The organism is Bacillus sp. TH13 (assembly GCF_016651175.1).
GTDB lineage: Bacteria > Bacillota > Bacilli > Bacillales > Bacillaceae_G > Bacillus_A > Bacillus_A thuringiensis_S.
Genome location: NZ_JAEKEJ010000001.1, coordinates 1 through 57671, shown reverse-complemented (window position 1 = coordinate 57671; position 57671 = coordinate 1). Strand labels below are relative to the sequence as shown.

Sequence of the window (57671 nt, the reverse complement as noted above, 5' to 3'; positions counted from 1 at the left end):
CAACGTAAAATGAAGGGATTACATTTCCGAATAAAAACGTAACTGCAAATAACGCCCAAAACAAGCTAGAGCCAAATCGATTTGGATGTTCACGATCAAATGCAATACGAACGGCGATAAAGGCAACGATTATACCTAATACGTAATAAATTGTATCCATTGTGATGATGTTCATTTTATATTGCCTCCTTCTCTTCTTTTTCTTTTGATGTCATCGTTTTCGCTATATATTTATCAAATCTTCTAAATCTGATCCAGCTTACAATAAGTGCTGATATTGCAGTTGGAATGCCCCAAAGTGCCATATCCCATACACCGACATGCATACCTACTGAATCGAAGAATCCTTTCATTAGTAAAATAGCACCAGTCGCGATAAATATATCCTCTCCGAAAAACCAAGCTGTATTTTCCGCAGCTGCTGCGTTTGCTTTAATCTTTTCTCTTAACTTCTCAGGTAACTTACCATATTTACCTTGCGCAGCCCCTTCTGCCATCGGTGCAACGAGCGGTCTTACTGTTTGCGCATGACCACCAATGTTCAGTCCAAGTGCTGCTGATGATTCTCTTATCGTAAAATATGACATTAATACTCTTCCAGTTGTTGCTCCTTTTGATTTCGTTATAAGTGCTTCTGCTCTTTCTTTTAAACCGTAACGCTCTAAAATTCCGATTACCGGTAAAGTTAATATAATTGGCATAGACATATATCTATTTTCTATGAAAAATTTACCGAACATGCTAATCACATCATAAAAGCTTAATCCTGAAACCATACCAGTAACAATACCTGCAACCATAACTACTAAAAGTGTATTTAATCTAAATAAAAAGCCCACTGCAACAAGTAGTATTCCGATTAATTTAATCATCCCAGCACTTCCCCCTATTTTTTATTTCGGTGCACAAATAGAAATACCATTACGTTCGAATATTCTGTATATTCTTCCCGCAAATTGTACTGCTTTTTCTCCATCACCGTGTAAACAAATCGTCTGCGCCTGAACTGCTACTTCCTCTCCATTGACCGAATTCACATGGCCTTCTTTCACCATTTGAAGCACTTGCTTTATCGCTTCGTCTTCATCTTTTATAAGCGCATTTTCTTCTGTACGGCTCGTTAATGTACCATCTTGCTTATATGTACGATCCGCAAAAGCCTCTTGTACGAGAGTTATATTGTATTTTTCCGCAGCCTGTATAAACGCCTCGCTATTTGCTAATCCGTAAAATAATAGACATGGATTCATATAATATATTGCCTTTGCGATTGCATCTGCGATTTCCGGATTAGACGCCGCCATATTATATAAGGCACCGTGCGGCTTTACATGCTGCATTTTCCCGCCAGCTGCTTTTACAAAACCGTCTAATGCACCAATTTGATATAAAACATAATCGTATACTTCACTTGCTGAAACGTTCATGTTCCTTCTACCAAATCCAATTAAATCTGGAAATCCAGGGTGTGCCCCTATCGCAACGTTATGCTGCATTGCCTTTTCAACTGTTTGCCGCATAACGGACGGATCACCCGCATGAAAACCACAAGCAACATTTATAGAGGAAACGAACGGAAGAATCTCGTCATCATTCCCCATTTTATAAGCGCCAAAACTTTCTCCTAAATCACAATTCAAATCAATTGTAGTCATGATATTTCCCTCCTGCTCTCAGCTTCGTAAAGCGATGAATTTCTTTAATAGATTCATATTTACTTCTTGTTCTATGGACAATTGTTCCGCTTCTTCAAGCGTAATTTTCTCAAAAGAAACATAGTCCCCCGGCTTTAGCTGGGCAAGAAGAGGTAAATCTACTGAAATGATATTTCCCATTCTCGGATAGCCACCTGTCGTTTGCCTATCTGCCATTAATATAATCGGCTGTCCACCATTAGGAACTTGAATGGTTCCAAATGTAACAGGACTCGATAAAATCTCTTTTTCTTCAATCCTATTTAAAACTTCTCCCTCAACCCTATAGCCCATACGATCAGCATAATTAGATACCTTATACTCTTTCGTAAAAAATGCCTTTCTACTTTCTTCTGTAAATTGATCATATTCAAAGTCAGTTATGACACGAAGCTTAGGATGTTTCTTATACTTTGGTAGTACGCTGTTGCTAATTGCCCATTTCGTTTTTATTCTCTCATCTTTTTGTAAGTCTTGAATGAAACGATTCGCCATTGCTGGTTGTGCACCAATTTGGAAGTAGTCACCCTTTTTCAACATTCTTCCTTCTATACCGCCAATCGCAGCACGTATGTACGTACTTTTACTTCCCATAGTGCGATCAATATGGATGCCACCCGCAAAAGTCACATACGCTCTGCAACCACTTTTCACTTTTCCAAAACAAAGCATACTACCTTCTTCCGCTAAAATGGGACGCCATAACGGGATACATTCTCCATTCAATAACGGTTCCATATCTGCTCCGCCAATCGCAAGTAAAGTCGTTTTCTTTATTAACAATTTAGGTCCCATAATCGTCATTTCGAGTCCCGCTTCATTCTCTTCATTACCGACTAACATATTGATCATCCGAAGTGCACTTTGATCCATAGTCCCGCCAACTGGTACACCGTATTGTTGATAATGAGATCGCCCTAAATCTTGGACTGTTGTAAACATTCCTGCATGCAAAACTTCTACATCCATTCTTCAGCCCCCTCAAATGATACGTACTCTTCCTTCGTTATTGGGATAAATCGTAAATACATACCACTTTGAATATATGTTGGTATTTCTTCTTCTGGATTAAATAATGAAATAGGAGTTCGGCCGATAATATTCCATCCTCCTGGTGTTTCAAGCGGATATATACCTGTTTGATTTCCGCCAATACCTACTGAACCAGGAGAGATTTGTAACCGTGGTGTTTCTTTTCTAGGTGTTTCTAATTCTTTTGATAGTCCTCCTAAATACGGGAACCCTGGTGTAAAACCTAGCATATATACAAAATATGTAGTTTCACTATGTATTCGAATCACATCTTCTACTTGTAAACCTTTATAATGCGCAACCTCTTCTAAATCAGGTCCATATTCTCCCCCGTAGCACACTGGTATAGAAATATGTTTCACATCCTGTTTTACTTCTTCTTTATAAGAATCACAAAGCTCCTTTATATACTGGTGAACGTAATCATATGGCCTTTCACTTCTCTCATTTCTCTTCCATACTTCGTATACATTGTAGTAAACAGCTAATGAAGTAAACGACGGAACGCACTCAATCATTCCTGCAAACGGATGTTGCTGCAGTGCTTGAAATAACCGCTGTACTTTCTCATATATATTCATCTTAATTTCTTCACCAAATGTAACAATAATTGCTTGATCCCCTAACGCAGAAAATTTCATCCTACTCCCTCTTTCTATGCCAAAAAGCCGAGTTCTTTCGAAATGCGATTCGCTGTCTCTTTCACCTTCGCGATAAAATATGAAATGTTACTTTCGCTGTACTCAATTGCTAATCCCGAAATACTAATGCCTGCTACAACCGTTCCATCGCTCGCAAAAATAGGCGCTGCTATAGCTGCTGTATGATTTTCTAACTCAGAATAACTAATTGTGTAGCCTTCCTTTTTTGCCATTTGCAACACTTCTAACAATTGGTTCTTATCCACGATTGTTCCATCTGCAAACTGTTTTAAATCCACTTCCTCTATGTATCTCCGTTTCTCTTCCTCAGAGAAATACGATAGTAAAATTCTCGGACATGCACCAGCATAAAGCGGCGCTCTTCTTCCAACCGCCGTATACACGCGTACCGGCTGAACACCTTCCATCTTTTCAACATAAATTGCGTCATTACCATCTTGAATTATTAAATTAACTGCCTGTCCTAAACTATCTCTAAGTTCTTTCATATAAGGAATTGCTATATTTCTTACTGATAATCGTTGTGAAACAAGTTGACCGAACCGTAAAAAAACGACTCCTAAACGATATTTCCCCTTCTCGTTTTTTTGTAAAAAATCCATCTCTTCCAACGAGCCAATTAAACGATAAACAGATGTTTTCGGCATATTTGTAAGCTGAACCATCTCTGTTAAACTGAGCTCTTCATGCTCATAAAACAATTCTAAAATATCCATTGTCTTAACTGCCGTTTTATTTATACTCATTCTCTCTCCCTTTCGTTCCGAATTTCAGAACTTAAATTCCATTTTTCGAAACAAACATATAATTTAAAATTATAAAATATTCTTTCAATTCATTCAATAGATTTTAAGCAAATAAAAAAGTATGGAAGAATATCTCTCCCATACTTCACTACACTTTATAACGCTCTTACTTGTTTCAACGGCCAGAAAACAGCTTGTCCTTTTCCGACAATCTCATCTTCTGAAATAAAGCCAAACATGCGACCATCCTTAGAAACTTCACGATTATCCCCTAAAACAAATACTTGGCCTTCTGGCACTTTCGTTTTCCCTGTGATTTGTTCTAACGTAAAGTCTGGAGTTAATACTCGGCCTACTGCTTTTTCTTTAAACTCTTTTAAATATGGTTCTTCCATCGCTTTTCCGTTTACATATAAAACATCATTTTTATACTCAACTGTATCACCTGGTAAACCAATTACTCGTTTTACTAAATCGTATCCTTCTTTGCCGTGGAAGACGATAATATCAAAGCGTTCTAATCCACTTATACTATAACCAATCTTATTTACGAGAACTCGTTCATTATTTTCTAAAGTGGGCATCATTGATTCACCTTGTACTAAAGAAGGTGTAAATAAAACGCCGCGAATAATAGCAATTAATACAAGGGTAAACCCTATCGTCTTAGCCCAAGAGAATAATTCTTTCTTCGTATTTTCCTTCATCGTTTCTCCTCTTTCTTAAGCACTTATTTTATTATTTCAACTAATTCTTGTACTAAATTAGAATCTATTTCAGAAAAACATGATTTTCCTTCTCTTACCGCTGTACCGACATGCGCTTGCGAAATTCCAGTTTCATCTAGCAATCGCTTTATACTTTCTTTCGTCACGCCAGCTCCAGCTACAAGCTGAATTTGACCATCACTTACTTTTTGCATTTCTGTAAGCACCGGAATATTTTCTACTATATTTCCTTGTCCACCTGAAGTTAAAACGTGAGTTACTTTATGAAACTTCTTTAAAGTTCTCATCGCTTCTACTGGATTTTCTATATCATCTATCGCACGGTGGTACGTTACATTTATTCCATCTACAACAGATAGTAAGTCCGCTAATTTCTCTTCATCCACTTCATTTTGTTCGTTTAATACGCCTAATACTACACCAGCTGCTCCTAACTTCTGCGCAACTATAATATCTTCTTTCATCATTTCAATTTCTTCTTCCGTATATGTAAAAGACTTCGCATGCGGACGAATCATAACATGAATTGGTATACTCACCGCTTCTACCGCTTTTTTTATAAAAGCATAACTTGGTGTTAAACCACCTTCTGTATAAGATGAAATTAATTCAATCCGCTTTCCGCCAGCACTTTCAATTCTTTTTACATCTTCTAAACATGTTGCAATAACCTCTAGCATGAGATGACCTCTTTTCGTGCTTTTTTCTTATTATAACATTAGTAAAAATAAGAAGCCTAGCTTTCTCCTTTAAAACTTAAAAAAGAAGAATGAAAAGAAAGATTTTTTATTGGCAACGATTATTGGTAACATCCTATTATTCATGTACACTCCTACCATAATGAAAAAGCCCGTCATTTTGACGGACTTTTCTAATTTCAAGCTTTTCTTTACTCAGTTTTCATATCAATGCCTAATTGATCTTCCAATAACTTTACACCTTTCTTTGTAAGATGGACAGCTCGGTTCTTATCCGTTTTCGTAATCCATCCCTGTTCAAAAAGCAGCTTTGCAATTGCAGATCCTAACCAACCAGCAATATGGTAGCGTCGTTCACTCCAATCAAGACAAGGTTTTGCAAATACCCTCCTTTTTATATCTGCCTTATCAATATTTATTCCAAAATTCAGAAACCATTCCTTACCTTGTTCTGTTACAATGTATTCTCCATCCTCTAAAATTATAAATTTCCTATCAAGTAATTTTTCAGTTATCTCTACACCAAGTTTGCCTGCCAGATGATCATAACAAGTTCGAGCATAACGAATTTGTTTTAGTTGACCTGATTGTTTTAAAGAGCGAACTTGAACTGTTGGTGCGATTGTCCCTAACTTTTCAAGCACTTCTGCAACTTCTTGATTAGCAAGTCGATAGTAACGATGTCTACCATGTTGTTCAACTGTAAGTAGATTCCCCTCTACTAATTTAGAAAGATGGGAACTAATCGTTGGATGTGACACTTTTGCCTTATAAGCCAATTCGCTAGCAGGTAGTGCCTGATTATTCATTAGACAATCTAAGATAATTGCTCTTGTAGGTTCAGCAATTAGTTTAGCTATATATGAGATATTCGGATATACATTCATATTTCGATGATACCCTAACTATTAAACTGATACAATTATTTTAAGTTTAATAGTAAAGGAGAATGTATTATGAATGCAATTGATCTTAGTATATTAAATTTGAAAGAAACGAGAAGGCGCTCAGAAAAATTATGGAATTCTCTTCCCGATAATTTTCTTAATTGGAAGCCTGATCATGAAGCTATGTCCTTTGGTGAGATGATTCGTCATGTATGGAGCTCAACTTTTTACTATCATATGATTTTAAAAAACAACGGCTCAATAAATGATATACATTTCCCGTATGATGACGAGCCAATTACTTGTGTAAAAAAGGAAATTGAATTGGCACAATCGTACTTTACTGACTTTATAGAATATGTTCAATCCATAAGCATAGCTGAGCTAGATTTAACCCTTATTGATCGAAGCGATGTTGGCTATCAAAGATATTTAGGCGACATGCTATTACGAATTGCCTATCATGATGCGGTCCATGCTGGTCAATTTTTACAATATTTACGAATGATAAACTTAGAAAGACCATTAATTTGGGATTAAATACGAAAAATGTTTATACAGCCTCCAAACTGGCATTACAATAAGAATTTTTCAACAAGAAACAATCACAAAACCATGATAATCATTTTTATTAAAAACCTACATCTCAACCAAGTGCTTCATACACATAAAAAGCACGGGTTTGATCACTAATCAAACCCGTGCTTTCAAAACAACTATATTATCCATAAACAATAAAATGTAAGCTTTAAAAACTACGACCGAAACGCCGCATCCGCCAGCATAGACAATGTTGCATCATCCATCGGCGGGTTGTGTAATCCTGCTCTGACGTTTAAATAGTAACGATGGAGCGGATTTTTTTCCGATAAACTTTTTGCTCCTACGATGCGCATCGATTTATCCACTATAGATATCGCCGCATTTGTTACAGCATATTTCACGGCTGCTAATTCTGCTTGCAATGATAGTTTATCTTCTGCTTCATCGTATTTTTTCGCAATTTGATATAAAAAGACACGAGCTTGCATAAGCTCAAGTTCTAATTCTCCAACTAATCTTCTAACATTCGGCAATAAACTAATAGAATGATTTAAACTATTTGGCTTGTATGATCCCGCAAATTGAACTGCATAATTTCTTGCTGATTGTGCAATTCCTAAATAACATGCTGGTATATGTAGCAACCAGCCAATACCCTTTTGTTTTACTTTCCCACCCTTTATATCTGTAAAAAAACGACTTTCTATCTCTACATTTTGTAAGACAAGGTCGTGACTAGCAGTCCCCCGCATCGCAACGCTATCCCACGTTTCTTCAATGGATACACCGAGCGTATTTCTTGGAATGACAAACTCACCAACTTCTTCACGGCCTTCAATACTCGCTGAAATAATAAAATAATCAAGTACTGGCGCCATCGTTGTAAAAGTTTTTCTTCCATTTATAATCCACTTCTCGCCTTGTTGAATCGCTATTGTTTCTGGCTTACCACCACGCGTCGGACTCCCTGTTTTTGGCTCTGTTGCTGCCCTGTTAAAGAGCGCACCATTGCGTACTTCTTCGCAAAACCATTTGAACATATCATCATCCCAAGAGCGATTTTCCGCTAGCTCTTTCAAAATACCAAGATGCCAGCCAATCGATAATGCAGTAGCTCCGCAGCCTTCCGCGATTTTTTCTTGAAATAAAACGAAGTCATATAAAGAAATCGCACTACCACCAAATTCCTTCGGTAACGTTAATTTCGTATATCCGATATCTTTCAAATTATTTATATTTTCATACGGAAATGATCCTAATTCACTTAGTTGATGCTCCCTTTCCATGAACTTCGGAATCAATTTATTTATTTTCTCAATAATTAAAGACTGTTCTTCTGTTTCAACAAATGAGAGTGCCATACTATAATCTCCTTTATCCCGCTATTTGCGGGCAGTAAAACTCTCACCTAAAAATTTAGGTGAAGCAAAGAAGTTAGGTGGAAGATCAACTGCCCGTAAACGCCCGATTGGTTCAACTAATAATCAGTGGGGTGGCCCCGCCACTGATTAAAGTTTCACTTTATGCTCGATTCATAAACCGTTCATTTTGTCATTATGATTATATGAAGCTACCTCTCTATTGTTTCACTATTCCGATAAAAATACAATGTTTTTGACTAATAAGAAAAGTTCCTATTTAACGATAGGTTCTTTTCTTATTAGTCTCCCTTCAATGCCTTTAACGGCAAAGAGGTTACATATCCAATATACGAGAATAATTCTTTAAAGAAGAATGGTATTTCTGTATCTAACGTTTTATATGCTGATGTCGGCGTTGGTGAAGCATATGCTTCAATATTAATATGTTTTGCGATTCTCATTGCGCGTTTCATATGAAGTGGATCACTTACAATCGTGTATGTGTGTATTCCGTTCTCTATTCCAACTTGCTTCGCATTCTTTAAATTTTCTTCAGTGAAAAGGGATTTTGTTTCAATTAAAATATCTTCCTCTTTTACACCTTGTTTCATTGCATATACTCTTGCAGTACGTGCTTCCTCAAGTTCTGCCTCGAACTTTGTACCACCTGTAAAAATAATCTTTTTAATATTTCCGTTCCTATATAAAGAAATCGCATGATTAATTCTTTCTTTAAATACAGGAGATGGTTTTCCGTTCCATGAAGCTGCGCCTAGTACGATACCAGCATCCGTTTTCACGTCATCATTTGCTTTAAAACGATAACTCCAAATATCGTAAGCTGCATAACTTACATATAAAATAGCAGAACAAATCATTAGTAAAAATACTTGAAAGATTCGTCTTTTCTTACTCTTCTTATTTTCTTTCATTTGTAATTGCCTCCGTACATCATCCATACTTCTATAAAAAACATTTATATCAAATCGTTTTGTTTGAGTTTATTTAAAAGAAGGAACTTTACTTGTTATTTATATATAAAAGGGTTTTCATTTAAAATTGAGGATTATCAATTCATTTTCATTTGCGGTTTTCATTACATTTTTTAAATTCATAAGTTTATTACCATACAACTACATTGTAACGAATTTTTTCTCAGAAGGGAACGATGAAACAAAAGGAATTAAAATAAAGTAGCATTTTGTAAGAAAAAAGGTATATTTTTCATACCTCACGAACAATATACCTTTCAAAACACGAATTATAACTTTTCTTTATATAACTCTAATTTTTCTAACAATTGTTCTTTTACGCCTGGCCATTCACTCGAGATAATACTGTACACCACCGCATCTCTCACATAACCATTCGGTAATTTTCTTTCATTTCTAAGCACACCCTCTTTTACTGCGCCTAACCTTTCAATTGCTCGTTGTGCTTTTTCATTTCTTGCATCCGTCTTAATTTGTACCCTAAGCATATGCAGTTTTTCAAAAGCGTACTGGAGAAGCATATACTTACACTCTGTATTTATACTCGTACGTTGCACACTCGGATGATACCACGTTTGCCCTAACTCAACTGTCTTATCTTCTACTGAAATATTATATAAACGTGTACTTCCTACAATCTTATTCGTCTGTTGATCTACGACTATGAAAGGTATTTGATTACCTCTTCCGTAACCCTTTATCGCTTTTTGAACGTATTGTTGCATATCTTGCACACTATCCATTTTAGAGATTAAATACGCCCAAATATCCCGATTTCCTTCTACAATCGAAAACAAAGTTTCGACATCAGTATTATCCATTAACCGCAACTTTGCTCTTTCGTGAATAATTTCCATTTGTAAGCCCCCTTTGTTGTTACTATAACATACCATCAATATCGTTTTATTAATATATAAAGATATTTTCGCATCGTAAACATGTAGTACATCTAAAAATAAAAAATGCGATGCCTTTATTCAAGCATAGCACTTATAATTTCGCACTACCTACGATTTTACGATAAATATTCATTTACACAAGTTAGTAAACGTCATATATTTAGAACTTACATTGTAGTTCAAAGCAACAAATAAGCAATCGGCGTAATGATAAGCAACGTTAAAATCGTTCTCTGCACATATAAAATAATAAGTTCAGATACTTTTAACGGAATATCTGTTGATAATATACAAGGAATGGAAGCGGAGAAAAACAGTATAGATGATACGGAAACAACTGCAATGACAAACTTTGTCACAAGTGGCGCACTTACAACTAATAATGAAGGTAAAAACATTTCTGCAATACCAACTGATGCGGCTTTAGCAGCTAAGTCTGCTTCTGGTAATTGTAATAGCCATGTAAATGGATAGAAAATATAACTGATCCAATCAAATATTGGCGTGAACTTCGCTAAGACGATACCAATTAATCCTACTGACATAATAGATGGTAAAATTCCCATCGTCATAATAAATCCATCTTTTAAATTCACTGCAATATTTTTCATAATGCTCGGTGCAGACTTTGATACTTCTAACGCATCTTCCCAAGCACGTTTTAGCATTTTCTCTTTATAAACAGGCTCTGGGAACCCTTCTTCTGTTACATATGTATCTGGTTTTCTACTAAGGGGTGGGATTCTTACGGTGATAGCAGTCACGATGAATGTTACAACAAGCGTAGTCCAAAAATAAACATTCCATAAATGCATAATATCTAATGTTTTTGCGATGATGATCATAAATGTAGCGGATACTGTAGAAAATCCTGTAGCGATAATAGCTGCTTCTTTTGTCGTATACTTTCCTTCTTTATACACGCGGTTCGTAATAAGGAGGGCCAGCGAATAACTTCCAACGAAGGACGCAACTGCATCGATTGCCGATCTCCCCGGCGTATTCCATAATGGCCTCATAATCGGACGACAAAATGTACCGATAAATTCAAGCAATCCATACCCGACTAATAACGCTAAAAACGCCGAGCCAATTGGAACGAGCAAACTTACTGATATGACTAGCTTCTCATACAAAAACGGCCCAACATCTGGCGCAAAGAACCAAGCTGGTCCTACTTTTAAACAATATAATATGCCAAAAACAACGCCAACTACTTTTAAAATAGAAAAACAAATGTCTACGATAGATGCATTCCATTTCTTCGTATAAAATGGATAAATCGCACCAATCGCCATAACAAATAATGCATAATAAGGTACTACGCCTGGAACCGAAGCCCTGATCCACGATACGATATGATCAATCATAATAGACGATGCACCGTTTATCGTAACAGGAACGAAAAACATAAACACCCCAACGAGACTAGCAAGTATAAACCGAAGAATAATCCCCTTCTCTCGCCCTGTCTTAATTACATTACTCTTTAATTCAATTTCACTCAAAATTCAACACCTCCCATTATCTAAATATTATGTATAATCACATTGTATTCCTTCTTTCCATTTCTACTATTTAATCATATGAAAAACCTATTTTAAAATAGGCTTTTCTATTACCCTTTATAATCATCCACAATCACTTGAATGACACGATAAGATTCTTCTGCCACCTTCTCATTACTATCCCTATTCGCGTCATATGTAATTAACGCCTTCCAAAGTGCCCATCCTCTCGCTCTATTCCACGTTTCTTCATCCATGCGTAATACTTCTTTAAATACATTTCTACTATTTTCATCAAAAAACGTCCAAGCCATCGCTGCATCACAAGCAGGATCTCCTACGCCTAAAATACCAAAATCAATTACAGCACAAAGTTTTCCATCTTTAACGAGTAAATTCCCCGCTGCTACATCTCCATGAACCCAAACTGGCTTACGGTCCCATGTTGAACTAAGTGCTACATCCCAAAGATGCTTTAATAATGCCTCGTCAAAGACATCCTTATTATTTTCAATAGCAACTCTCGCCTCTTCATCATATACCGATATAAGTCCGCCCCGGTAAAAATTATGTGCCCCAGCTATCGGTCCGTTACTCGCATCAATAGATTGTAATTCTACTAAAAATGATCCTAAGTCCGCCACAAATTCATTTAAGTCACGAATATTTTGTTTCGTAACAGTATCTCCCTCTATCCACTTATTAATAGACCAAGGCAATGGATACGCTTCAGACGGATTTCCTTTCGCAATTGTTGTAGAAATTGGTAAAGAAAGTCCCTTACTTAATATAGGAAGCCAACTATTTTCTTTCTCTACTTGCGGTGCATATGCCACATCACTTGGCAATCTTACACTCATCTCATCCCCTAAGTGAAACGTCCTATTATCATGCCCACTAAACTTTACAGGTTTCACTTCTAAAGGGGCCCATTCGGGAAACTGTTCCTGTATTAACTTTTCAACTAAACTTACGTTAATTGGATGCATTCACATTCTCCTTTTCTTTTGAAACTTACTAAGCCCATCCGTACTTCCAACATATTCAAAACCATTTTTCTTATAAAAATCATTCAACGTACGATTATGCCCCACGCAATCTAACTTCAAATACTCTTTATCACATTGTACATTCTCGTCTATCCACTGTAAAACCCTCTCTCCTATTCCATTCCCCTTATATTTTCGTTTCACCGCAAATCTATGAATATATAATGAATTAGAAACTTCCTCTTTACCAAAAATGTGTTCATCCCATTCATTTTGTTTAGGAGAAACTGTAATCGTACCAACTATTTCATCTTCTTTCAGAACAACATACGTATATTTCTCTCTTATACGTTCTAGTATTTCAGCCGTAGCTTCCTCTCCTAAAAGATACTGCCACTGATCCACTTCTTTATGTTGTAGCCATTGTGCTACTTCTTTTAATAGAGTTTTAATACTATCACTCTCATTTTCGGTAGCAATTCGAATTGTATATTCTTTACTTAGATTTCTCTCCATATTGCTGTTCCCCTTTCACATTACTACCATACTGACATACGAGTCCTTCCATCATTTTCATCTGTAATATATTCTACATACAATCCTTGATTCCGTGCGTTTTCATACATCATTTCAATCTCTTCTTGGTTTTTCACATAAATTTGTATGTAATCACCATCCGCTACTAATACGACTACTTCACACTTACTCTCCTTAAATTCTTCATATGTTTCAATTTCTCCTAGTACTTCCCCTTTTGGATATGCTTTTAAGTCTACAAATAAAAGATAATATATGTTGTCTTTTATTAGCTTTTTTAAAGCTGAACCTGCCATGATCTCGTTATCTTCTGAAAATAATTCTGGACCTAATTCATTCCCAACTATTATATAAGCTTCCTCCCTTCCCATGGCTTGCCAATCAAATGCAGTAATATCAATTGGCTTTAACACTTTCCAAAGTAAATTATCATATCCATCTAGAATATCTACTGTAATCCCTCTTTTCATATGTCTGCTCCTAGCTTATTTATTTTTGTTCCATACATTATATATCAAATTTAATTACTATATTTTGTCGATACCTATGTACATCATAAAAAACCGCTCCACTACTAGCGAAACGGTTTCCTTCTACTTACATTTACATATCTTATTCAATCGTTGCACTGCGTTTTAAAATAACTTCTAATATATTCACCACATCAGTCATTCTTAATGCTCACTTCGACTTCACAAAATAATATAAAAACCATACCGCATGATTTTGTTCATCCGCAGCTATTCTCCGTAACAAATCTTTCAGATGTGCATCCGATGTCTCATCTGAAATTTCCAAATAAAAATCTACTGTCTTTTGCTCATCCTGTATAGCGAACTCTAATCCTTGTAAGTAGGTATTCGGACAGTCTTCGGTAATCTGTGGTTTCGGCTGCCTGCCAGTTAAATTCGTATAAATTTGTACAAAGTGATGAAAATGTTTTATTTCATCATTACGAATTTCAAGAATTTGTTTTTTCTCTGCTTGACTTGGAGCCATATTCGCTAATTTTGCATAGCAGCTTATAGCGCTATACTCTCCATTTATAGCTTTCTCAATATCACTTATCAACTTATCATTCTGCCTATACCAATCATAATAATTCGAATTATACATTGTATCCCCTCCATACTTTCGCATAACATTTTATGCATTTTGAAATAGTAGGAGCATGTGTATATAACGGGACAGCTTTAGATTGAAAGTAAAGTTTGAGAAAATGGTCTATTTTGCAAAAGAATAGCTTATGCATAAAATAATACTGTTGCTATAAACTCTCGCGGGAGTTGGAAAATAAATTCGCGAATCAACGAGAGGTTCAACATGATGCGGTGCGAAGCTATTATGAGTTCAGTAACATAACTAGGAGGTTCCACTATGCCATCTTTATTTAAAACTATGAAGTTCCAGCTAAAAACCGAACGACTTGACCTGAGTATGTGGGAGGAATCCGATTCAGTTTGGATGAGAAAATTAATTGGCGAACGTGGTGTGGACATGCCGACCCTCGACTCCGTTCGTAGCCGGCTTATTGAGATGCGCAAGAAGGCAGACGAAAATGGCATTTCCCTTCTCACTATTCGAAGGAGAGACGAAGGCGATTTCATTGGATACTGTGGCTTAATTATCGGTCGTTCCACACTTGAAGAGCCGGAGATTGCATACGAGTTGTTCCGCAGCGCTCATGGTAAAGGTTATGCAACTGAGGCGGCATCTGTTGTACTGGACGCGGCGATTGCTACTGAGCGCCAAAGACTTTGGTCGACTGTAGGCGCTTGGAATATCGCTTCCCTCCGGGTACTTGAAAAGATAGGATTTAAGCGTCATCACAGTACGTGGGATGACGAACGTGGTGAGATTGTCTGGAACGTACGCGATCTTTAGAGATCCCGACTTAATTCTAAACATAACACTTTTCAACAATTAGGTGTTTACATTGAGGAAAAACCACAAAAATTAACAAACTTTATTCTTAGACTACAACAGCAAATACTCATTCTTTAGCTTATAGATTTCATCAAAAAAGCCGTTTCACTAATTAGTGAAACGGCTTTTTTTAAGCGTTCAATTCTGTTTTATGCCCTTTTACTGCACTACGTTTGAATGCAGTTACTAATATAGTAACCATACTTACTATACCAATCCAAACGAGTACAGTAACAGGTGTATTCCAGCTTAACCCTTTTCCGAAGAAAAAGATTTCTCTTAGGCCTTCAATCATAAATTTCATTGGTAACCATGAGTAGACCCAGTCTTGATAAAACGGAGACAACATCTCAGGTGCTAACGATAATAACGGCGCTCCGAAAAATAGTAATAAAGCGAATAAACCAATTCCTTTTAGCCCAACTAACGAAAGTACCGCAGATATCATTAAGAAGAAACTAAAAGAAGTAATAGATAAGAATAGAGCTGTATCCGTGAAGTTCGAAATATTTAACCCTACCATCCCATCTGCAATCCATGTAAGACCAAATCCAATGACAAGTGTCGCAATTGCTCCAGTTACTATTTGTTTTAGTTTTAATACTAGGTTTTCTTTTCTTGTACCTACTGGCATTTTACTTATCGCAATAAAGATAATTGCTGCGCTCGCTAAACTTGCAATCCATAACGGCTGAAATAAAGACATTGGTGAATTACCGTTTGCACTATTTTTGCCAACCTCATTCACATTTTTCACGTTCTTTACAATAGGTGTTACTAATTTCGCCGCTTGATCTGCTGTTAATGTAGCTCCTTTTGCTTTATATCCTTCTAATAGTTGCGCGCGAACAGTATTGTTCATATTATCAACGATCGCATTTAACATTTGCCCAGCCATAGTTGATGCTGCTGTATTCATTCCTTGATTTATGAATATTTCTATCTCTGGAGAAGATGGCTGTGGCGTTCGTAATGATGCTTGTTTTGTGCTAAAGTCTTTCGGAATGACTAACGCTGCATAATACTCTTTATTATTTAACCCTTTTTGAACTGCTTCCTTATTTTTCACTTCTACCCACTTTACCGCAGGTTCTTCATCTGATTTCGATGATTTTTTCACCGTATCAACAATTGTTTGCCCCATATTCATTTCCGGTTGATTTGGAATTTCTACACCTTGATCCTCATTTACAATTGCAATTGGCAAGTTTTTCGGCTGCGCTTGAACAGTTGGAAATAACGTTAATGAAAAAATAAAAACAACAAGTAATGCAATAACTGGTGATAAAAATAAAAGTTTATTTTTAAACATTTTCTTTTCTCCTCCTTTAATTTGATTTATAATAACCAACAACGTGTTGTTTATTTATATTTTGAATTATATGTTCGAGTTGAACCATATACAATAATCAAAAATCGGGAATGTGTCGGTTATAAGACACATTTTCTAAATGTGTTGAGTAAAATTAAGGAGGGACATGCGTTGCGCGATAGCAATTTAGATTTGCGTGTTGTTCGTACGAAAACTGCCATACGAAATGCATTGGTGGAGCTAATTGAAGAAAAAGGTTTTGACGCCATTACAGTGAAAGATATTACAACGAAAGCAAACATTAATCGCGGTACTTTCTATGCGCACTATCAAGATAAATTTGATTTAATGACGAAATGCCAAGAAGACATTATGTACGAGTTTTCTAAAATTGCCAAACAGAAATTCCCGGAAGTTATTGCTGATCTTGGAACAAATCCTTCTCCAACAATGCCATTTATACTTATCACTTCTATTCTTGAATTTCTAAATGAAAATAGTGATTTTATGAGAGCTGTGCTTAGTCCAAATGGAGATTTATCTTTCCAAACAAAACTGAAAGACTTTATGTGGAAAACATTATTTGAAGATACGAATGGTCCTCTCATTAATAAGGAGAATTTACTTGTTCCAAGCGAATACTTAACTTCTTATATGGCATCTGCACATATAGGTGTCATCCAGCAATGGTTAAATAATGGACAAAAAGAAACACCTGAGGAGATTGCTCGCTTTTTATCAACTATTGCAGTTCATGGGCCTTTTTATGCGGCTGGCTTAAAGAAATAAGTCAACTATATACAAAAGAACACCCACTATAATAGTGGATGTTCTTTTACTTACAACACTTCAATATACCCTTCTGTTCCATGTATCCGAATTCGTTGACCGTCTTTTATTCGTTTCGTAGCATTCTCTACTCCGACGACTGCTGGTAATCCATACTCACGTGCAATTACTGCTCCGTGTGTCATAAGCCCGCCGACTTCTGTTACTAACCCTTTTATAGACACAAACAACGGTGTCCAGCCAGGGTCAGTAAATGCAGTCACTAATATATCGCCCTCTTCTAAATTCGCTTCTTCCATGTTTAAAATAACGCGAGCTCTTCCCTCTATAACTCCTGAAGAAACAGGCAAACCTACAATCGCGTCAGCTGGGAGGTTTTCTCGTTTATATTTACCTGTAATGATTTCTCCATCAGACGTCATAACTCGCGGCGGCGTTAGTTTTTCATATAATTTGTACTCATTTTTTTGCTTATGAATAAGCTCGTAATCTAGTTTATTTGTGCGGACGACTTCGTGAAGTTCTTCAAAAGTTAGGTAGTATATATCATCGACTTCATGAATGACCCCACTCTGCACAAGTTGCTCAGCTTCTTTCAATAACGCCTGCTTATATATAAAATAACGATTAATCATGCCGTATTTCGGATATTCACGATAACCGATACAATTACGGATGTTACGAATCATTCTCTTCGTCTCTTCTACTTTTTGATTACCATCCAGCAAGTGCTGCAATCGCTCTAACAGCTCTTCTTCTTTTTTCAAAGCTTCCTGCAGTCCTTCTTCAAACTTTCGCTTACTAGCGCCAGCTTCAAAGTCTCTTATATTATTTAAAATCATCGGGATAATGGTTGTTGGCTTTTCACTCCAGCGTGTTTTTGTAATGTCGATTTCTCCGCTGCATCTCATCCCGTATTTATTTAGAAAAGCAGCGATGGCATCTCGAGCTTTTTCCCCGCCTTTAAACTGAACGAATTCATCTAAAAAGCTATCATCTTCTACATGCTGTAAATACGCAATAACTTCTGGATATGGGCGAATCACATCAGCAACATCCATTAATGCTAAACCCATTTCAGACGTAATATTATTTTGTACGGATTGAGAAAGTGTATCTGCTGCATTTTTTTCACCTAGCCATTGCTCCATCTTTTCATTCATCCATGTTGAAGCATTCATACCAGCCATAATGACAGCTATACTTTGCGGGTTAAATAATACTTTCTTTAATTGCTGGATGTCTTGCAAAATAAAATCAAATACATCCACACCTGATTTCGTTTGCATGTTTCGTTTTAACTCTTCGATCGATTCTTGACTATTCTGTATTAAATTCGTAACGATTGCCGTATTATTTTCGATTTCTGTTTGCGAACTTGCAGGTTGCTTACTTTTACTAGCACTCTTTCCTTTTTCATCATCCGGTAACAATTGAATAAAATCATCTCGCTCGATTATAGTCGTTAATGCATCTCTTACGAGCGGATCCGATTTTCCTAAAGTGTTTATTAAGTAATCTCTGCTAGCAGGTAAAGCTAATTGTTGCGTAGCATCAACAAATAGCCTGCCTCCCGCTTTACGCATAGGGGCACTAGTCGTTAACAAGAAAAAAGATAACCCAAGTGGTTTCATCGCATCGGTCATCATTTGTTGGTGACCAACCGATATATACACATGATTTTCCCCATCATTTACTCCTGGAATTGGATATAAAGTCGTAATCGGCCTGCTTTGGACTATATAAAATGTATCATCAACTAAGCACCATTCAATATCTTGCGGACAATCAAAATAAGCTTCGATTTGTCTTCCGATGCGTGCTAGTTGTAAAATTTGTTGTTCAGTAAGTGTTTGAAATTTTTGCTGATTAGGAGCAATTTTCTTTGTCTCTGTTCCGCCTTCTTTTCGTCCATAGATGGCTAATTTTTTCGTTGCGATGACCTTTTCGACAATTTTGTCTTCTTTTATCTTATAATTATCGGCAGAAACCAATCCAGATACTAGCGCTTCGCCAAGTCCAAAGCTGGCATCGATTGACAACACCTTCCTATTCGAAGTAATCGGATCGGCAGTAAATAAAATCCCTGAAGCCACAGGGAAAACCATTTTTTGAACGACAACACATATAGAAACTTGATTATGATCAAAACCGTTTTGCATTCGGTATATAACCGCTCTATCTGTAAATAAAGAAGCCCAGCATTTTTTAATATGCTGCAAAATGCTTTCTTTTCCAATAATATTTAAATACGTATCTTGTTGACCAGCAAACGAGGCATACGGTAAATCTTCAGCAGTAGCACTCGAACGCACTGCATACGCATGTTCATCGCCAAAGCGAGAGAGATAATGAGCTACTGATTCCACTACATCAACTGGAATTTCCACCGCCATAATGACTTCTCTAATCTTCTTACTAATTTCACCAATTTGATCTCGTTCCTCAATTTTTAACATTGTTAGCTGCTGCAACAAAATTTGAAGCTCTTCATTTTGCTCGATGGCCTTTTCATACCCTATCGTTGTAACACAAAATCCTTCTGGCACTTGTATCCCTTGAATGTTGGATAACTCCCCTAAATTCAAACCTTTTCCACCGACAAGTGAAAGGTGCGTGTTTTCTATTTCCTGAAAATCGAGAACGAAAAAACTCATTTAACATCTCTCCTTACTTTACTTGTGTTTTTGATTGTATCAGTAGTAAATGAGAAGAAACAGTCTATTTCGAACTTGATTTACATGATATAATTAAGTTAGGAAGAGATAATCTTTTTTATTTATCCCCTCGAATTCACTTCAATTATATCTCCAAACTTAAACATTCTTTGATTATGAAAAGCATCGGTACAAGTAATCATCTTATTTAATGGATTTATATCAGCTACTGTTATGTATTTTTTGTATAAACTCACATTATAATATCTAGATAAATCTTTTATTAACTCGTAATCCCTCCTCAAAAAATAGTAGAAACTACAATTGTAAAATCAATATTTTCTGTTTGCACTTTATATAAATTGATATGAATCTCTCTTAATTCTAGGACTAAATTATTGTTTTTTAATCCCACATTAATTCTTTTCTCAAATTCGCCAAAATGAATTTTCAAGATTAGGGAACTATAATGTCGTATTAAAATATATTAAGGGGGAGAAAAATTGGACAATGAAATGAATTATGGAAGTGATTACAAGTTTATTCCAGCAACTTCAATTGAAAGTGGTCATGGCATTGAAGTATTGCCTGATTTATTTTGTTACACGATTCAAATCGTCAATATATGCTTTGTTGGAAATCCTGAGACCAATGATTTTGTTTTAGTTGATGCTGGAATGCCTAAATGTGCAAATGAAATTATCTCTATCGCTGAGGATCGATTTGGTACCAATAGTCGCCCAAAAGCCATTATTTTAACTCACGGCCATTTTGATCATGTTGGGGGAATAATTGAACTCATCAAATATTGGGATATTCCCGTCTATGCACATCAGATGGAGATACCGTTCCTGACCGGACAACAAAGCTATCCAGAACCAGACCCTACAGTTGAAGGTGGTATGGTAGCAAAAATGTCTCCTCTGTTCCCAAACGAACCAATTGACTTAGGAAATAACGTAAAAGCACTACCTACCGATGGAACTGTCCCCCATATGCCAGAGTTTCGATGGATTCATACACCTGGGCATATTTCATTATTTCGAGAAAAAGACCGAACTTTGATCGCTGGGGATGCTTTTATTACAGTGAAAGAGGAATATCTATATAAAGTATTTACTCAGGAACAGGAAATAAGCGGACCCCCTCGTTATTTAACAACAGACTGGAAAGCCGCTAAAGAATCAGTTATTAAGCTAGAGAAGTTAAAGCCTCTAACCGCTGTTACTGGACATGGGATACCGATGTCGGGTGAATTGCTATCAACAAGCCTCAAAACACTCGTTCAAGAATTTGATAAAATCGCTTTACCCGATTATAGAAAATATATAGACTAAAAGATACATTAAGCATGAAAATACTTTTTATTCTTATATTTAAGAAACAAAATCAAAACGGAAAAAATTATTAAGTTTAATAAAAAAACACTGTACTTAGGCAACATCTCTATTATTAGAATGGAACTACGCCTTGTGAATAAAAATCGATATTCCTCAAATACTATCTGTAGTATAAGCCCGCTTCTTACCCAGGTTGTACTTCTTACCATTAAAGGTTGATTAAACTGGGTTACGCTATATAGCATAACCCGTTTTTAATGAAATCTTTTATTCCATATACGTTTAAATAATGGAGGAAAATGATGAAACATATTGTTGCTTTATCAATTAAATACACAGCGATAACTGCAGTATTACTTATCGTACTCAGTATCTTTCAAGGCATTTCCATTCCTAGAGTATTACTCATTTCTCTTTTCTTAACAGGAGTTGCCTATTTAATCGGCGATCTCTTCATTTTACCTAAATACGGAAATATGATTGCTACAATGGCAGATTTGGGCTTAAGCTTCTTCGGAATTTGGCTACTAACATCCTTATTTACTAATTTAGATGCTACTCGTAATATTGGACTTTCTTCATTCTTATCCGCATTAATTATTGGCGGAATAGAGGTTTTCTTCCACATTTATATGAAGAGACTAGTGCTGCGTAACGATGATGAATTAACAAATCACAATCATATTCACCATGATAAATATGCTATGGAAATGTCAGATGAATATATGGATTCTTCTACAATAAATAAATCCAAAATTGAGGATACATCTAAAAAATAAAAAAGTGGCCAATGCCACTTTTTTATTTTTGGTTATTAAGCTTGATCAGAATTTCTTACATGTAACGGTGGTGGAACTACCCACCCTTTTTTCTTACTTAAACGCAGCAAAGTTACACCTGCTTGCGCTTTTTTCATATGAAATTGTCCGAATAGCATCCCTACATCTTCTCGAAGACATTTTCCCATCACTTGACTACATGTCACAAGTCCAGCTGCTAACCCTGTAGAAACAGCTGCTGCTATTTCAGCATCATTAATACGTGCCCCTGGGGGAATGTCTTCGATAGATGCAACTGGTCGTTCTGGAGGAGCAGGCGGTAAAGCTACGCCATTAACCTTTAAAAGAGTTTTTAACTCTTCTATTTCCGAATTCATATCATTTTCAATTAAGCTCTCTAAAAACTTCTTTAAATCTTCGTCACCTGTGTGATTCATAAACACTTGATGGCTTGCGATTCCACCTTGTGCAGCTAGAAGATAACTCCAAATATCAAATACTTCTCCGTAATGTAACGGTTCATTTTGAGGATTTCCACTTAAAATACCCATTTTAAAATTCCTCCCTTTCGAAAATATCATAATCAATATTGATTTCAATATTGAAATCAAATTTTTAAGTATGCTTTTTCCTGCAAAAGATTTTCTACTATGCATGGAAAACACCTTTCCAACACTGCGTGTTTATTGTTTAGGAAAGTAGTTTACAAATAAAATACTCAAAGATTATGAAAGAAGATTATCAATAATCTTTGAGTGAGAATCCATTTACTATAAGGGTTTTTATTTTTATACATATACAAAAGAAATTGATTTACATATCTGCTATATTGTATGCCAATTTACTTAGCGATTAGCTCTATCACCAAGTTGTTGTTCAGCCATTGCTACTAAACGTTTTGTAATTTCACCACCAACAGATCCGTTTGAACGAGCTGTTGTATCTGCACCAAGTTGTACACCAAACTCTTGTGCAATTTCATATTTCATTTGATCAAGAGCCTGTTCAGCACCTCGAACTAACAATTCATTACGATTTCCACTATTATTGTTTGCCATCTTATTTCACCTCCGATGTTTTTAATATGTTACAAATTATGAAATAATAATTATCCTTTTTATGGAAATTAGTTTATGGATAAAAATTGATTTTTTCTTAAAGTAGGGCAAAACATATAAGAAAGAATAACTGATATAACATACTTTCATAACAACACTATGTATACTTCCTAATTCCCTTCAGTAAATAAAAGAAAGATTTCTATTTCACCAAGAGATTAAATAAAATTATGTTTTGAGACATAATCCAAAAGGAGATATGAGATGAAAGCTGTAACCTATCAAGGACCAAATCAAGTACAAGTTAAACAAGTTGATGATGCAAAGTTAGAGAAAAAAGATGATATTATTGTAAGAATTACTTCAACCGCTATTTGTGGTTCTGATTTACATTTATATCAAGGCAACATGCCCTTACCTCAAGGATACATTATCGGCCATGAACCAATGGGAATCGTTGAAGAAGTCGGGCCAGATGTCACTAAAGTGAAAAAAGGCGATCGTGTTGTTATCCCCTTCAACGTTTCTTGTGGACATTGTTTCTATTGCCAACACGAAATGGAAAGTCAATGTGATAACTCAAACCCTCATTACGATTCTGGTGGTTACTTTGGTTATACAGAGAAATTTGGTAATCATCCAGGCGGACAAGCAGAATATTTAAAAGTTCCATTTGGTAATTTTACTCCATTTGTTATACCGGAATCATGCGAACTTGAAGATGAATCCCTACTATTTTTATCAGATGTTTTACCAACAGCCTATTGGAGTGTAATAAACGCAGGCGTTAAGCCAGGTGATACTGTTATCGTCCTTGGTTGTGGACCTGTTGGATTAATGACACAAAAATTTGCTTGGATGCAAGGCGCTAAACGTGTAATTGCAGTGGATTACTTAGATTATCGGATGAATTATGCAAAAAAGATTAACAACGTTGAGGTATTTGAGTTTACAAAATTCCCAGATATGGGAGAACATTTAAAGGAAATTACACATGGTGGTGCCGATGTAGTCATTGATTGCGTGGGGATGGATGGAAAAAAATCGCCTTTAGAATTTCTGGAACAAAAATTAAAATTACAAGGCGGAACTCTCGGCCCTATTCAAATCGCTACGAAAGCCGTAAGAAAATATGGAACGGTTCAAATGACCGGCGTTTATGGTGGCAATTATAATGCATTTCCACTCGGGGCATTTTGGGTTAGAAATATTAACCTTAAAATGGGACAAGCACCTGTCATTCATTTTATGCCGGAACTATTTGAAAAAATAACAAATAAAGAATTTGATCCAAAAGAGATTATTACACACAAAATCCCCCTTGAAGAAGCGAGCTACGGTTATCAAATTTTTAATAATCGTGAAGATGACTGTATAAAAGTCATTCTGAAACCTTGAAGCTACAATTCATTATTCTTAATGAAAAGATAAGATTACATTTCGTAATCTTATCTTTTTTATTAAATACTAAGTATCTATCCCCCATTTTCATCTCACATCTAAAATAGTTATTTCCAAAAACTTTGTATTTTGAGGTAATAATTAATTGGTAAAAACATGAATTAAAGTATTAAGTAACCAAATAGCGAACACCATAACAATGTTAACTAACTTAAAAGAGGTGTACTTCATGGTTTTATTATAAAGAGGAAATAATTAATATGATTAAACTGGATAAACCAGACCCAGCTGCTGCAAAAGTTTTACAAGAAATATTAGGCGGGCATTATGGTGAAATGCGTACAATGATGCAATATTTCTTCCAAAGCTCAAATTTTAGAGGTAAAGAGAAGCAATATCGTGATTTACTTCGAGGTGTTTTTTTAGAGGAAATAAGCCATGTAGAACTTGTACAACATACAATTAATCAGCTATTAACTGGATTTGGTGAGCCTACGCCAGGAAAGGCTGGTATTGACAAAGCACCGCTTGATGAAGCGGTTAAACATGCAAACCCTCACCATTTTATTGTAGGTGCTCAAAGTTCATTGCCTGTTGATGCAGCTGGAAATCCTTGGAATGGATCTTGGGTATATAGTCATGGAAACTTAATTAGCGATTTACTAGATAATGTAGTACTTGAATCTACAGGTGTACTTCAAAAAACTAGAATTTATGAAATGAGTTCTAATCAAACATTTAGAGAAACTCTTGCATTTTTAATTGTACGTGATAATGCACATCAAAATGCTTTTGCAAAAGCTTTAGAGACATTAGGGGTTGAATGGGGAAAACTCTTCCCTGTGCCGAACTATGATATCAATAAATATCCAGAGTGTAGAAAGTATGTAGATATGGGATTCCATAATGCACAATTTAATTTCAGCTTAGATCCAACAAGAATGGGAGAAATATTCCAAGGTGAATCTCCAAGTAGAAACAAAGGAACATTAACAGTAACTGACCCACCAAAAGGTTTTCCTGTACCAGAACTTCCTGAAATGCCAAATAAGCATAGTCCCGGATTAAAAGATATGGATCTTTAAGATCATTATGGCCAACTATTTATTCATGGTTGGCCATAAACCTTTATATGGATTCCAGTCACACTTTACTCCACTTCCACTACATCACCAAACTTAAACATTCTTTGATTATGAAAAACAACATCGGTACAAGTAATCGTCTTATTTAATGGATTTATATCAGCTACTGTTATGTAATTTTTATATAGATAGCCATCTTTATAATATGTAAGTAAAACCTCTTCTTCACCTAAATATGAAATTAACAGCTTATTTTCAATCCTTTCTTTTGCATCTTGCGTTAAGATTGGACGCGGGATTTTTGTTTGCTCCTGTATCATGTCTTTAATACTGTGATTTGAATCATAAGTCCGCCACAATTTGACCCATAATATTGCCATAAAGCATTATTCTTAGAGAACATTCTTGTAATATTTGAAGCATAACATTGCCATAAATCTTTTTTTACTCATAAACTTGCCTAAAAAAATAGTAGTATTCCATCTCCAACATTTAAAATCAAATATTTTTTCATTGGAAATACCTTATACAATTGAAAGTTTTTTATCTTTTTCTTAGACAGAGAATCATTCTATTTGTTATTTCATTTATCATTTGTTTATCATAGTGTGCTAAATCAAAATATTCTATTTCACCATATCGGGCTTTATAAAATGCTACTTTTTTTATCTCCAAATCTTTATAAGTATCTGGCCAATCACTACTATTTAAAGTTACTGAAATTTCATTTGAAAAATAATACCCAATCAATTATGCTGCTTCTTTCCAAGAGTATCCTAATGCTTTTCCGCTTTTGAAGTCATACAAAACTCCATCAATAATTATATCGCCATCTGCCCCCCCACCATTAAAGAAGCAATACCAAAGGTTGGGTTATATATTACTTTGCTTTTTTGCGAGATAATTTTAGTAATAAGAAAATTGGAATTTTCACGATATGTTTTTCTTATTCCCCCATTTCGAGAGAATGGCGAAAATACCCATAAAGGGTTCCTTGAATCTAATGCACATGTGGGTCCTATTGTATATATATTCCACATTTGTTCCTTTTTATTAGCATTTATAACATTTTTTTATATCTTATATGGAAACTCTTTCTTATTATCTCTTCGCCAAAAAGAGTTTGGCATGTATATAATGTTAGGATCAAAAAAGCATAAAGTTACCTTACTTATGTTTATCGAAACAATCGTATTAGGTGCCGTATCTCTTGTAATCGGAATTGTAGTTGGTGTAGGACTTGCAGAGGGTATCGGTCAGTTATTAATGAAACAGCTGGAATTTTTTAGCTAAGGATATAAAGCATTGTATATTCCATCTATGACTGTTACTTGCATCTTCTTCTTTGCATTATTTGTACTATCAGCAAGTATGAATAGTATTAAATTGTCACGTATTTCTGTATTACAACTTGTACATGCAGATGCACAAACAGAGCATGTCGCGTAACAGGAAAAATGGCAGCTGTAGTTGCATTATTGGATATTCAACTTCGCAAAAAACGAGATCATCAAGCAACATATTTTGGTTGTAAAGTCGATATATTTGCTAGAAGATTTCTCGGCTTCAACAGAAAAAGCGCAGGAGTTTACACTCCTACGTTTTTTACTCATATCGTAAACATTCAATTGGTTCAAGTTTTGCAGCTTTGTTAGCTGGTAGTAAACCAAATGCAATACCGATTAGCATTGAAATGCCTACTGCAAGAAGTCCAAGTTCTGTTGAGACAACGAGAGGCCATCCGGCAAAGATTGAGACGATCCAAGCGAAGAAAATACCGAGCATGAATCCGATGAAACCACCTAGTCCAGTCAAAATACAAGATTCAATTAAGAATTGTGTTAATACTTTACCGCGTGTTGCACCAAGTGCTTTACGAATACCGATCTCACGTGTACGTTCTGTTACGGATACAAGCATAATATTCATCACACCGATACCACCAACAAGTAAGGAGATAGCAGCGATACCACCGAATACCATTTTCATCATACCGATTGATTCGTCTAATTGCTTCGTAAATTCACCCATATCTTGAGCTTTAAATTTATGCTCAAATTTAGGAGCTTTCATCTCGTTCAAAATAGAAACAGCTTGTTTTTCTACACTTTTACGTTCTGTTGGTGAAGTTAGTGTTAATTTTACAGAGTCATACTCAGTTACTCCTGAAATGACAGGAGCATTTTCAAGTGATGTATAACCTGCTGACATAGCCATTCCGGAATCATTTTTTGCTTCATAAACACCTCCTGAAATACTTACTTATAGCTTTTTGACATACTCTGCGAACTTCCGTTTAAACCATTCATTTCCTTATTACTGTTAAGATACATTTATTCTAGTTCCTAAACTCACTTATTTCTTAATAGGTTCTTAAGAAATTCTTAATTCACTTATACCAATATAAAATCAAATAGCCTTCAATCCATAAATAAAGGAAGCTAGATATTTGATTATTCATTCCTTAAGCTTACTACTCAAGTTAATCTTTTTTGGTACTTAATTAAGCTGTTAAAATCACTTAACTTGATAGCAATGTGTTGGTGTTAGAAAAACACTGAAATTTGCTACACTACAAAAATTACCCTTAGCAATAGTTAATGTTTTGAATGCATCAAACTTTTTGCTTTTAAGTATAGAATCACTCTTCTTATACACTCACTCGCCGCAATAAAGCAAAAAATACCATTCGTTACTAAACCTAGCGCATACTGACTTGAACCTTTAAAAATATACGTTACAATAAAACGTAAAATAAATACAACAATCCATATACCTAAGGCGATATAAGAATTTTTAGCATAAACCTTCCCATTATTTTTATCGATTCGTATTATAGTTGTAGAACCACGCACAGCTCCTACAATTCCTCCAAGAGCAAGTAATACTACAAATAAACCAGTTTCTATTAATGTGAGATCATTAAATACATGAGTAAATGTATAGTATGCGATTAATACAGGAGCAATCCACATTCGTTGAACTTTCAATTCTCTTTCTTTTAGTTGAAGGAGAATTATAAGAATTAAAATAATAAGACCAGTTGTATTATCCATGCTATACTCTCTTTCTTTTTTATTATGATCTGTTTAATTTCAATTAGAAAAACACTATGTTAATTTAAAATTTTATTCTTTTTACTACATACAGCAGATATCACTTTACAATTTTTTTTCGAATTGCCATTACAGCTGCTTGTGTACGATCTGTTACATCTAGTTTTTGAAGAATATTGTGGATATGAGTTTTGACTGTCCCTTCGGAAACATAAAGGATTTTAGCTATTTCATGGTTTTGTTTTCCATAAGCTAATAATTGTAAAACATCAATCTCCCGCTTAGTTAGAGTTTCCGTATGTTCAAGTTCTTCGCTAACTAAATTATAATCATTATTATCGTTTTTTATAAATTGTGTAAAAGCTTGATTTGCTGTCGTGCTATTATAAATCATTGCCCCTCTATTCATAGATCGAATACTATCTAGCATTTCCTCCGTTTCAGTATCTTTTAATATATAACCCACTGCACCAGCTCGAATACCATCTAAGACATATTGTTGTACATCAAATGTTGTTAATAGGACAACCTTTGTGTTTGGTAATATACTCATAATATTTTTAGTAGCCATAATGCCTGATAAGTCAGGCATTTGAATGTCCATAATTACCATATCTGGTGCAGTTTCTAAAGCCACTTTAATTGCTTCCTTACCTTCTTTACATTCCCCAACTATCTCCATGTCATCTTGCATTTCAATAATATAGCATAGGCCTTTTCTAACAAATGGTTCATCATCAGCTAGCACAATACGAATCTTTTCTGTCATACTTCTCCTCCATTTTTCTGAATTGGAATAGTGGATTCAACTCGAAGTCCTTTTGGTTCATTTAGAAAAAAGGAACAATTACCTCCAACTGATTTACAGCGTTTTATCATACCATTGAGTCCAAAGCCATATTTTAATGGCTTATCCCCTGTATATATACCATTATCATCAATTGTGAGTTTTACTACTCCGTCTATTTCTGTTACGTTTACAATAACAGAATCTGCATTAGAATGTCGTAAGACATTAGTTAAAGACTCTTGTAAAATGCGATACAGAGTTGTACTTTCCTCCATCGTCCACTCTGTTATATTTCCAGCTTGAATGAACTCAATTTGTAATAAAGAATTTGCTTGAACCTGTGAAATCAATCCTTTTAAAGAAGTAAGCCCGAGATCTTTTTCATCACTTGTCCATTCTCTAACAGCAACTCGGATTTCTTCCATTCCCTTTCGTGCCACCTTTAAAAGTTCTTCAACATGATCTTGGGCAGCAACAGGATCTTTCCTTAACATAATCTTAAGAGCCTGTAATTGAATAATAAGTGAGGTCATTTGATGTCCAAGTCCATCATGAATCTCTCTTGCTAATTTTGTTCTTTCCGTAAAAGCTGCATATCGCATAGAAAATACCGTTGTTTCTTGTAGTTCAGCATGTGCTTCGTCTAATTCTTTTAGTTGTTTTTGATTTTTTTGATATGCGTCTCTTAGCTTGGATGTACTTCGGATTGAGACATAGAGGCCGATAATAATTAATGTTTCTTGATAAGGAAACGTATTCGTATGTATAAATAGAATAATAACTATCCCCGTTATAGCAGCTAAAATTGTCGTTATTCGTTGCCACTTTGGTTCTGCAGCGGCAAGAAAAACTATGAGTGGCCATAACGCATAATTTGGAAAATTCGGATGAGAAAAATATAATACACATGATATGCTTATTAATATACTCGTAAATAAAGCGTACTTCCTTGCATTCCACCAAGATTTTGGTGAATACAACATCCATAGATAAATTGTTACAAAAACGCTACAAACCCATATTGCAAAGGTACCATGAGGTGCGAAACCTTTATAAAAAAATACGCATATTAAGATGCTTCCTATCGCATTTCCTGCATGACTATCAATCATTTTTAAAAATACTTTTTCCATGTACTTATTCCCTCCCAACCTTACTGTTTAGTTTCTATATTTCTTGGCTATAGATGAATATCCATTTCTTGATTTAAAGGCTGGAAATTTACAACTCACAATTATAATAGTTCATAGTTGAGTTAAATTCCTTTAATGCATATCATCTAAAATCTGAAATTAAAAGAATAATGAAGTAGTTATTATAGTGTGTTTGTTTTTCCTACTTCATTATACAAAAGAAGTTGTTTTTCTTAACCTATTTCTTTAATTTGCTTTTAGATTTTTTCTATATCTTTGTATCCTAATCACAATTCCAATAGTACGAATAACTACCATCGCAATTGTAAAAAATACGAAAGCAGGGGCTATAACATTAAAATCCAAGTGATTCGATACCATGAAATCTATAAATTGTTGTGGATACCAGTCTGTCGCTACATAAGCTAATACGACACGCCATCCAAGTCCAATAATCCATAAACATAAATAAGGAATACCAGCAGTTACGTACGCTTTATTGTCAGAACCATATTCTACTTTCACAGTAAAAAGCATTAGCCCTCCCATGATCATGCCGACCATTGTCATGATTATGAGTGCGGTCATATTTGAACCTGAGGTAGGTATTCCCTCGACGAATAAATAAACACTTATACCACAAAGAATAAATGGCAATACAGCCTTTGTGGTTGTAAATACTTTCCTTCCGATTTGTGTTAATAATACAATTGTTAAAAATGCACCAATCATTATCCAAGCTTGAGTATTCAAATTAAAACCCCCATAAAGTCTAAATTTATTGTTTATTTGCTTACTTACTGGAGGATTGTAACATCCCTAATATTTTAGAACATCTATCTGAAAGATGATTTTTTTGAATACCCTCTATCTATAGATAGAGTTTTTTATGATTCTTTTGTGAAAAAAGCCACTTGAATATATATAACTGGATATATGGGACGCATTGAAAAAACACTGTTTATACTAGACTATATTTCTAGCGAAACTTTACGCTGGCGGATTCTAAGGGGGTTGAATAAAGGAGAAGCTATGAATGCATTAGCACGCACAATTTTTTTCGGGAAACACGGTGAACTTCGAGAACGGGCACTACAAGACCAATTAGGGGTAGCACCACATCGCTATCAAGCTAACAAAACAAAGTACCCCTAAAATGAAAAAACGCTGATTTCTCAAAGTAATTAACTGTAGTGAAAGAAAATTTTCATTGTGGGGGTACATTAAAGTTTAGCTTGATTGCCGTGGGGCACTAATGAAAATATAAAAAACTACTGAACTTATTCGTTACTCTCAAAAGAAGATATTGATGAATACTTTAAAATACCCGGATTAAAGAAACACCAGCTATCATAACAATTAAACCGAAAATTTGTATTGGTTTGACTCGATTTTTCGAAGAGTTAAGCAGGCCAAATTGTTCTACCAGCAAACTACCAGTGATTTGACCAAATAAAGTAAGGATTACAGTTTGTCCATTTCCAATTTGATTAACGAGGTATACATTTATTAGAACATAAGCGCCACCTAATATCCCTCCAATCCATATCCACCATGGAGCTGACTGCTTAATAGGTTCTTTAATATTTGCGTAAGAGCGATCCATTATCCCGGCAATTATAATTAAGGTAATGGTGCCTACAAAGAATGAAACAAAGGCTGCTTGTGAAGAAGAATGAAGAACCTTTCCTAATTGACCATTGATAGCAATTTGTATAGCCAGTAACATTCCAGCTATTATACCTACTATACGCCAAATCCATTGATTTAACATGCTTTCCCTGTCTGTTTGAGAAGGTTGTTTTTTATTTTTCGTCTCTTGTATAGCTATAGCTAAAAAGACCCCTATTAAAACTAATACCACACCGAAGATTCGGTTTAATCCAAAAGAATACTGTATGGAATTAAACCAACCGTAATTATCTATTAACATACTCATTAAGGCCATTCCCAATATGGGCATTATCGCTGTTTGTACACTACCTAATTTAGGAAATAAAAGTATATTGGTCGTTAAAGCAACTGCACCACCAATTCCCCCCAGCCATATAAAGATTGGTTGACTCAGGAATAAGTCTAATGGAATACCTAATGGTGAACCACTAATTAATAGTGTGATAAGTAAGAAGATTAGTCCTACACCAAATGAGATCATTGAAGCTAAAAACGGAGAAATCACGAATTTTCTTAATTGGGCATTAATGGCTGTTTGCACAGCAAAAATAGCTCCGAAACTTATAGCCAGAAGTATTGCAAACATAGAAATCCCCCTATTTTATCGAATTAAAATTCAGTCTTTTCCACTGAAACATTCTCTTTTAAAAAAATTAAAACGACGACATTAATTATTTCACAGTCGTCGTCACATGTAATAAATACAATACGTTCAGGATTAATTACATTTAAAAAACTTATGTTTTTTATTTCAAGAAGGCTCTGTCATTATTAATTTTTTTGATCTTTTATCCATTGTAGCCAATAAGAAAACTCACATGCTAAATGCATTTGATGAGATTTAATAAGGCTATTAGGACAAAGTGCTGGAAATTCAACACTAGCTCTTACTTCAACACCCTTGTTAGTATTTTTGAATTGGTGTCGAACTCCACCAATAACAGTACCGTCTTTCGTACGTGCAACACCTGCAGATTGGTACTGATAAGAGTTGTCTCTAGGTGTTTTTAATCCTGTTTCGTCACCATAAACAATGAAGAATTGAACAGGAAATGGAGAATTACCAGTAAATTCAATGACCTCTTGTCCATTTTCTCCTATAGGTCTTAATACATAATGATCTGGGCAAGCGGATAAATTTACTAGATCATTTTCTGGTGATTGCTTTAGCATAAGATTATCAAATTCACGTAAAATGTCCTCTGCTGTAATTCCATCTAAGTGGAAATCTGTTTTGGAAAATTTTCGTCTCTTTCCAGAAAAAGCAACACAGAGACGCATAATCATTTCGCCTAGACTAAGTTTAGATTTTAACTTATCGTACATTTCATTATAGGAATAATGCATCTTTAGTTCAGTTAGTTTTTTTACTAATTCGTCCGTATCTTTTATTTGCGGCTCTTTATGCCCCAGTATACGAAAAGTCTTTTTAATACGTTTTCTTTTCCATTTTGTAAGTTGTTCATTGGAAATATTTTTTCCTTCAATATAAATTTTCATATTAATTCTCCTGTATTCTTAATCAATTGTTTTTCCAACAATCGTTTTTCAAACTTATTGTTAGTCAGTTTACTGAATAAAACCAAAGTATTTCTTTAAAACATATCTAGGAATAGAATTTCCATGGTGCTAGTTTAGATATCTTCTTTTTGATCGTACTTTAATGTGGTTAATATTAGATTAATCATCTCTTTCTTCGTATCAAGATTTAAATTTATCTCTGAATGGGCAATACTACTAAGACCATATAAAATAAATCCAGAAGTTAAAAATGAGTTGTCGGTGTGGAAAATTCCCACTTTCACCCCGTCTTCAATTACCTGCTGAATTAGTGGGCGTAATTGCATGAATAATTTTTGCTCAAGTAGGTAATGTTGTTCTGTCTGAAATGAACTCGCATCTTTGTATGGTGCTAGTTTTTCAACAAATGTCCAAAATATATCTAGAGAATTTTTCATTTTTTGCATAACGAGCAATTCATTCGAAGTAAGTATTTGCTGAATTATTTCTATATTTTTTACAATAAAATCATTTAAAATCTCATCAACAAAATCTTCTTTAGATTTAAAGTAATAATAAAATAAACCTGTCGCTACACCTGCATGATTAACGACATCCTTTATGCTAAATCCTCCCATACCGTTTTTCATATAAAGTTCAAAACCTATATCCATTAACTCTTGACGCCTTATATCAGGTTCTTTTGATATTCTTTTCATAATTTATCTCCTACCGTATTATTTTTACGACTGAATCTGATTCAATGATAAACGACTGAACTTAATTCAGTCAAGCGTTATTGAATCAGATTCAGTCAGTTATTAATAGAAACATTGCATCCATATTTAAAACATCGTGACTTTATTTTGAACCCATATGTACAATTTTTCGTTTTTGGAGTACTTTAAAAGCATAGCTTGACAGCAATGTGGTGCTATCCTATCGCTATCAAGCTAATAAAAAGAAATGTCACCCTAAAATGAAAAAATACGCTATTCTTTCTGTAGAATCATAGGAAAGGATGGCGTTTTTTATGTCTGTTTCTGTGTCTGACGAATTACAACTATTTGCTCAAGAGATTCAAAGTTTTTTATCTCCAAATACCTTACGGGATCTTGCTAGAGATGTTGGTTTTGTACAACGAACCAGTAAGTACCAAGCAAAAGATTTAGTCGCTTTATGTGTATGGGTGAGCCAAAATGTAGCTATGACTTCTTTAACTCAGTTATCTAGCTGTTTAGAAGCATCAACAGCAGTACTTATCAGTCCTGAAGGACTGAATCAACGATTTAATAAGGCGGCCGTCCAACTTTTACAACACATACTAGCTGAACTACTAAACCAAAAACTGATCTCATCTATGCCGATTTCTTCTCCATATACTTCTGTTTTCAAGCGTATTCGTATTTTAGATTCAACTGCATTTTAACTCCCGGATGTATTTTCATCGGTTTATCCAGGTGCAGGAGGATGCAGCCATACAGCTGGGATAAAAATTCAACTTGAGTATGATTTGTTAAGTGGACAGTTCCTACATATTCATACAGGTCCAGGTAAACAACATGATCGCACTTACGGCTCTCTGTGTGCCCCAACTGTGACAGCGAATGATTTATGTATCCGAGATTTAGGTTATTTTCATTTAAAAGACCTTCAATATATACAAGATAAAAAGGCCTACTATATCTCTCGTATCAAGTCAAATACACGTATTTATCAAAAAAATCCTAACCCTGATTATTTTCAAGATGGAAGAATTAAGAAAGGTACAGAGTATATACAGATAGATATGGAGACGGTAATGAACTCCCTTCAACCAGGGCAAACATGTGAAATAGCTGATGCTTATGTAGGAATGATTGATAAAGTGCCAGCTCGTGTAATTGTTCATCGATTAACAAAACAACAGCAACAAAAACGATTACAAGATCAAGCTGTAAGAGAAAAAAAGAAAGGAATGAAGTATTCTCCTCGTAGTAAACGACTTAGTGGTACCAATGTATATATGACAAACACCCCTACAGATATTGTCCCGATGGGACAGGTACATGACTGGTATTCTTTGCGTTGGCAAATCGAAATTTTATTTAAAACGTGGAAGTCATTCTTTCAAATTCATCATTGTAAAAAGATAAAACCAGAACGATTGGAGTGCCATTTATATGGTCAGTTGATTGCCATTCTACTCTGTTCTTCTATCATGTTTCAAATGCGCCAATTGCTCCTCATGAAGAAAAAACGAGAGCTTAGTGAGTATAAAGCCATATATATGATTAAAGACTATTTTCTTCTATTCCAAACTATACAAAAAAACACCCAAGAGCTATCAAAGGTGTTACTTCGCCTGTTCAATCTCCTACAGCAAAATGGGCGGAAATCTCATCGATATGAGAAAAAAACGGTCTTTGATATATTAGGTGTCGTTTACAATTGTACCCTGTCTTATAATCAAGCCGCTTAATTCAAAAAAGTGAAACCCGCTAGGGTTTATTTCGTATGCAAATCTTTTAATCACCTACACTTGCCCTTTAGAAAAAAGAAACAATCTCGCCTAAAATTGACTTTGCATAATCTTAGCTTGATAGCGATGTGGCACTACCCCCATTAACAAATATTACAAACCATATATCTAGGTTAATATCTATCATATTTTTTATAAACAGGATTAATTAGATTTAAAAAAGATTTCTTTTTCTTTACTCGTAATAAATCACCTGTCCATCCTTTGAATCGCATATACATATACATCCCCCCTGTTGTGAAAATAATAAATAAGAGAGCGATTAAATAGCTATATTTCCATTCTAGTTCAGGCATGTATTTAAAATTCATCCCCCACAATGCTCCTAAGGCTGTCAAAGGCGTACTCACAGCAGTTAATACAGTAAGAGCTTTCATAATTTCATTCCCACGATGAGAAGAAACAACTTCTTGTAAATGAATCATCGTGTCTAATTCTTCTTGGTACTCTTTAACAAGTTGTAATCCACGCTCTAATTTTACGTGTGTTTGTTTATAACAAAGGGTGTTTGTTAGGTTTTCTAACCAAGCTTCCTCCAAGCCTTGTAACACTTCCTGTATCAAGCGAAACACATGTGTGTTCATAAATAATTCATGACGAATATGATAAATTCTTTCTAAAACTGCTATGTTATTATGATGATAAAAATCCCATAATACATTTCTGAAATTGTTTTCAAAATAGTCAACCTTTCGTAAATAGTGAGATATAAATATTGATAAGATAGCACATACTCCTTCAGCGGAACTATTACAATTTTTTATACCCAGAGGGAAATTATGTATTAATTCTTGAAAATCCTCTTCCTCTTTTTCCTGGACTGTTATCAGTATTCCATGAGCTACGAAATAATGAAGAAATTTTTGAATTTTGGCATCGTTTTTATCTTGATCATATAAAAACGAACCATATACACAAGTTTGACTTGGTGATAACGTATAAACATATAATCCGTTTTCACAAGGAGAACTTATTTTCTTTACAAATTGAGAGAAATAAGATGTTACATCAAGAGGGATTATAGAAGAAAGTTTTTCAAGCTCACTAGTTTTCACATGATACCAATTCCATTTCGGCATTTTTATGCATTCCATATTATTCTTCCTTTCTGAATAGTTTTATGTTTGATCGAATAATATCCGTAATATGAAATTTGTATGTAGGTATTCATGTCTTGGAGGAAAAATTTTTAGATCATCTAAATTACAAAATAAATGGCATAGGAGGTCTTCTTCTGTTACAAGGAAGACCCCCTATATATTAGTTATTTTTATTCTCAATTTTAAACATTTCCTCTATACAAGCACTTTTTATCTTTTCTTATAAAGAATTTATTATATGTGGAAAAGAAGCTACATAATTTGGCACGTCTATTCAACGAACTCTATTTCAGTCGTTATTATAATTTGGATTCATATGCAGATTGATTGGTGATGTCGTCAAATACTTGACTCCCAATAATGTAGTATCCATGAAGTGCAGCCTCTTTCGAAGCGTCTACCATACGGAAAGAAGAAATTTCACCTTGCATTTTTTCAATTCGTTTTTTGTGGAGATCTACTATTCCTCCTGTCCAAATAATAGTATCATACTGTTCTAACTTAAATTGTTCTTGTAATACACGCATGACGCCTTGGACGTGTGCATCCAACTCTTTTTGAATTAAAATATCCACCTGACTTGTCTCATAATTTTCGTCTCGATCTCCATATCCTTTTTCTAATATTTTTGGCATGTCGTTAATATGCAATTGATTACTTTCACCCGCATGATTCTGCAGGATATTCTTAATATTTTTCAAAGGCTTGCTACATCCTAGTTCCGTCTCATAATGATTTAAAATGAGATTCTGTTTCATATCTGCCATTTCTAATGTACGAAATCCACCATCAATAATTAAGATGCGATCTTGTTCCTGAATAATTCCCTCTTTTAAGAAATAGGCATGTAAAGCGACTGGTTGCTGAAGAATCAAAGCATTTTCCACCGTAATATTAATAAATTTCCCATCAATTTGCACGGAAGTTTCTTTTTTTAGTGCATGTTGTAATTGCTCGTGCTGACTACCAAAACAAGTGACTGGAAGCCCGGTAACAACTAAAGGTAACACGACATTTTCTTTATAATCCTTTGCAATGCAACCAAATATTTGTTGTTTAAAACGCTCGCTTTCATAATAATTTTCTATTTCTTCATCAAATGGAGGAAGCAATGAAGCGTCAGATTGATGTGCTTCATTTCCCATGTAGTATGCAAAGTCTAAGTCTATAAAACTTACCTTTGTTAAATCTTCACTGTCAGTATGATTAGGTACAGGGGCTAGTGTGGAGGCTTCACTCTTAATCGTCATCTCAGAATCTATATCCTGTCGATATGCCCGCTTGGTAAAGCCAATTCCTACATCAATTGCATACAGAGATTTCATACTTTTTTCCTCACTTTCTCTTTTAAGAATTAAATCTAGGCACTCTCTTCTTTCCCTTCTTTCACATATTTCTTTTCATTTTTCGTTTTTTCTCCGTCTAGGTTCTTACTATTTTCATTTATTTCGTAATCCTTTTCATCTTTTTTCTTTTTGTTATTTTCGCTTTCTGTTAAGTCTTTAATGGTAGAAATGACAACTGGTGTGGCTGTAAGCAATTGTGGTAATGTTTGTTTTGCAACATTAGCTGCAGTGGCAGAGAATTGTTTACTTGTCTCAGTTACCTTCTCCAATGTTTCCTTTATGTTTCCTTCTTGTAGTTTTTCTTTTACGCTTTTTCCTTTTGTTTGTATAGCTTTCCGATTTTCTTTTTTTAATAGGGAGACCATGACTCCGGTCGTAATCCCAATCACAGCATATTTAAATATTGTATGTTTCATTTTTCTCACCCTTCTCTACTTTTATTTTCTTCAACGCTACAACTTAAAATAATTACCTTACCTATTGCAATCTATTAGAGAGAATGATAGTTTTGCAGCTGCCTATCACTCGCCGTTGGTGTTTCAGCTGTTACTAGAAGTAAAATTCTCCCTTGATCTAATTTTTCTTCATATAAATCAGCTTCTTCCTTCGATACCCCCATTTCCTCCATTTGATTTCGGAGTTCGTCCCCTTTTTTGGAGAAAAAGTTGATAATACTTGTACCCAATCCTTGTTCTTTTACTCCAATCGTATTTGTGTTTGTATCATCCGCAATCTTTTTTGTTAGATGTTTTTCATGTGTTAAGACGTAAATTTCATCTTGGTGAATCCCTTGCAATTCTAGCTCTTTTACTTTCATAACTACTTCCTGTTCATTATTATATTCATGAACCACCGGTTTTCTTTCATTCTTATGCATCGTATTTTTCCTCCCTTAGATTTTTTATTTTCTTATTTAGTTGTTATGTAATATGTAATACACCTATTTTAAAGATGTTAAACCTAAATTTTCAAAAAACTTCACACAATAGGTTATTAATGTTTTTGAATATCAAAGAAATGTCACGAGCACTTTGCTTTGATAATAGTGTTACAAATAATGCTTTGTTTGGAAGGCAAGCCCCTTATTTTATAGAAAAAGTTAAAAAGGAGTACAAGATACGTTTTTCGTTAATTAAATCAAAAGAAAAATAAAAAACACTCCTTTTCAAAGAGTGCTTTTAAAAAATATATAGCCTAATAAAAATGTTTCTATTTTGATTACAGAAAGAAAGTCTTTCTTAAAACATATGGTTGCTAATTTAATTGCAATCTTCCTTGCACCCAAGCAGCAATATCATTTATAACATACTCAGGGATATTAGCAGGATTATAATATTCATCCGGTTTACTTATTTCTCCATAACCTTCTGTAAAGAAATGATTTAACTTTGGATATAGTTGATAATCAACGTTATCTCGTTCTTTTAATTGTTCTTTCCAAAGAGGAATTTCGATTTTTGATTGAACTTGATAGTCTCTTTCTCCTTGAATAATAAAAAGCGATGTCTTTTGTTCTTTTGACATTTCTGCTGCTTTAATTTTTCGGATAGAATTCTTACTTCACAGAATTTTTTTGCTGTTTTCACTATATACTTACTATACAAATGAAAATATACAACGATACTAAATATACAAACTTTGCATAAAAAATGATTTTATAGCCTCTTTTTAATATCCATGCCCACTTTGCCAACCACCATGTCCACCTTGCCAGCCACCGTGTCCGCCTTGCCAGCCACCGTGTCCACCTTGCCAGCCACCGTGTCCGCCTTGCCAGCCACCGTGTCCACCTTGCCAACCACCGTGTCCGCCTTGCCAACCACCGTGTCCGCCTTGCCAACCACCGTGTCCACCCGGCCAACCACCGTGTCCGCCTTGCCAACCACCGTGTCCACCTTGCCAACCACCGTGTCCACCCGGCCAACCACCACCGTGCCCGCCTTGCCACCAGCCTACATAGCCTTGTCTCTGTGAGTTCATTCCTTCGCATCCCTTCTTATTAAAAATTCAAATACTGTAACTGGGTATTCTCTAAATATAATTATGTATCCCAAAAATAAATGTATCCGCAAACATCCCGATTATTGGTAAAGTAATTATCTAATGAAAAAAAACATTTATTATTGCAAATCTAAGCTCTATTATTTTTTACTTTTCACTCCAGGATATCGAATCTTTTTTAATTCTTATGGATCTAAACTGATCCAATAGTGATTCTGGTGCAATTGCTCTGAAGTTTTTACACTAGAACCTTCTTATTTACGCATTGAAAAATGTTACCTATAACGGAAAAGCCCAATTTCTCTATTTAAACAAACTGCAAGTAACCAATTATCCTTAGAATGAGTGGTTACTCGGTATTTCTATATAAAGAGCCATAAAAATAATGTCAGCATAAGAACCATCTTTGAACCTAATTTGGTTTATTTTCCTACCTTCTTCTTTAAACCCTAATCTTTTGTATAAATTTATAGCTCGTTCGTTGTTTGAAAATACATCCAGGCATATCTTTTCTAATCATTCTTGTTCTTTTGCCCATTCTATAAAATGAGAAAGTAATTTTGATCCAATCCCCATTCCAAATGAACCGGTATGGTGTAAACTCATATGAGGGGTCTAGAAAAAGATAGAAAACCGATGATTTGAACATTAAATTCTACTACTAATGTCAACCCTCCATTTTCTTGTCCGGTTTGTATCTTTTTTTGATACTCTTCTGCCTTTTCTTGCGGCTCTTCAGGTGATCGAAGAAAAAAGGTTGTAGTTTAATCTGTACCCTATAAAATGGACAGTTTAATAATAGGCTCTTTCTTTAATCCATGGACATGTGACGAGACCCTATGCCCATCAACTTAAGAATTCAGAATTACCCCAAGATGAAAAAATGAGCGTTCTTGTTACAAGTTAACACAAAATTTCATTCTGGGGGTACTATAAAACCTTAGATTGATAGCGATGTGGCGACACTCTTATTCAAGGCATTTCTCCTTCTAAAACAGACAGTACTTACAATCTTAGTACGAATCACAGTTGAATTCATGTTACTTAATCGTTCCCATCCCACCAATTTTAATCTTAACCTTGACGTTTACATCGCCTTTTGCTAATGCGTTATTCCAATTATTTTGGACTTTTTTCCATTCTGAATATGTGTACGTTCTCGCATACCCTCCAAGCCCAATAGGATCGATTTTGGCGGTTTGTATTTTTTGTATTAATTGCTTGAAATCAGCTTCCAGCTTAGTTTCAATCGCCTTTTGTAATTTTGCTGCGTCTTTTCTTGTATTAAAGGAAAAAAGTCGTTCTGTAATACCGATTCTCATCTTTACATACACATTAAATATAAAATGATTATCATATTTTGTCTTTGTCTTTACTTTAATACCATAGGCAGTAAAACTTATCAATTCTTTATCTTGACTATTCGAATTTATCTTAATTGGAACTGTAAATGATAACTCCCCTGCAGTTCCTTGTTGCAAAATACGTAAGAGTTTGTTTTCATCAGGTTCTAACGTTAATTTGTACTTTCCTTTTTCATCCAATAAGGCTGTACCTGTCACCCATATTTTATGCTTTTTTTTCACTTCAGTAATATTTGCTGTTAGCCCTTTGTCTGCTTTTTGTTCATATAATTCTTGAAGTGTTGTTTTCACTGTAATATTTCTTAAAAAAGCGGTATCAACTAGTTTTGTCAAATATATAGGAAGCCTTGGTTTATCTTTTGGGCTATAAAAGATGACGTCCGAAACAGGTCCATCCACAGCGACAACCCTTGCAGTAACTGTATTTTTCGGATCCCGGTAAAATGGATCGAGGTAATTTTCCCAGTTTTTTTGTTTCAGTAGCCTTTTTCCAACTAAAATGACCTGTGTTTTACTTCCGGCGGTAAGCGCCATAACCGTAGCATCAAATTGGTCTCTAGATTTTCGAACCGTAGCAGATTTCACACCAGTAGTTTCTTCTTTTATTTTTGCTTCTTTATTGAAAACAGGGCTTGATATATACACTAATAAATTATCATTAGGATCTAAATCGATACCAAGAATAAGAGTAAGAGAAACATCTTCAACATTTCTTTGATCGAAGCATCCAGTCATCAAGAACACCAATAACAAAATACAACATAGTACTTTTCTTTTCAATGTATTCTCCTCCGGCGAAACTTCTCATATAGACAGCAATACAGCCATAAGATAATAGGTAATATATATGTTAATCCTAATCCAGTATTCGATAATACCTGTTGCCAAATTTCGGCTTCATTCCAACTAGGATGAGTCCAAAATGTGAATCCGATAATAAGCAATAAGAGAACAACTACATGAGAGCTGTGATCTTGTTTTCTAAGTAATTGGCTAGAACAAAATACCGAACAGTATAGGGCAGGGATCCATGATGTGGAAACAATGGTTAAGTAAACAGCCAATAAAATCATGTCAAAACGTTCTAAAAAACGAAATTCAATTACTTTCAGTAAATTTATTACCGGTTGATTATATTGCGTAATGCTATCAGGGCTAAAATAGGCAAAGCAAACAATAGTAGCAAATAAATAAAATAACATTGTTAAGGTGTTTGCTATAACCATTCCATGGACTGCATACTGTTTTTTTTGTAAAAATGGATATAAAAAGAAAGCAATATCAAACCCTAAATAAGCATAAACAGTGCTTGGTACAGCGGTTAATATCGGTTTCCACCCTTCTTTTAAAAGCGGAAAAAAGGGCATCCAACTTCCATTCCCTATAAGAGGGATTAAAAAAAATATCGGAATCCACAGCGCCATATAAAAAAAAAGTTCAGCGTATCGTCCTAAAATACTAGGACCGCTACGTGCAACAAAATAGGTAGGAATCGAAAACAAAAAGATAACGATATAGTCAGGTGTTTTCGGGAGAAGCCATCCCTTAAGGTAAAGCATAGCGTTTATAAGAACGATACAAGAATAAAAAGCGAAGTACATCATGTAAATAACAACGAATGCTTTCCCTACTATTTTTCCAAACAATCGTATAAGAATATCATAAATCGTATCCTCAGGATATCTTGCAGCTGTTTTCACTATAAACACACCTGATATTGTGGAGAAAATCCAACCAATCAATATAGCTATCCATCCATCTGTTCCAGCCTTTTCTGCAAGCACACGTGGAAGCGATAAAACGCCAGTGCCCACCTGCACTCCATTAATTAAAATAATATACTGCATAAGAGTGATTTCATTATAGGCATACTTTTTCATAATTTCACCTTTTATTACGATTCTTTCCTTGTCGAATAGTTTGATTGGTTCCATTCCCCTTAGGACGCCTTCTTATCGTCCATAAAGGAAAGCGTACAAAAACATCTTTCATATCTGCAAAACGAAAGGGTGCTAATGGTGTTCCGTAAAATGTACCTAGCGATTTAAGACTACTTAGATGCCCAATTAAAGTCATCCACCCGATAACAAGTCCTACAATTCCAAATAAGGCAGCTGCTAGCATCATTGGAAAACGTAAAAGTCTTACTGCCGCTCCCATATCATAGTTAGGAATAACAAAAGAAGAGATAGCGGTAACAGCGACAACAATAATCATAATATTGCTTACAATTCCCGCCTGAACAGCCGCCTGACCAATGACAATACCACCTACAATTCCAACTGTCTGACCAATCGGAGTAGGTATCCGTAAAGCCCCTTCTCTCATCGTTTCCAATGTTATTTCCATAAGTAACGCTTCCATAACTGGAGAAAAGGGTACGCGCGTTCTTGATTCAGCAATAGATAAATATAGCTCTACAGGAATAACTTCAAAATTAAAGGAAATAAACGCAACATAACTCGCCGGCAGAAATAAAGCAACCATAAAGGCGACAAAACGAAGCAACCGAATAGATGAAGCAACTAACCACCTTGTACCGTAATCATCCACTCCTTGAAAAAAGGAAATAAAATTTGTTGGAGTAATTAATACATTAGGTGAATGATCCATTACAGTTACAAATCTGCCCTGTAAAATGTGAGATACAGCCAAATCAGGTCTTTCAGTTAATATAAATTGCGGAAACGGCGAGTAAGGGTGATCTTCAATGAATTCTATAAGTTCGCCATTACTAGTCACTGCGTCGATTGTAATATTTTGAATTCGTGTTTCTAATTCCTTCAGCACATCTTCAGAAGCTACATCTTTCAAATATAAAATAGAAATTTTGGTTTTGCTTCGTACACCAATTACTGTTTCTTTTATCGCTAATTCACGATGAGGAATATATCTTCGAATCATTGCGATATTTTGACTTCCAGTTTCTATGAATGCTTGATGTGTACCTTTTAGAGCTATTTCGTTATGTGCATCTTCAACACTTCTTTGTGGCCATCCTTTTGTATCCAATTGATGTGCTGTTGTTCGACTGTGAATTAATAAAACACTATCTCCTCCAAAAATAGCATTTTCAATCTGACTTAATGTATTAATAATCTTAATTTGTCCTAACGGAATTGGAAGTTCTCTATTAGTATCAAAATCAATATTCATCAAAGGACTGAGAACATGATTTTGAATCAATTCTTTATCTGTTAATCCAGATAAGTATACTAAGGCTGCTTCTAATCCACCTACTGTTATTTGAAACTGCCGAATTACTAAATCAGGCGCTTGACGAAATATATTCTGAATATGAGCTATGTTTTTGGATAAATCAGCGTCTAAGAGGGAGTCTTCAATATTTTTTTCCTGAAAATGAGTATTGTCTCGTATTGAACATGACTTAGGGTTGTCTCTATATTTTAAACGTGTCAAAAATTTAGCCATGATTCCCTCACTTTCTATGTACCTTTTATAGTATGTTTAGTATGCATATATTAAGGAAAAATATCCTAATAGTTCCTACAATTACACTTTTAAGACATTAGATACATTTCTTGCTGTCTTTTTTACTCATGTATTCCTTTTTGTTGTTGATGTAACTTTTCAATTGTAACTGACACACATCTGAAACTCTAAACCCTCTCTCTTCCCTAACGACTACTAATCGTAAAATTTCAGAATCTAAATTGTGTAAATTCCCCAATACTCGCTACCCTATAAAGATACATGTTTAACATGTTGATGATAGTTTTTCTTTTCTCTTCTATATGTTCTAGTAACATAATGTTTGGTTAAAATAACCTTTAAACTCTTTTTAAGAAAAACTTAAGAAAATCTCCCTTTATTCATAAGAATTTTTTTCTATACTGAAGCATATAAATGAACAAGAAGAGAAACGATCATGAAGAAATTTATAATTTGCATAATAGGAATCGGTCTTCCTATATACTTACTACCTTTCATATTACGCGGGAATTTAGACAAATTTAATCCGATTGCTGAAGAGAAAAATGTATATGCCGTTGCGACAGGATATGGTGTTCCGGATTACCATCATAAAGGAAGAGCTATGTACTCACTAAAAGGTGTTGATAAATTAAGGAATGAGAAAAAATATACAGTAGGAACGAACACTCCTAATGACTTTATAAGAAAAACTTACTTAAAAATTCATGTAAAAGGTAAGTATGTGTACTCTTACGATGTTATCTCTGAAAAGGACATTCGGGAGAAAATAAGAGGACAATTGAAAATAGTAGATAATTAAAAGAGCCTACTCGTATGAGTTGGCTCTTTATTTCCTCTCTCGTCTATCATTGTACTATCTTAAGAGAGAGGCATTCTTTTGATAAATTTATGAAATTCGCTATCATTGTTTTAATAACCATTGCTCAATTACTTTCACTGTTTCATCTCGTTGTGCTTTTGGCGTAATTAAACTCGCATTATCACCTTTTTGCTCACCATACATGCCAAAATGAGCATGATTGCCCCCTTTTATCATGTGCATAGTTGTATTTTTGGACATGAACTTTTTATTGTTCTCTATTTTTTCTACAGTTGCTAAAGCATCTACTTCTCCATAAATAGATAACATTGGAATCGATTTTGTAGAGAAATCTTCTGCAGGATAAGAGCCTAAGAAAATGATCCCGTCTACCTTGTCTTCATTCTGAAAGGCATACTTAGAAATCATAGCTCCGCCCATTGAATGTCCAGCAACGTACCATTTTTGAACCCCAGGATACTCTTCAATTACACTATCTACCGCATTGATTCCAAGTATCGCTAAGTTTAATGGTAACTTAGGCATTACTACAAAATGCCCATCTTTTGCAAGAGCTTCCCCTAAGTAACTATAAGCCTCAGCTTCTACTTTAGCACCTTGATAAAAAATAACCCCTACTTTAGCATCTTTCGCTCCAAAAACTATATTATCTTCATCTTTTTTATCATCCACTAACGACAAAGCCTCTTTCGTTGGTTTGTAAGTAAACTGGGACCAAGTAAAAAAAGTAATACTCCCTATAAGTAAAATACCGAGTAAAGAGTACAGAACAATTTTTATCCATTTCTTCATATGTATGACCTCCCTAAGATGTATATATTCTATATTTTAGATTACCATTAATAAACATAAAAACTCGAGCATTTTTATTATGCTCAAGTTTTCATTTACGTCTTTAATTTATACTATAAATTGTCCAAGATAAATATGTAGCAAATGCAGACCATAAAAAATACGGAATTAGCAACCATGTCGATACTTTAGATAAATTGGAAGAAAACGCTATGAGAAGTAACGTAGTAATAGCGACTAGTAAACAGTCTACTGTTGCTAAAAACAAATTTTTTTGACTGAATTGAAAGTAGCTGAACGCTTGATTGCACATATAATTTAAAAGGAATACAAACCAAAATGTTTTTGGCTTTAATCCATATTTGTTGTAAATAATTGCAACTGATAATGCAATAAGTCCATATAATACAGCCCAAATCATTCCGATTGTCATACCAGTAGGTGTCCAAGACGGCTTTTCTAGTGCATCGTACCAAATACGATCAATAGGAAATAAAATACTAGAAACATAAAACAAACCATATGTTAGTAAAAATACTATGATACTAGATTTTTTCATAAACATTCTCCTTTTTCAGTAGAAGGTTTTAGAAACTTTATATGATTAGTATGTCCTTGTAATGGATAAATTTCTAATATTTAAATTTCAAATACATATCGTTTAATCTATTTTATACGAACTCTTTCATACTTTTATATGCACACAGTGCTCTCTCGCGTGCTGCCTTATGATCAACGACTGGCAAAGGATATGCATTACCAAGCTTAATATTGGCCTTTTGTAAAATATGCTCAGGTGCTTCCCAAGGTTTATGTATATACTTATTCGGTATATCTCTTAATTCTGGTACCCATTTTCTTATATACTCTCCATTTTTATCAAACTTTTCTCCTTGTGTGATAGGATTAAAAATACGAAAGTACGGTGATGCATCTGCTCCACTTCCAGCAACCCATTGCCATCCCATTGTATTATTTGCAATATCCGCATCTAGTAGTGTATCCATAAACCATTTTGCTCCTTCCTGCCACGGAATTAATAAATGTTTTACAAGAAAAGAGGCTACAGCCATTCTTGTCCGATTATGCATAAAACCTGTTTGCCAAAGCTCCCGCATTCCCGCATCAATAAACGGATAACCAGTTTCACCTTTTTGCCATACTCTTAATAACTCCTCTTCCTTATTCCACGGAAAATGTTCAAAGTTCTTATTAAGAGGTTTATATACTGCAAACGGATAGTGATATAGCAAATAATAAGAAAACTCTCGCCAAATTAATTGGCGTATAAAGCTATTCACTTGTTTTTCAAAAAGACTACATTGTCTTTCGGTACTTTTATTTATTAAGTAATGATACATTAACTTCACTGATATTTGGCCAAATGAAAGATATGGCGCCAACATCGAATGAGCATTTTGATTTGGAAAATCCCTTCCTTCACTATAAGAGGCTAATTTGCTAGAGAAAAATTTCTTGAATGTTTTGTATGCCCCTTCCTCTGTAGGCTCCCACATTGATTCAATATGAGATGTCCACGGTATCGTTGGTAGCAAGTGTAATTCTGAAACAGATAAGCTTGCTGGCAAAGAGCTTCCCCATTTTATACTCTGCACTTTACTAACAGGCTTAGGTATTACCTGCTTTTGAAATGCATTATAAAAAGGCGTAAACACCTTATATTCAGTGTTATCCTTCTTTTTTATAATCCACGATTCTAATAATAAATGCGAATTAAATCCCTTACAAATAATACCTTTATCTTCTAACATCATTTTCATTTTTTGATTAGATTTTAACCTGTCCGGATCATAGCAAATATTCCAATATACAGCCGTTATATCTAATTTTTCTATGAGAGAAAGTATTGCTTCCTCCGTACGTCCTTTACGAATTATTAAAGTGGAGCCCAATGCCTCAAGTTGCTTCTTTACATCTATTACAGCATGGTGCAACCACCACTTTGATGCCTCCCCCATTGAAAAAGCTTCATCTTGTACATATACTGGAAGAACCTCACCAGACTGAACAGCCTCAAATAGCGCTGGGTTATCATATAAACGAAAATCTTTTTGAAACATAACGATAATTTTATTTTGCATGGCTACCTCTTCTGATTCTTAAAACATAATAAAATTTATTATACAACAGCAATTTATACATAAGAATTTATTTGTCTTTAATAAATTAGTTAACTTTTTCAACTATTTTATTAGTAGGAATTTTAACAACCGTTTCTTTTTCCCCTATTCTATCAATCTTGAAACCATGAACTTTAACATCAGACGGTACTAGTGGATGATGACAAATCATATCTATACTCTTCTCAATATTTTCACTAACATTTTCTTTTCCACTTAGCCATTCATCGAGGCTACCACTTGAAAATTCAGGCATGCAATTTTCAAAGAGATAGTCTAGTTCCCTGTTATTTTTTATGAAATCACGTTGAATTTGTAGATTAACTGGAGAAGTTTCTTTATCCTCTATTCCTACAACAAAAATTTCTTCAACATTTTCTTGATAAATAGCAATAATAATAGATCTCATTATATCTCCATAAGGATGTACAATTACAGAATCGTAGCTGTGTATAGTCAACATGTTTTCTTGTTGACTGTTAGTTACTTGTTGGATAATAGGCTCTATTCCGTGTTCAATGTCTGTTAACAATAAAACTTTTTTATTCTTTGAATTCATATGAAGCACTCCTTCTTCATTATTGTATTTATGAAACTTTTAAGCTAGTAACAATAGTTGATTATTCATTACATAGTTGTTACCAGTTTTTCCAACGTCCCTCTGGATCAACACTTGTAAGTCTAACCCATCCATTTTTAACTTTTTCTCGAAATGTGAAATCATTATTTAGCAAACGCTCTATATATTCAATAGGCGCTTGAATTACAATTAGTAAACGAAGTGGTGAATGATACGTCTCACTATCTGACTGCATAACCGATTGCCAAGGTAAGCCTGGCAACAGGTCACTTGCATTTCCTTGCATAACACCGAGACCTGCCGTTACAGTTTGGGTTGTTTTGTTTCCACTACCATAATAATGAGGCGCTACAGTTGAAGCGTAATATTGTAAATTTATCCACTGAGCTACTGTTCCTGGTCCTGCAATAATGTTAGCTAATATATCGCCACTTTCATCCTGTTTCCAATCATAATTATGGAGGAACGCCCTACCTTCTAAGTCACAATCCTGAGTTAATTCTCGTTGCCCGATAATAAAAGATGCATTACGAGCTAATCCCCATTCTGGACGTATTTCACTCCAATCTTCTGCAAATCGATGTGCCTCTTTACTCGCATTTTTTATTTTCGTTTTAAAATTTGGTAATTGCGTTAAACGCTCTCTATTTGCATGTTGGCTCACATTTGGCATAATCGACTCGATACAATCAAATGCTTCTTGCGCAGCTTCCGAAAGTTCTGGGACGTAAATCCATTCCAATTCGTCCACTGTTGTTTTATGTTCAGCTGCTGCAAAAATGGTATCCTCAGGAATTTTAATACCTTCAGCAAACAACGCTTCTCTCACTTCTGGAAGATTACATAAAGTAGCAAAAACTCTTGCATTGAATCCTCCTGCTGCTCCGCCACAAGCACCACATTCAAGTGCTGCAGCATAAGGATTATTCGTACTTTGACTACTATGTCCACACATTACAACTAAAGGAGCAAATTTTTCTGTCAGTCCCACCATTTTTAAAGCTTGACGCACATAATTCACTTTTTCTTCTTTCGTAAAACCGATAGGTATCCCGCCTTTTGTGTCATAAACATGATTAAGCGAGAATGTTGTATCAGGTTTTTGTAACATAGTTTTACGAAGGTTACGAATTAAACCACCAACTCCTCTTGGGACAAAGCTTCTTGTCACCATTTGTAGACCAAATAAAGGACCACTTAACTCAGGTAGCGCCATACTCGTCAGTACGTTCTGTTTCATCGTTTTAAATGTATAACGCACCGAACTGCCTACCCTCTTACGTTGCTCATAAGATTTAAATTCATTTTCATCTGTGAGCTCTTTTATTTGATGCTTCGGTTTCAGTATAACTGGCAAAGAAGGATGGCTGTCATTACTACCTAGTTCACTAGTTGCAATTGGTAACCCAAAGAAACCAGCTATTCCAAACGTTTCAAACGGACCTAGTTTTTCTAAGTGGCGACGAAACGGTTCTGAACGTACATCAATACAAAATGCTAATTGAGCTAATACATGCTTTTTATCATTAGTTACACGCTGTTTAGAACCAATCTTCTCCCTTAATTGCTCTGCATGCGTCTGTTCCCAGGCTTCCAACCAAAGTTTCCTGCAAATATTTTCATCAAAACGATAAGCAAATGCTAATAATTCGCTTTGTTCAGCTGCAGGCATTTGTAACCATTCCTCTATTGAAATATCTCCCCAATAGATCCAAGAAGCTATAAGCGGGACGATCGCAACTTTTTTCTCAACCTTTTGATTTTTTAAAGGTAAATAAGTTTTTGCAATAGCCAGCTCCATAGAAATTCGAACTGCTAAATATTCTATTAGGAGTTCCTGTTCCTGAATTGATTGTTGTGAGCGCCATCGTATCATTCCTGCCCACCCAGGCAAAGAAAGTAAGTGTCCTTCAAGGTAAGCTTGTATGTTAGATTCAGAAATTCCTATTTCAGATAATGCTCTCGCTAAAGCTACTTGGGCATCTTGTGGCCAATCTTTTAAAACTTTACGCTCATTTTTACTGAGCGCTGGATCAAATTTAATAAGGTGTTGCCATGCACGATAAAAACCTTTCTCTCGATTTGGCATCGTCCAACTTGATCCGGAGTCATCAAGATATAATTTACACCATTTAATGATATGATAATTAAGAATATCAGATAGGTTTTCACTATTTTGATTCTCTATAAGCGAACTTATTGGCTGCATAACAGAGGCTTTCATACTTGCTGTATTTATATAACTCATTTCTTCTGCCAATTTATTTAATTCTGGCGATGATAATAGACTAGAAGGTAATTTTTCTAACTTTAAAGCTACTTGGCAAAATCGCTCTGCTTTCTCTCGCGGAATATTAAAAGATTGTGAATCCAGCCAACGAGACAAACTCATTTGTAAAAATGATTCCTCAATCTCACCTTTCGCTTTTGCCGAATGAATCATGGAGGCACTAGGATAAATATCCACATTACGAGCTTCTTTTAACCAATTTGCGACTTGTTCAAATGATTGCTTTTCAAGTCCCATCCAAGGGTGGTGAGCTGCAAACGTAGAGATAGGCCAAAGTGGTGCAATCACTCGGCTAGCAGATGCAACTAAATCATTTATATTATTTTCTTGCATATCAATGTTTGTATCTTTCTTTAATATTGACGGTATGCTCATTACGAATTACCTCCCTTTGATACATAATGTTTCAGGTAGCTTGGGTGACTTTCTACTGACTTTCTTCTCGCCTCACCTACTCGAACTAACCAAAGATAAAGTACAGCGAATAAAGTAGAAGATTGATTACGAGTAACGAAAGTACTAATAGCACTACTAAATAGTAAAATACATATAACAAAGATAACGGCTGGAACTGAAGGTTGAACACTTTGATAAATATCAGTATGCAACCATTTATAAAGAGAATTATGAACAGTAAAGTAAATGAGAGAAAATCCAATCAAAACAATTAAGCCAGCAATTCGTCCCATTCTTCCCTCTCCAAAAACAACAAGCTGTTTCCATGAAAAGTATAGTGACCAGCCTAAGATTAAAGCACTAACTAGTTGATACCCCTCTCCAGAGGTGATAAACCAGAAAGTAATTGCTATAAATAATCCTAAAACACGCCCGACTATAATCCATAAATTGGACATCTTTTCATTAGACTGCTTCACTACCCCAAAACGTTCTACTGAAGAACCAGCTTGTAAAAACAGTGTAGCTTTAAACAAACCATGTAAAATTAAATGAATAATAGCCGCTAAATAAGCGCCTAATGCACATTGAATAAGCATAAATCCCATTTGTGCAATAGTTGAACCTACTAGCTGACGTTTATAATCAACTTGGACTAAACTAATTCCTGTTCCGATTAAGACAGAAATACTAGAGAAAATAAGTAAAATGATTTGTGCAATATCATCATGAAAAAGAGGCGAAAATCTAGTTAACATGATACCACCAGCATTTACTAAACCCGCATGCATAATAGCTGAAACAGGAGTTGGAGCAACAGCAGATTCAATTAACCATCTTTGAAAAGGCCATTGTGCTGCTGGAATCATCACAGCTAATATAATTAATAAATTGATTGCTGTTCTTTCCAATGTTCCATATTGTGCTACATTTTCATTCATTAAAACTGATGTTAACTGCCACTGTCCTGTTATTTGAAAAAGCCAGATTATAGCTGATAGCAAGGCAATCCAACTTAATGTAAATAAATAACCAGAGATTTTTGTTGCTTCACTAACTACTTTCCACCCTTTATTTAGCCCTATGAGTAGAACCAATCCTATAAGCGTTGCTCCCCAACAAATGATCATTAAGCGAAGATCGTCACTTAACCATGCAACCGAAGATACACTTGTAGTAAATGTAAAAAGTGCAAAGTATTTTCGATATGAGCGATCTCCCATTAAGTAACGTACAGAAAAACGCTGAATGATTAAACCAATTGTAAGAACAAAGAAAGCCATTAACCAAGCTAAAGTATCTAGATGCCAAGGCCCCACAACTCTATCTCCATTGTTATTAACAAGTGCGAGTAAAGAAACCAATGAAGGCAAAGCGGCGATAGCAATATGGATATGAACAAAACGTAAAGGTATCCTTGCATTTAAAAACAATAATCCACTTAGCCAAGAAGCACTAAGTGCCATAAAAAATAATGTTAACAGTGTTGATGAACTTAGCGAAATTAACATGTATAATACTCCCTTCCAAACGAAAATAAAAATTTCTTTTAAGTAAGATAGTTTTTTAATTTCCATTTCCATTCACTCTTTTTAGTGCATCGTTTTTTCCCATAAAAAAACCGACAACTTCCATAATTCAATGATTTTATATCATCATTGAATTATGGAGATTGTCGGTTTCCCTTCAACTAACTTCAATAAAGTTTTTTGAAGAGCTCCCATTTTATAGAGGATAATAATGTATGTATTACTCCTATTAAAAAGAAATGTATATTTCTGATCTCCTAGATTATGCAATCAATATATCAATTTATGTTATACGCTATCTTTTAATTAAGAAACTTTTTCATTTAGTCAATATTACATATTAAAAAAATGCTAAAGCCTTAATTATAGCAAACTGTTAAAATGAGCATCCATTAATTTTTAAAACAATTATAAGATAAACCATATTAAGCAGTTTGTCAATTTCTTTATCCGTTTTTTAAGAGTTATTAGAATTAAGATTTATTATACCTAAATAACTTCAAGTTTTTAATTATTAGCCTGTTAATAAAGTGCAAAACTTGTAGGTTTCTTAATCCTTCCACTAACCTTAAGGTATTTTTAAAATTTCTCCTCAAGATTATGAAGCAATTTAAAAATCATTACTCGTTCGCCTGTACGGGAGCTTATATCCGTATGAAAGCTTTTCACTTTTTCTCCTGTTAATTCTAGAATAATATCTTTCAAATCTTCAATTCCAGATTCAACTAGCTCCGAACGATTTTTCTTTATCGTTAGCATACCGTCTTTCGTTTCGCAAACAGTATATTCAGCTGGCGTTAAAATACCTTGTAAATTTACAATAATCATATCCCGTAATATATCTGTCTTAACGGATATAGATCCGCGTCCTAGGTAGTCCTTTTCCCAGTGAGTAATTGCTTTGCTTATCTCTGATTCAATAGAGCCTTTTGAGTTTTTCATCTTTGTATCCTCCTTCAATAAAATGTAATTATATTTATAATTACATTAACAATATAATAATCTGGATTGATTTTATTTTCAATTATTGAGAAGAATTTATAGGAATTGTAGTCAGGAATTCTTTAATATTATAGTGCAATTTTAATATAGAATTTTTCAATTATCCTCAACACGTTACTCCTACTAAAAAGGCTCTGTTACACAGATTTCTAAAAAAACATTCCGGAGAAAATAAGAAATCTCTTGTAACGTAATACATAAACGAAAGAGCCGATTTCTTTATAAAATAGGAAATCGACTTTTGGCTTAGTTATTGATTTAGTAATAAAAACACTTTTTAAAAGAAATAAGCTTATGCTATAGACGTTGATCTTTCTGGAAATTCAAACGAAAATGATCTTCATCATTATATACACCAAATTCATACCCTTTCTCTTTATAAAATTTAATAATTTCAGGAAGAGCTTGTAATGTTTGCGCCTTTTCATGCATTAAAACAACTTCTACTTCTTCTGTTGTCTGTTTCTTTACATTATCGATAATCTGAGTTGGATTATCTTTTAATTTCCAATCATTTGAGTCTATTGTCCAATCCCAAACTTTTATTGCTGCTTCTACAATTTGATTACGAATTTCCTCACCCTTTAATCCTGGTGCAGATCCATATGGCGGACGAACTAGTTTAGGAGTTGTACCCGTAATATTATGGATAAGAGCTAACGTTTCTTTCATCTCCGGTACAAATTGTCCTTTTTTGTATAACTTATCACTATTATGTGTCATACTATGAGCACCAATATAATGCCCTTCTTTTACTGCTCGCTTTACGTTTTCCTGAAAAGCGGTATTCTGTAAATTGCTACCTTGCATAAAAAATGTCGAAGCAACATGTTGCTCTTTTAGTACATCTAAAAATTTCCCAGTTAATTCGCTAGGACCGTCATCGAATGTTAAATAAACAACCTTTCCTACCGGTTTTCCATCAGGTCTTTTCTGTTTTGCCGGTGGTGTTTCTTTTTTCTTTTCTTGTTGTTGCGTATTAACTTGATTACTACTTTCGTTAGCTACTCCCTTCGCTGGGGTAGAGTTCCATTTCCCAATTAAAAAGAAGGTGAAAAAGGTCGTTGCTAAAACAACTCCTAGAGATATTATTACCTTATTTAGTCGACTTGTTTTTTTCTTATTTTGTGATTCTTTCATTATTTTTCGATCCTTTCCCTATTAATTTTTATATTCATTATTTATACAGCTGAGCATTAACTCCATGCTGATGTTTACAATAAATAGATTAATAGAGGAAGGTGAAGATAAAATGCAGATAATGTCGAATTTAGTTAAAGAATAACGTATGGCATCCACTCTTTAAAAAAATATTTGTTTCTCTACTACAGTTAAATTTGAAAACTGGATATACATCCAAAATAAAAGATACTACTCTTTCTAAACAATATTTTTATATCAAGATAACAACATACTGGTATAAAGATAAAATACAAAGATAGCCGTACTATTGAAATTCTATTATAATTTTGTAATTGGAATTCATTTGAACCAAATGAAAAACTAGAAGAAATATTATTATGTGGAGGTGCCCCGATAAACCTTGTAATTAGAGAGTTAGAAACAAATGATTTAGATAATCTCCCGGAGATTGATGACAGTTTTATAGTGAATGCTCGGTTAATTCTTTCTCTTTCCAAAGGAAATAAACGTATAGAATATACAGTAGAAGACGTTCCGAGTTATGAAAAAAGTTATTTACAAAATCAAGATGATAATGAAGAACTGGCTTACAATGAATATATAAATAAACCTAATCAAGTAATTTACATAGCACTGTTACATAACCAAATCATTGGATTAATGGTATTGAAAAAGAATTGGAACCACTATGCTTACATAGAAGATATAACGGTAGATAAAAAATATCGTACACTCGGAGTTGGTAAAAGATTAGTTGATCAAGCAAAGCAGTGGGCAAAAAAAGGAAATATGCCAGGTATCATGCTCGAAACGCAAAATAATAATGTCGCAGCATGTAAGTTTTATGAAAAATGCGGATTTGTAATTGGCGGGTTTGATCTTCTTGTTTATAAAGGTTTGGATATTGAAAATGATGAAGTTGCGATTTATTGGTATTTGCATTTCAAATAAAACTGTTTTTAGCATTAAACAAAATTAAAACCCCAATCTCTCTATATTAAAATTGAGAAACTGGGGTTAAGTTACTTAACAATATTTTTCATTTAAAACAAATAACTAATTAATAATCCTGCTGATAATAAGAAGCCAAAAATCGTATTTGTCATCGCTGTTGATTTCATTGCGATGCGCATATACCCAGGATCCTTTGCCCCTTTTTGGAAACTTTGAATCGCAGAAATTGGCTTTCTCAAACCTAGGAACATAACTAATGCCCAAGGGCTTATATAACCCATTAATACAATTACGGCAATCCATAAATACGCAATGAAAAAAGCTATCGCTAGTGTTACCACAGCTTTCTCTCTTCCAAGGAGGATTACTAATGTCTTTCTTCCACCTTTAATATCTTCTTCGATATCTCGGATGTTATTCGACATATTGATTGCACCGACTAAAATTCCAATTGGAATGG

Annotated in this window: 55 protein-coding genes and 7 pseudogenes (1 of these 62 running past the window's edge); 12 read left to right on the top strand and 50 right to left on the bottom strand. The window is 34.6% G+C overall.

Going from position 1 to position 57671, the window contains the following annotated elements; translation table 11 throughout:
* The 9 genes from JFU02_RS00305 to JFU02_RS00265 all read right to left on the bottom strand — a co-directional run.
* Positions 1-175, bottom strand: partial view of a DUF979 domain-containing protein gene (locus JFU02_RS00305; protein WP_001021664.1) — the start only. The gene continues 788 nt to the left of window position 1, outside the view; only the first 175 of its 963 coding nucleotides appear in the window; its start codon is at positions 173-175; its stop codon lies beyond the left edge, outside the window.
* A gap of 1 nt (position 176) precedes the next feature.
* Complete coding sequence (locus JFU02_RS00300; protein ID WP_000593388.1) at positions 177-872, bottom strand: DUF969 domain-containing protein; 696 nt, start codon at positions 870-872, stop codon at positions 177-179.
* 21 nt (positions 873-893) lie between these two features.
* Positions 894-1655: a 5-oxoprolinase subunit PxpA gene (gene pxpA, locus JFU02_RS00295; protein ID WP_061667773.1), complete on the bottom strand. Its 762-nt coding sequence runs from the start codon at positions 1653-1655 to the stop codon at positions 894-896.
* Between the two features lie 18 nt (positions 1656-1673).
* On the bottom strand, positions 1674-2663 hold the full coding sequence (locus JFU02_RS00290) for a 5-oxoprolinase subunit C family protein (RefSeq protein WP_098285842.1): 990 nt from the start codon (positions 2661-2663) through the stop codon (positions 1674-1676).
* Positions 2654-3367, bottom strand: a complete 714-nt coding sequence (gene pxpB / locus JFU02_RS00285) for a 5-oxoprolinase subunit PxpB (protein ID WP_000672279.1) — start codon at positions 3365-3367, stop codon at positions 2654-2656. Before pxpB ends, JFU02_RS00290 begins: the two co-directional genes overlap by 10 nt.
* Before the next feature lie 14 nt (positions 3368-3381).
* Entirely contained in the window at positions 3382-4134 is a 753-nt protein-coding gene (locus JFU02_RS00280) for an IclR family transcriptional regulator (RefSeq protein WP_000026352.1), read from the bottom strand.
* A 155-nt stretch (positions 4135-4289) separates the two neighbouring features.
* Positions 4290-4841: a signal peptidase I gene (gene lepB, locus JFU02_RS00275; protein ID WP_000662495.1), complete on the bottom strand. Its 552-nt coding sequence runs from the start codon at positions 4839-4841 to the stop codon at positions 4290-4292.
* 23 nt (positions 4842-4864) lie between these two features.
* Positions 4865-5542, bottom strand: a complete 678-nt coding sequence (locus JFU02_RS00270; protein WP_000895106.1) for a copper homeostasis protein CutC — start codon at positions 5540-5542, stop codon at positions 4865-4867.
* 209 nt (positions 5543-5751) lie between these two features.
* A complete protein-coding gene (locus JFU02_RS00265) occupies positions 5752-6447 on the bottom strand; it encodes an ArsR/SmtB family transcription factor (protein ID WP_201069418.1) in 696 nt (231 codons plus the stop codon).
* Positions 6448-6516: 69 nt separating this feature from the next.
* On the opposite strand from JFU02_RS00265, the gene JFU02_RS00260 reads away from it, so the two are divergent.
* Entirely contained in the window at positions 6517-6987 is a 471-nt protein-coding gene (locus JFU02_RS00260; protein ID WP_061667777.1) for a DinB family protein, read from the top strand.
* 215 nt (positions 6988-7202) lie between these two features.
* Here the strand turns inward: JFU02_RS00260 and JFU02_RS00255 are convergent, their stop codons facing one another.
* From JFU02_RS00255 to JFU02_RS00220, 8 genes are all read right to left on the bottom strand, one after another.
* The gene (locus tag JFU02_RS00255; RefSeq protein WP_061667778.1) at positions 7203-8351 is read right to left on the bottom strand and encodes an acyl-CoA dehydrogenase family protein; all 1149 of its coding nucleotides are present in this window, start codon (positions 8349-8351) and stop codon (positions 7203-7205) included.
* Positions 8352-8650: 299 nt separating this feature from the next.
* Positions 8651-9283: a YdcF family protein gene (locus JFU02_RS00250; RefSeq protein ID WP_000662217.1), complete on the bottom strand. Its 633-nt coding sequence runs from the start codon at positions 9281-9283 to the stop codon at positions 8651-8653.
* A 329-nt stretch (positions 9284-9612) separates the two neighbouring features.
* Complete coding sequence (locus tag JFU02_RS00245) at positions 9613-10200, bottom strand: GNAT family N-acetyltransferase (protein WP_000402582.1); 588 nt, start codon at positions 10198-10200, stop codon at positions 9613-9615.
* A 221-nt stretch (positions 10201-10421) separates the two neighbouring features.
* A complete protein-coding gene (locus tag JFU02_RS00240) occupies positions 10422-11750 on the bottom strand; it encodes a YjiH family protein (protein WP_001289421.1) in 1329 nt (442 codons plus the stop codon).
* Positions 11751-11860: 110 nt separating this feature from the next.
* Positions 11861-12739 (bottom strand): aminoglycoside phosphotransferase family protein, encoded by an 879-nt coding sequence (locus JFU02_RS00235; protein WP_098323982.1) that lies wholly within the window; start codon positions 12737-12739, stop codon positions 11861-11863.
* Positions 12740-13255: a GNAT family N-acetyltransferase gene (locus JFU02_RS00230; RefSeq protein WP_000440793.1), complete on the bottom strand. Its 516-nt coding sequence runs from the start codon at positions 13253-13255 to the stop codon at positions 12740-12742.
* 23 nt (positions 13256-13278) lie between these two features.
* Complete coding sequence (locus JFU02_RS00225; RefSeq protein ID WP_000820194.1) at positions 13279-13746, bottom strand: DUF2691 family protein; 468 nt, start codon at positions 13744-13746, stop codon at positions 13279-13281.
* Between the two features lie 211 nt (positions 13747-13957).
* Positions 13958-14392: a ferritin-like domain-containing protein gene (locus JFU02_RS00220; protein WP_000282836.1), complete on the bottom strand. Its 435-nt coding sequence runs from the start codon at positions 14390-14392 to the stop codon at positions 13958-13960.
* 261 nt (positions 14393-14653) lie between these two features.
* On the opposite strand from JFU02_RS00220, the gene JFU02_RS00215 reads away from it, so the two are divergent.
* Positions 14654-15160, top strand: coding sequence for a GNAT family N-acetyltransferase (locus JFU02_RS00215; RefSeq protein WP_001139534.1), 507 nt, complete (start codon positions 14654-14656; stop codon positions 15158-15160).
* A gap of 172 nt (positions 15161-15332) precedes the next feature.
* On the opposite strand, the gene JFU02_RS00210 is transcribed toward JFU02_RS00215, so the two are convergent.
* Positions 15333-16553 carry a YhgE/Pip domain-containing protein gene (locus JFU02_RS00210; protein ID WP_140338003.1) on the bottom strand — a complete coding sequence of 407 codons (1221 nt, stop codon included), beginning with the start codon at positions 16551-16553 and terminating at the stop codon, positions 15333-15335.
* A gap of 132 nt (positions 16554-16685) precedes the next feature.
* Between JFU02_RS00210 and JFU02_RS00205 the strand changes: the two genes are divergently transcribed.
* Positions 16686-17303, top strand: coding sequence for a TetR/AcrR family transcriptional regulator (locus tag JFU02_RS00205; protein WP_001205690.1), 618 nt, complete (start codon positions 16686-16688; stop codon positions 17301-17303).
* 50 nt (positions 17304-17353) lie between these two features.
* On the opposite strand, the gene ppsA is transcribed toward JFU02_RS00205, so the two are convergent.
* Positions 17354-19960: a phosphoenolpyruvate synthase gene (gene ppsA / locus JFU02_RS00200; RefSeq protein WP_086407371.1), complete on the bottom strand. Its 2607-nt coding sequence runs from the start codon at positions 19958-19960 to the stop codon at positions 17354-17356.
* A gap of 122 nt (positions 19961-20082) precedes the next feature.
* Positions 20083-20217: pseudogene (locus JFU02_RS32690) on the bottom strand (YolD-like family protein); the annotation flags it as partial.
* Between the two features lie 246 nt (positions 20218-20463).
* Here JFU02_RS32690 and JFU02_RS00195 point away from each other — a divergent pair.
* Together JFU02_RS00195 and JFU02_RS00190 are read left to right on the top strand one after the other, a co-directional pair.
* Complete coding sequence (locus JFU02_RS00195; RefSeq protein ID WP_086407370.1) at positions 20464-21297, top strand: MBL fold metallo-hydrolase; 834 nt, start codon at positions 20464-20466, stop codon at positions 21295-21297.
* A gap of 305 nt (positions 21298-21602) precedes the next feature.
* Entirely contained in the window at positions 21603-22079 is a 477-nt protein-coding gene (locus JFU02_RS00190) for a YndM family protein (RefSeq protein ID WP_201069417.1), read from the top strand.
* 35 nt (positions 22080-22114) lie between these two features.
* Here JFU02_RS00190 and JFU02_RS00185 read toward each other — a convergent pair whose 3' ends face one another.
* Together JFU02_RS00185 and sasP are read right to left on the bottom strand one after the other, a co-directional pair.
* The gene (locus JFU02_RS00185; RefSeq protein WP_000512140.1) at positions 22115-22630 is read right to left on the bottom strand and encodes a DUF3231 family protein; all 516 of its coding nucleotides are present in this window, start codon (positions 22628-22630) and stop codon (positions 22115-22117) included.
* Between the two features lie 294 nt (positions 22631-22924).
* Complete coding sequence (gene sasP / locus JFU02_RS00180) at positions 22925-23137, bottom strand: small acid-soluble spore protein, SasP family (protein WP_086407368.1); 213 nt, start codon at positions 23135-23137, stop codon at positions 22925-22927.
* A 264-nt stretch (positions 23138-23401) separates the two neighbouring features.
* Between sasP and JFU02_RS00175 the strand changes: the two genes are divergently transcribed.
* Both JFU02_RS00175 and JFU02_RS00170 read left to right on the top strand, forming a co-directional pair.
* Complete coding sequence (locus JFU02_RS00175; RefSeq protein WP_000649092.1) at positions 23402-24535, top strand: zinc-dependent alcohol dehydrogenase; 1134 nt, start codon at positions 23402-23404, stop codon at positions 24533-24535.
* A 236-nt stretch (positions 24536-24771) separates the two neighbouring features.
* Positions 24772-25623 (top strand): annotated as a pseudogene (locus JFU02_RS00170) (manganese catalase family protein); the annotation flags it as partial.
* A gap of 65 nt (positions 25624-25688) precedes the next feature.
* Here the strand turns inward: JFU02_RS00170 and JFU02_RS00165 are convergent.
* Together JFU02_RS00165 and JFU02_RS00160 are read right to left on the bottom strand one after the other, a co-directional pair.
* Entirely contained in the window at positions 25689-26003 is a 315-nt protein-coding gene (locus JFU02_RS00165) for a YolD-like family protein (RefSeq protein ID WP_086407366.1), read from the bottom strand.
* A 163-nt stretch (positions 26004-26166) separates the two neighbouring features.
* Positions 26167-26373 carry a hypothetical protein gene (locus JFU02_RS00160; protein WP_086407365.1) on the bottom strand — a complete coding sequence of 69 codons (207 nt, stop codon included), beginning with the start codon at positions 26371-26373 and terminating at the stop codon, positions 26167-26169.
* A 231-nt stretch (positions 26374-26604) separates the two neighbouring features.
* Between JFU02_RS00160 and JFU02_RS00155 the strand changes: the two are divergent.
* Positions 26605-27116: pseudogene (locus tag JFU02_RS00155) on the top strand (FtsX-like permease family protein); the annotation flags it as partial.
* Between the two features lie 112 nt (positions 27117-27228).
* Here JFU02_RS00155 and JFU02_RS00150 read toward each other — a convergent pair.
* The 5 genes and pseudogenes from JFU02_RS00150 to JFU02_RS00130 all read right to left on the bottom strand — a co-directional run.
* A pseudogene (locus tag JFU02_RS00150) lies at positions 27229-27870 on the bottom strand (ABC transporter permease); the annotation flags it as partial.
* A 350-nt stretch (positions 27871-28220) separates the two neighbouring features.
* Positions 28221-28679, bottom strand: a complete 459-nt coding sequence (locus JFU02_RS00145; protein ID WP_201069415.1) for a CcdC protein domain-containing protein — start codon at positions 28677-28679, stop codon at positions 28221-28223.
* 100 nt (positions 28680-28779) lie between these two features.
* Positions 28780-29448 carry a response regulator gene (locus tag JFU02_RS00140; RefSeq protein WP_086407363.1) on the bottom strand — a complete coding sequence of 223 codons (669 nt, stop codon included), beginning with the start codon at positions 29446-29448 and terminating at the stop codon, positions 28780-28782.
* Positions 29445-30602: a sensor histidine kinase gene (locus JFU02_RS00135; RefSeq protein WP_086407362.1), complete on the bottom strand. Its 1158-nt coding sequence runs from the start codon at positions 30600-30602 to the stop codon at positions 29445-29447. Before JFU02_RS00135 ends, JFU02_RS00140 begins: the two co-directional genes overlap by 4 nt.
* Positions 30603-30848: 246 nt before the next feature.
* A complete protein-coding gene (locus tag JFU02_RS00130) occupies positions 30849-31355 on the bottom strand; it encodes a hypothetical protein (RefSeq protein ID WP_086407361.1) in 507 nt (168 codons plus the stop codon).
* Positions 31356-31538: 183 nt separating this feature from the next.
* On the opposite strand from JFU02_RS00130, the pseudogene JFU02_RS00125 reads away from it, so the two are divergent.
* Positions 31539-31709 (top strand): annotated as a pseudogene (locus JFU02_RS00125) (Tn3 family transposase); the annotation flags it as partial.
* A gap of 211 nt (positions 31710-31920) precedes the next feature.
* Here JFU02_RS00125 and JFU02_RS00120 read toward each other — a convergent pair.
* The 3 genes from JFU02_RS00120 to JFU02_RS00110 form a co-directional block, all read right to left on the bottom strand.
* A complete protein-coding gene (locus JFU02_RS00120) occupies positions 31921-32862 on the bottom strand; it encodes a DMT family transporter (RefSeq protein ID WP_201069414.1) in 942 nt (313 codons plus the stop codon).
* A 185-nt stretch (positions 32863-33047) separates the two neighbouring features.
* Positions 33048-33776 (bottom strand): hypothetical protein, encoded by a 729-nt coding sequence (locus JFU02_RS00115; RefSeq protein ID WP_098516124.1) that lies wholly within the window; start codon positions 33774-33776, stop codon positions 33048-33050.
* 134 nt (positions 33777-33910) lie between these two features.
* The gene (locus tag JFU02_RS00110; protein ID WP_060487330.1) at positions 33911-34495 is read right to left on the bottom strand and encodes a TetR/AcrR family transcriptional regulator; all 585 of its coding nucleotides are present in this window, start codon (positions 34493-34495) and stop codon (positions 33911-33913) included.
* Positions 34496-34809: 314 nt separating this feature from the next.
* On the opposite strand from JFU02_RS00110, the pseudogene JFU02_RS00105 reads away from it, so the two are divergent.
* Positions 34810-36237, top strand: a pseudogene (locus tag JFU02_RS00105) (IS4 family transposase).
* Positions 36238-36410: 173 nt separating this feature from the next.
* Here JFU02_RS00105 and JFU02_RS00100 read toward each other — a convergent pair.
* The 9 genes and pseudogenes from JFU02_RS00100 to JFU02_RS00060 form a co-directional block, all read right to left on the bottom strand.
* Positions 36411-37391, bottom strand: coding sequence for a magnesium transporter CorA family protein (locus tag JFU02_RS00100; RefSeq protein WP_201069413.1), 981 nt, complete (start codon positions 37389-37391; stop codon positions 36411-36413).
* A 305-nt stretch (positions 37392-37696) separates the two neighbouring features.
* Positions 37697-38722 carry a ParM/StbA family protein gene (locus JFU02_RS00095; RefSeq protein WP_097888727.1) on the bottom strand — a complete coding sequence of 342 codons (1026 nt, stop codon included), beginning with the start codon at positions 38720-38722 and terminating at the stop codon, positions 37697-37699.
* Positions 38723-38757: 35 nt separating this feature from the next.
* Complete coding sequence (locus JFU02_RS00090) at positions 38758-39159, bottom strand: peptidase U61 (RefSeq protein ID WP_098617578.1); 402 nt, start codon at positions 39157-39159, stop codon at positions 38758-38760.
* 74 nt (positions 39160-39233) lie between these two features.
* A complete protein-coding gene (locus JFU02_RS00085; RefSeq protein ID WP_086406343.1) occupies positions 39234-39620 on the bottom strand; it encodes a YflT domain-containing protein in 387 nt (128 codons plus the stop codon).
* Between the two features lie 377 nt (positions 39621-39997).
* Positions 39998-40297 (bottom strand): annotated as a pseudogene (locus tag JFU02_RS00080) (alpha/beta hydrolase); the annotation flags it as partial.
* 101 nt (positions 40298-40398) lie between these two features.
* Positions 40399-40629 (bottom strand): hypothetical protein, encoded by a 231-nt coding sequence (locus tag JFU02_RS00075; RefSeq protein ID WP_481748744.1) that lies wholly within the window; start codon positions 40627-40629, stop codon positions 40399-40401.
* 1155 nt (positions 40630-41784) lie between these two features.
* Positions 41785-42888, bottom strand: coding sequence for a Ger(x)C family spore germination protein (locus JFU02_RS00070; RefSeq protein ID WP_086406340.1), 1104 nt, complete (start codon positions 42886-42888; stop codon positions 41785-41787).
* Positions 42885-43988, bottom strand: coding sequence for a GerAB/ArcD/ProY family transporter (locus JFU02_RS00065; RefSeq protein WP_086406349.1), 1104 nt, complete (start codon positions 43986-43988; stop codon positions 42885-42887). Before JFU02_RS00065 ends, JFU02_RS00070 begins: the two co-directional genes overlap by 4 nt.
* Positions 43989-43992: 4 nt before the next feature.
* Positions 43993-45540 carry a spore germination protein gene (locus JFU02_RS00060; RefSeq protein ID WP_086406339.1) on the bottom strand — a complete coding sequence of 516 codons (1548 nt, stop codon included), beginning with the start codon at positions 45538-45540 and terminating at the stop codon, positions 43993-43995.
* 457 nt (positions 45541-45997) lie between these two features.
* On the opposite strand from JFU02_RS00060, the gene JFU02_RS00055 reads away from it, so the two are divergent.
* The gene (locus JFU02_RS00055) at positions 45998-46363 is read left to right on the top strand and encodes a YxeA family protein (protein ID WP_201069411.1); all 366 of its coding nucleotides are present in this window, start codon (positions 45998-46000) and stop codon (positions 46361-46363) included.
* Positions 46364-46465: 102 nt separating this feature from the next.
* On the opposite strand, the gene JFU02_RS00050 is transcribed toward JFU02_RS00055, so the two are convergent.
* From JFU02_RS00050 to JFU02_RS00015, 8 genes are all read right to left on the bottom strand, one after another.
* Complete coding sequence (locus tag JFU02_RS00050; RefSeq protein ID WP_086406337.1) at positions 46466-47176, bottom strand: alpha/beta hydrolase; 711 nt, start codon at positions 47174-47176, stop codon at positions 46466-46468.
* Positions 47177-47279: 103 nt separating this feature from the next.
* Positions 47280-47735, bottom strand: a complete 456-nt coding sequence (locus JFU02_RS00045) for a TspO/MBR family protein (RefSeq protein ID WP_116365587.1) — start codon at positions 47733-47735, stop codon at positions 47280-47282.
* Between the two features lie 112 nt (positions 47736-47847).
* Positions 47848-49278 (bottom strand): cryptochrome/photolyase family protein, encoded by a 1431-nt coding sequence (locus tag JFU02_RS00040; RefSeq protein ID WP_086406335.1) that lies wholly within the window; start codon positions 49276-49278, stop codon positions 47848-47850.
* 85 nt (positions 49279-49363) lie between these two features.
* Complete coding sequence (locus JFU02_RS00035; protein ID WP_086406334.1) at positions 49364-49876, bottom strand: carbonic anhydrase; 513 nt, start codon at positions 49874-49876, stop codon at positions 49364-49366.
* 79 nt (positions 49877-49955) lie between these two features.
* Entirely contained in the window at positions 49956-52562 is a 2607-nt protein-coding gene (locus JFU02_RS00030) for a DUF2309 domain-containing protein (protein WP_086406333.1), read from the bottom strand.
* Positions 52562-54094 carry an NADH dehydrogenase subunit 5 gene (locus JFU02_RS00025; RefSeq protein ID WP_086406348.1) on the bottom strand — a complete coding sequence of 511 codons (1533 nt, stop codon included), beginning with the start codon at positions 54092-54094 and terminating at the stop codon, positions 52562-52564. The genes JFU02_RS00030 and JFU02_RS00025 overlap by 1 nt, the downstream gene beginning before the upstream one ends.
* A gap of 597 nt (positions 54095-54691) precedes the next feature.
* Positions 54692-55054 carry a Na-translocating system protein MpsC family protein gene (locus JFU02_RS00020; RefSeq protein WP_000798160.1) on the bottom strand — a complete coding sequence of 121 codons (363 nt, stop codon included), beginning with the start codon at positions 55052-55054 and terminating at the stop codon, positions 54692-54694.
* A gap of 357 nt (positions 55055-55411) precedes the next feature.
* Positions 55412-56254, bottom strand: coding sequence for a polysaccharide deacetylase family protein (locus tag JFU02_RS00015; protein WP_098515883.1), 843 nt, complete (start codon positions 56252-56254; stop codon positions 55412-55414).
* Between the two features lie 396 nt (positions 56255-56650).
* On the opposite strand from JFU02_RS00015, the gene satA reads away from it, so the two are divergent.
* Entirely contained in the window at positions 56651-57208 is a 558-nt protein-coding gene (gene satA / locus JFU02_RS00010) for a streptothricin N-acetyltransferase SatA (protein WP_098515884.1), read from the top strand.
* A 92-nt stretch (positions 57209-57300) separates the two neighbouring features.
* Here satA and JFU02_RS00005 read toward each other — a convergent pair.
* The coding region (locus JFU02_RS00005) for a UbiA family prenyltransferase (RefSeq protein ID WP_201069410.1) at positions 57301-57671 on the bottom strand (371 nt) is incomplete at its 5' end.

What these genes read in the sequence shown, in the direction of transcription:
- JFU02_RS00300 (WP_000593388.1), bottom strand. Translation starts at nt 872, where the DNA reads ATGATTAAATTAATCGGAATACTACTTGTTGCAGTGGGCTTTTTATTT.
- pxpA (WP_061667773.1), bottom strand. Translation starts at nt 1,655, where the DNA reads ATGACTACAATTGATTTGAATTGTGATTTAGGAGAAAGTTTTGGCGCT.
- JFU02_RS00290 (WP_098285842.1), bottom strand. Translation starts at nt 2,663, where the DNA reads ATGGATGTAGAAGTTTTGCATGCAGGAATGTTTACAACAGTCCAAGAT.
- pxpB (WP_000672279.1), bottom strand. Translation starts at nt 3,367, where the DNA reads ATGAAATTTTCTGCGTTAGGGGATCAAGCAATTATTGTTACATTTGGT.
- JFU02_RS00280 (WP_000026352.1), bottom strand. Translation starts at nt 4,134, where the DNA reads ATGAGTATAAATAAAACGGCAGTTAAGACAATGGATATTTTAGAATTG.
- lepB (WP_000662495.1), bottom strand. Translation starts at nt 4,841, where the DNA reads ATGAAGGAAAATACGAAGAAAGAATTATTCTCTTGGGCTAAGACGATA.
- JFU02_RS00270 (WP_000895106.1), bottom strand. Translation starts at nt 5,542, where the DNA reads ATGCTAGAGGTTATTGCAACATGTTTAGAAGATGTAAAAAGAATTGAA.
- JFU02_RS00265 (WP_201069418.1), bottom strand. Translation starts at nt 6,447, where the DNA reads ATGAATGTATATCCGAATATCTCATATATAGCTAAACTAATTGCTGAA.
- JFU02_RS00260 (WP_061667777.1), top strand. Translation starts at nt 6,517, where the DNA reads ATGAATGCAATTGATCTTAGTATATTAAATTTGAAAGAAACGAGAAGG.
- JFU02_RS00255 (WP_061667778.1), bottom strand. Translation starts at nt 8,351, where the DNA reads ATGGCACTCTCATTTGTTGAAACAGAAGAACAGTCTTTAATTATTGAG.
- JFU02_RS00250 (WP_000662217.1), bottom strand. Translation starts at nt 9,283, where the DNA reads ATGAAAGAAAATAAGAAGAGTAAGAAAAGACGAATCTTTCAAGTATTT.
- JFU02_RS00245 (WP_000402582.1), bottom strand. Translation starts at nt 10,200, where the DNA reads ATGGAAATTATTCACGAAAGAGCAAAGTTGCGGTTAATGGATAATACT.
- JFU02_RS00235 (WP_098323982.1), bottom strand. Translation starts at nt 12,739, where the DNA reads ATGCATCCAATTAACGTAAGTTTAGTTGAAAAGTTAATACAGGAACAG.
- JFU02_RS00230 (WP_000440793.1), bottom strand. Translation starts at nt 13,255, where the DNA reads ATGGAGAGAAATCTAAGTAAAGAATATACAATTCGAATTGCTACCGAA.
- JFU02_RS00225 (WP_000820194.1), bottom strand. Translation starts at nt 13,746, where the DNA reads ATGAAAAGAGGGATTACAGTAGATATTCTAGATGGATATGATAATTTA.
- JFU02_RS00220 (WP_000282836.1), bottom strand. Translation starts at nt 14,392, where the DNA reads ATGTATAATTCGAATTATTATGATTGGTATAGGCAGAATGATAAGTTG.
- JFU02_RS00215 (WP_001139534.1), top strand. Translation starts at nt 14,654, where the DNA reads ATGCCATCTTTATTTAAAACTATGAAGTTCCAGCTAAAAACCGAACGA.
- ppsA (WP_086407371.1), bottom strand. Translation starts at nt 19,960, where the DNA reads ATGAGTTTTTTCGTTCTCGATTTTCAGGAAATAGAAAACACGCACCTT.
- JFU02_RS00190 (WP_201069417.1), top strand. Translation starts at nt 21,603, where the DNA reads ATGAAACATATTGTTGCTTTATCAATTAAATACACAGCGATAACTGCA.
- JFU02_RS00185 (WP_000512140.1), bottom strand. Translation starts at nt 22,630, where the DNA reads ATGGGTATTTTAAGTGGAAATCCTCAAAATGAACCGTTACATTACGGA.
- sasP (WP_086407368.1), bottom strand. Translation starts at nt 23,137, where the DNA reads ATGGCAAACAATAATAGTGGAAATCGTAATGAATTGTTAGTTCGAGGT.
- JFU02_RS00175 (WP_000649092.1), top strand. Translation starts at nt 23,402, where the DNA reads ATGAAAGCTGTAACCTATCAAGGACCAAATCAAGTACAAGTTAAACAA.
- JFU02_RS00165 (WP_086407366.1), bottom strand. Translation starts at nt 26,003, where the DNA reads ATGGCAATATTATGGGTCAAATTGTGGCGGACTTATGATTCAAATCAC.
- JFU02_RS00145 (WP_201069415.1), bottom strand. Translation starts at nt 28,679, where the DNA reads ATGGATAATACAACTGGTCTTATTATTTTAATTCTTATAATTCTCCTT.
- JFU02_RS00140 (WP_086407363.1), bottom strand. Translation starts at nt 29,448, where the DNA reads ATGACAGAAAAGATTCGTATTGTGCTAGCTGATGATGAACCATTTGTT.
- JFU02_RS00135 (WP_086407362.1), bottom strand. Translation starts at nt 30,602, where the DNA reads ATGGAAAAAGTATTTTTAAAAATGATTGATAGTCATGCAGGAAATGCG.
- JFU02_RS00120 (WP_201069414.1), bottom strand. Translation starts at nt 32,862, where the DNA reads ATGTTTGCAATACTTCTGGCTATAAGTTTCGGAGCTATTTTTGCTGTG.
- JFU02_RS00115 (WP_098516124.1), bottom strand. Translation starts at nt 33,776, where the DNA reads ATGAAAATTTATATTGAAGGAAAAAATATTTCCAATGAACAACTTACA.
- JFU02_RS00110 (WP_060487330.1), bottom strand. Translation starts at nt 34,495, where the DNA reads ATGAAAAGAATATCAAAAGAACCTGATATAAGGCGTCAAGAGTTAATG.
- JFU02_RS00100 (WP_201069413.1), bottom strand. Translation starts at nt 37,391, where the DNA reads ATGGAATGCATAAAAATGCCGAAATGGAATTGGTATCATGTGAAAACT.
- JFU02_RS00095 (WP_097888727.1), bottom strand. Translation starts at nt 38,722, where the DNA reads ATGAAATCTCTGTATGCAATTGATGTAGGAATTGGCTTTACCAAGCGG.
- JFU02_RS00090 (WP_098617578.1), bottom strand. Translation starts at nt 39,159, where the DNA reads ATGAAACATACAATATTTAAATATGCTGTGATTGGGATTACGACCGGA.
- JFU02_RS00085 (WP_086406343.1), bottom strand. Translation starts at nt 39,620, where the DNA reads ATGCATAAGAATGAAAGAAAACCGGTGGTTCATGAATATAATAATGAA.
- JFU02_RS00065 (WP_086406349.1), bottom strand. Translation starts at nt 43,988, where the DNA reads ATGAAAAAGTATGCCTATAATGAAATCACTCTTATGCAGTATATTATT.
- JFU02_RS00060 (WP_086406339.1), bottom strand. Translation starts at nt 45,540, where the DNA reads ATGGCTAAATTTTTGACACGTTTAAAATATAGAGACAACCCTAAGTCA.
- JFU02_RS00055 (WP_201069411.1), top strand. Translation starts at nt 45,998, where the DNA reads ATGAAGAAATTTATAATTTGCATAATAGGAATCGGTCTTCCTATATAC.
- JFU02_RS00050 (WP_086406337.1), bottom strand. Translation starts at nt 47,176, where the DNA reads ATGAAGAAATGGATAAAAATTGTTCTGTACTCTTTACTCGGTATTTTA.
- JFU02_RS00045 (WP_116365587.1), bottom strand. Translation starts at nt 47,735, where the DNA reads ATGAAAAAATCTAGTATCATAGTATTTTTACTAACATATGGTTTGTTT.
- JFU02_RS00040 (WP_086406335.1), bottom strand. Translation starts at nt 49,278, where the DNA reads ATGCAAAATAAAATTATCGTTATGTTTCAAAAAGATTTTCGTTTATAT.
- JFU02_RS00035 (WP_086406334.1), bottom strand. Translation starts at nt 49,876, where the DNA reads ATGAATTCAAAGAATAAAAAAGTTTTATTGTTAACAGACATTGAACAC.
- JFU02_RS00030 (WP_086406333.1), bottom strand. Translation starts at nt 52,562, where the DNA reads ATGAGCATACCGTCAATATTAAAGAAAGATACAAACATTGATATGCAA.
- JFU02_RS00025 (WP_086406348.1), bottom strand. Translation starts at nt 54,094, where the DNA reads ATGTTAATTTCGCTAAGTTCATCAACACTGTTAACATTATTTTTTATG.
- JFU02_RS00020 (WP_000798160.1), bottom strand. Translation starts at nt 55,054, where the DNA reads ATGAAAAACTCAAAAGGCTCTATTGAATCAGAGATAAGCAAAGCAATT.
- JFU02_RS00015 (WP_098515883.1), bottom strand. Translation starts at nt 56,254, where the DNA reads ATGAAAGAATCACAAAATAAGAAAAAAACAAGTCGACTAAATAAGGTA.